Consider the following 57671-nt stretch of genomic DNA (forward strand, 5'->3'; position numbering starts at 1 on the left):
TTTCCTTTTATCGCCTTTTTAATTAGTGTAAGTTCATTCATCAATTTAACCTCCTTTCCGCTTATTAGAGTGAAAATATTATAAAAAAGTTTCAACTTTTTCTATGAAAAAACAATGGATCTGAAACAAAAAAAAGAGCGTCTTATGACGGCTCTTCTAATATAGTATCTATATCAACGGTCTTCTGAAGTTTAAGAAAACCCTTCTTCGAGTAACCTGCTCGGATAATAAAATAGCGGACTGCGCTTATTTAGCAATCGCACCCGTTCAATAAAATTTAAGTTAACCTTGTTTAATAGTTACTAACTAAAATTCCAATAGAAATAATAAACTCCAGCATTAAGGGTACATAGTATAATGCCTATTACTGAAAGTAATAACCATTTTGAGGAGTCGACTTTTTTTAATGCCCCTCTTACTAACTGAATTACTCCAAATAATATCCCTATGCCAGCTATAATTGGAAACCTAGTCTCTATAAACATTAGTAAATCATAAAAAATCTCTTTACTAGGAAACAGATATATTGATGAACTTAGAAAACTAAGAATAACGCCTATAAAAAACGAAATATACGACATAATTATCCCCCTTAAATGGTTTAGCACTAATAGTTCCTTATTACCAAATTATACCACACGCTTCTCAATCGTTGTTTAACCGTTAATTTAAGTACAACTCTTCACATATTAATTTTAACATAAAATTTCAATGACTCTTTATGTATAAAGAAAGAGGATCGCCGTAATCGACTATCCCCTGTTCAACTCTTGCACCCGTTCGTAATATAAGGTTAGCCAGATTTTTCTGGTTGACCTTTTTCTATTTGGTCTTACGATAACGGTAGTCGGGGTAGAACGTCGCACCCGTGAGACTCGATCTCGTTAGTTAAACTGTTCGCCCCCTACTTGTATGAACATGTTTCAGGCTGGTTGGGACATTGATCCCGTTTAACAAGCGAACCTATGACATTACAAGCAGCTCTAGGGGTTACCGACTAATTTATTTTCTAGGAGGAGATTCAATTATGAATCCAGTCATTGGTCTGGATGTATCAAAAGGAGAAAGTCAGGTTCAAGCTTTTTTGGACAAGGGAAAATCTTATCGTAAGAGTTTTAGTATTCAACATAATATTGAAGGGTTGGGGAATTTACTACTATTCCTACAAGAAGTAGAAAAATCAGCTGGTGGTCATCAACCTGCGGTCGTTTTAGAGTCAACTGGACATTACCATACTCCCGTTATTCAGTTTTTGGAGGAACAAAATTATGTTTATATTATTGTTAATCCTCTTATCTCACATAGAGCCAAAAGTTCAAGTTTACGAAAGGTGAAAACAGATGCAGTTGATGCTTATCATCTTTGTGAGTTGTTCTATAAAGAAGAGTTAGAGCCTTATAAAAAACGAGGAATAAAACTCTTAAACCTTCGCAATCTAACAAGACAACAGGAAAGTATTGCGGAAATATCAGCCAAGACAAAGTTACAGCTCCATTCACTAATAGATCAGGTATTCCCTGAGTATAGAGGTGTATTTGGAAGTCTGTATTCAAAAGTATCATTACTTACTCTACTGGCATTTCCAACTTCTGAGGCTGTTTTAAATGTGAGCGAAAAAGAACTAACTGAAAAAATAGCTTCGCTATGTATGAGTCGTTCAGAGCTATGGGCAAACAAAAGAGCCAAAAAGTTAAGAGAAGCAGCCCTTCGTAACCCGTTTCAAAACAACCTTTACCAAAGTCACATCTTTAATCTTGAAATGTTGATTAGCATTGTTCTTCAATACCAAGAGCACCTTTCAAAAATTGCGGATGAAATAGATGCCCTCGCTAGTGAAGTTGAAGAATATGAAATCCTCCAATCTATTCCTGGAATCGGAGAAAAAATCGCGGCAACGATTATTTCTGAAGTTGGAGAGATAGATCGGTTTAATGATGCCAAAAAACTTGTTGCATTCGCTGGAGTAGATCCTAGTGTTTACTCTTCTGGTAAGTTTACTGCATCCGTTAATCGAATTACCAAACGAGGTTCTTGTAGGCTACGTCACGCCTTGTATATGGCTGTTCAAAGTGGTATTCGTGATGCCCGTAAAAAGAAAACGACTGATGAGATCATTGCACGCAATAAAAGACTAAGAGAGTTTTATGATAAGAAACGCGAAGAAGGAAAACCCTTCAGAGTAGCCGTTATTGCCTGTGTAAATAAACTCTTACACTGGATTTATGCCTTACTAAAAAGCAGAACTACTTTCCAAGATATAGCCTAGGAACTATATCTAACTAAATACAACAAAACCTTCCAATTTCAGTATAAAGGAAGGTTATTTGGTATAAGCAATTTTAGTATATCATGTATGTTTTTATATTTTTATTGAAAAATGTTGACAAACTATTAGCTGGTTTAATTTAAGTACAATGGTTCACAATATCAGACATACCTTAATCCTCTTTGTTATTTAATAACTCTTCCATCTTCTTTTCTAATTCTTCAATTCTGGATTCTTGCTTTATAAATACTGTAATAAACACTGCTAATACGAATGAAATAAGAATAATTAAAGCCCAAATATTTTCTACAATAAGACCGAGGAAGAAAAATGCAAAAATCCAACAAATAACTATACAAGCTAAAAATGTTCCAATAAATTCTTTCAATTTTAAATACCTCCTTCAAATTATAAATAAACTTTTATTGTAATTTAATATTTCTACTATCCTTCTTATTGAGCAATCTGCTTCGATAGTTGAATAACACCTAATACTTTATTTTATCTTAACATTAATTTCCTTTTATTTAGGAGGTAAAAGAAAAAAACGTTCCTGCTTTTATTACAGGAACGCTCCCGTTAGTGAAACAAGATTTAATTATATTTTCTTAAAAGAAAACAACGTTTCTAAGGTATCTGACAGTATTTCCTGTTGCCGTTTTATTTCATTTAGTTCATCTTTTACCTTTACAATACATTTCAATAATATTTCATCAGATACTTCATCATTAATGGATTCTATTAGTTGAAATGCCTGGGCTTGTACTTCAAAGTTTCCAGTTATCAAATGATAAATTAGCGTTTCTAAATGTGCTGAACAATCAAAAGGTTCCAGTGCATATAGCAGTGTCCCTCTACTTCCTAAAGTTTTTGGGTCATTAATCACATCAATTAACGGTTGTACTGCTTCTTCGTTTCCTATATCACTTAACGTCAAAGCAATTGAATTTCTTAATAGAACATTTTCTGTGGTTTTTAAGTATTCAATAAGTAAAGGGATAGCCTCTATATTCTTACTTGTACCAATTTCCTCTAATATGTTTTCTGCTTCATCAAGCTTATCATTTTCCATTGCAAATCTTAACAAGTTGATATCCATATAACTTATCCAAGCTCCTTGTAATTAACTGTAATGAAATTGATTATAACACTGGTTCTACTCTACTATTCTCCCTTCACTTAAAGAAAAAAGCATTACCCTTGTTGCGGTTATGCACCCGTTAGCTGAAAAGAGTTACTTAATCCTAATTAATATTTTTAATTATCCATTCCTTTTCCATATCAAATAGAAAATCCCATTTTTTTGATTTTATCCAATCAAATAACTTATGAATTTCCTCATTGTCTTCTTCAAAACGAATAAGAAACCCTAGTGCTAATATTAGGTCATCACTTTCAATAGTCCTTTTTCTTTTTAACATAGTCTTTATACGTTCGATAACAGGTTTAATAGCAGTTTCATTCCCATGTCTATCGATACCTAACATGGCATATCCTTTAACATTAGCAGAACGGTCTTGTAAAGCCTCTAAAAAAGACGGAAGCAAAGAAGCATCCCCTATTTCTTTTAGTGCCCATAAAGCTGAACATTTAACGTCTCCTTTATGATGTTCAAGTAAATTAATGAGATGAGGAACGGCTTTATTTGTACCAATCTTAGATAATACGGCATTAGCATAAATAAGGTCATACTCATCTTGCGATTCAGTTATCACTTTTATGAGAGCATTTTCTGCGGCAGGACTTTTACACGCTCTTAATGCTTCAATTGCTGAATGTCTGACCGCAGGACGTTTATCGTTAAGGAATTTAATGATTGGAGAACAATCTTCAATTTCTCCTTGTGCAATTTTTTCAAGGAGCATGGATAGTTTATAAGTATTTTCTTCTTCATTTAGTTTTTTTAGTACGTCTTCCAAATTCTATACTCCCCTCAAATTCTAGATGCTTTATTAAAAGTTTACCCTAAAAAAACGCAGTTTTTCTATTTGAATCCTTGTTGAACTATCCTGCCACGTTAGTAAAAAAGCATTTCTGCTGCTGTTACAGAAACGTACCCGTTAGCTGAACAACATTTTCTCAATAAGTCAGTATTTTATATGACAAATGGGAACAATTATGTATTAGGAGTGATTATATGAATAAAAAGATGAATTTCTTTTCAAGGTTAATTTATAGCATTCTAAAGGTAAAAAGTTATCCATTTATGGCGAAGCAAGGTTTAAAAACAGCATTACTGTACCTATTATTCTTTTCAGTTATTTTTGGTGCAATACAGTATTTTCAAGAGGGAATTGAGATAACACAAGAGGCGATGATTGCTATTTCCGAGGAATTCTCTCCAACTTTATTTGAAAAGCTTGAAAATACATTGCCAATAGTTCTAACGATAACACTCATTTTAGTTTCCATTGTATGGTTTTGGGTAGGAAAGTTAATTAGTGCAATCATAATTGGTTTTATCGGGAAGATATTGTCTTCAATACAAAAGGTTAATATCCCTTTTAAAAGCCTGTATATTATGGCTATCTATTCATTAACACTTCCGTCCATTCTTAATGTCTTTTGTTTAGTAATTTTTGATGTCTATTTTCCTTTTTACTTATATTATCTTTTATCTGCATTTTACTTGTGGTTTGGGATAAATAACTACAAAGTGCAATTTGAAAAATAATGTACAAAAGTAAAGTCTGCTTTTTATTTATATTCTTAGAAGCAGACTTTATTTGTATCTCCTGTTCTTGAAGTAACCTGCTTCTTTAGTTTAACATTAATTTCCTTTTTATTGACATAGAAAAAAAGCATTCCTCGTTGAAGGAATGCTACCCTTTAGCTTAGTAAAGATACCTTTTAAATCTTTTCTAATATTGATTTAACAAAAGCAGTTTTCTCTTCTGCGTATTTATGTTTATTACTTTTATGCAATGTCGCTAAATTGAGCTTGAGCCGTTCATATTGAATTCTTACTTCATCATTCTCTCTCATATAATCTCTAAACTTTAGCTGTTCAAGTAAATATATATTCCCACATTGATACATGTGGATTTGATGGGTTCTTGGTTCACCCTTACTAAAATAATGTCTATCAGGCAAAATGTTTCTTCCTTTATATGAATATCCCAACTTCTCTAAAGGTGAGGAAGTTTTTTCTCCATCGTTAAAATCTTTGATTTCTATCGCTATGTCAATTATTGGTTTTGCACTTAAATGTTTTATTGATGTACTTCCAATGTGGTGAATATCCATTATGTATTCACCTATTTTATCTTGTATTTTTTCTTTTTCTAATAAAAATTCTTTGTTCCACTCATTTGTCCAAGGAACTAAGAAGACCTCTCCTTTTGGTAAGCCTAACATCTTATTCCTCCTTTAATTTTCACATTGGAATACAATACCATACTTAAAGACTCTTGTTCCACTATACTGCCAGTTAGTGGAACAAGGAAAGCGATGCTTCACTGTTCAAGCATCGCATCCGTTAGCTTAATATCGTTTATCCTGTTAACTCCCAATACAAAAATAGTGAAAATAAACCTGCTAATAAAAAGCCGATTAAAAAGATAACTATTCTTTTCATAAGCATTGGTGATTGTTTATAAAAGTTATCAAGCAGAGCATCCCACATAGTAAACCCATCCCAGTCTGCTTTATTTATAAAATCTTCACTTCCAAAGATAGAAATAAATATAAAGCCAAGTCCCGCTAATATACAGATAATTAAAAATAAGATAAAGAGTATGTTAAACAACATATTTCACCTCCATCTACTAATTTTAACTATAAGTAACGGCAATATGCTTATTCAATTAAACTGCTCCATTAGCACAAGAAGCGACTGCTCTTATTGAGCAATCGCTCCCAATAGTTGAAGAAGTAGTTATAAATTCCGTTCATTCTTTTATAGGAGTACCTAATTTCACGAAATACGGAATTATTAGAGAAATCATCATCATCATAATTATTAGAGGTGGTAGTTCAATAATAAAACTTAAAGGAGTTAATGATAAATCCTTCGGGATGAAATATTTCTTTAAAACTAACTGTGATATTAAAGTAGGTCCCATAAAAAGTAGTAAGTAGAGTAAGAATGAATTCTTTATAGCAAATTTTGTATCACATATCTTACATTGGATTGCTTTAAACCCATAACGCCATTGTGATTTTATAATTTCCTTCCAGACGAATTGATGACCACATTCTTTACACTTCGGAAGTTTCAATTTTACTCACCTCATAAAATATCGTAACAAAAAGCATTCTGCATTTATTCAAGAAAAATATACCAATCCTTACTGTAGATAAGGGTACTTTAACACAATAGGAGCTGCCGCATCGACAACTCCTTATTGATTATTTGCTCCCGTTAGTTGAATTACCTTGGGGCATAAAATAACACATAAATTGCCCAAAATATTAACAATAAACCAAGTAGTATTTGAAAGGCTTTATTCACCCACCAAGGGAAAGACAAAATAACTCTGGTAAATAAATCTGCTTCAATCATACCTGAACCATTATCATTTTTACGTTCTTTATAATGTTGCTTTTTGTTATATCTAAATAGACCGTACCAAACCATAACTAAGCCCAGCAAAAAAATAAATATGAACATTATCCATATCCAAAACATAAATAACACCTCAAATATAGTGTGTTTAACTTTTTCTTTCTTAAACAAACCTGCTCCGTTACTTCAACAACAATAGGAACTGCCATTGCAACAGCTCCTAAACTAATGCTCTCCGTTAGCATAAGAAGAGTTCAGTTTTCAAACGGTTTCCAGTTTGGATTACGCTCATCTTTATCACTAGGCTTGCGATTTAAAAAACGTCCTTCTAAAAAACCTTTTTGATATTGTCGTAAAGAAGGTTCGTTTGCACCGCCTTCATAATCAGGGTTATTAAATTGCACATCGTCGTCTTCCCAAAAACAGATGTCACAAATCTCGTAAGTCCCAGGTGGTTTTGTTCCTATTGTTTTATAACCACAACATGGACAAAAATATTTGTTTTTTCTCATATCTTTTCACCTTACCCTGCTTTAGTGTTCAAATTTTAAACAATCGCACCCGTTAGCTTAATAACGTTAATCAGTCTCATTTCTTAAAACATCGCCATTAACAACTGCTAATTTCAGTTTAAGGAAATCTCTTAAAAAGTTATATTCAGATAGATTTCCACATGTATCCACAAAAACTTCTTCTAATGTATCTTGATAGTTCTCGATCCCTTTTAAAGAAATTAAATTTCGTGACCTATGAATTTCAAGTTTTTTCATCCCTTTTAGTCCATTTAAGGTAGTGAAATCAGAGACATTAGACCAATTTAGATGAACTTCGTTTGAACAGTTTGGAAATCTGTATTTCTCAAAACTCTTCTCTTTGGGTTTATGGTGCCAAAGGTAAAAATTCTCGATATGAATGCAACTATCCATGTTTTCGTCTTTAGAAATCCAGTCGGTAGATATTTCAGTTAAGTTCTCTAACATAGCAAAGTTAATACCTTTTCTTTTACCATGAACACCAAAATGTTCTAATGATTTTAATGAATAAATTCCTTCTACATTTTTTAAATCAACGTCCCAAAACCATATTTTTTTTACATCACTTAATTCATGTAGAAAATCAAAGTTATCTTCTTTAAAACCATAACCATTGTTACCGAATACACCATCGTATTTACCACTTTTATATTCTTTAATACAACCACTTATATTATTTGAATCTATTCCTAATTGCTTTTTTCCATCTTCAATGTTTACATAAAAGTCTCCAATTTTTCTAATAGGCATTTAATTCCCCCTCTAAAATCAGTTTTCTCTTTTTATAGTATAACCTTTTCGGCTTCTTCCATTAACCTGCCATGTTAGTGGAACAGGGAAAGCGATGCCTTGTTAAAGCCTTGTACCCGTTTGTTGAAGAAGAATTAGAATTATTTTGTTGTTTTTGCAATCTCTAACAGATAATCAATGTCACTTCCCATGAGAGAATAACTAAATTTATCGCTCTGCCACATTACCATAGCATTATTAATATCATCTGACGGATATTCTATATACACGGTTCGATTATCGATTGATGTTCTTTCCCAATCATTGTACTGGTAAGGCAAATTATCTTTTTCAATAAACAAAAGAAAACCCCGCTCATCTTTATCATCATAACTAAAAAATTCCTTTTCAGTCTCTTTGTAATATAATGTAATTCGTTCTATTTTTCCGCCTCTTCTTTCTATATCCCCAAAATCCAAAGTAACATTGTCAGGCGGATTGGGTGTTTGAATTTTAAAAGGAACGTTTTCTTTAAGTACATTTAAATCGTTAAATGTTTGAATAGGTTTTTCTATTGATACAGAAAAGAACAAGTAAATGACGAGGATATTTATCAGAACAAACACAAAGTAAATAACCCTGCTAAAACCTTTAGTCATAGAAGTTGAGAAACTAAGCCAGCTATATAATAAATGCACATGAAAAAATAAAATAGCCCCATAAACACTTAGCAAATGAATATGAAGTATCTCTAAAGGAATATTTAATAAAATCATATAAAAAGAGCTACTTAAAATTCCAAGTAAAGCGAAAAGCAAAAGACTTTGAAAATAGTGAAGTTGTCTTTTGCTTTTTAACTTAGTATATACTAACGCTACTATTAGACCTGCGATAATAAAGGTGGGAAATACCAACTTTAAGAACGAAATAAACTCAGGGAAAAATTCAGATGAATTTAAATATGAAATTACAACACTAATACTAAAACAAAATAATAAAATTGTGGTTATTATGACATTAAACAAATTAATTAATTTCATTACTTACCACACCTCTGTTCAATTTAGAAAAACTCTTATCTGTTTATCATGTATCTTATAGAAAGTCTTTATTCAATTAACCTGCTCCGTTAGCACAATAAGACAATAGTTTACTTAAAGTTTTTTTATTTTTATAATTTCATCTTCTACTATTTGATAATCTTCGTTTTCTTCATCAGTGAGGATGTAAAAGAATACCCGACCGTTGTAGTCAAAATCCATATTCTCAAGGATTGTACCGATAAAGGTTCTATCCTCAACTTCAATATAATACCTTTCGTTTTCTTTGATTTCTATGATAGTATCTTGAACCCGTATTTTAATTTTACTCACTTAAAAATCACCACCCATACTTAAAAAATAATACCGTAATTTCGGAAAAATCATTCAACTAAACTCCACCCGTTTAAGAACTATTCAATTTTAAGGAATTGTTTTGTAGTCAGCGTAGTCTGATATAAGAGAACAGGTTCTTCTAAAATAAGATTTTTTAAAGCCTCAATGCTTGTTATTGGAGATACATAGTGCTTGATGTTTTTTACTAATTCACTAATAAATTGGTCTTTTAACACATCTTGCATATCAACAATGTCGGTGGTTTTACCGTCCAGTTCAAAATCAAATCTCAACCGTACATTTCCGTCAGTATGGTTAGGGTATTGCTTATCAATCAAGACTTTTATTATATATCCCAAATTAAAGTAAAAGCCTGAAGAATAGCTTGATTTTTGCAACCCAAGTACAATCATTAAATCTTTACCTTCTAAATAATAACTATTTCTCCTTTTTATCAATCCGTTAGAGACAACAATTTCATCCACTATCTTTTTAAATTCCGTAGTTTCCATTAGGATTTTCTCCTCTTTGTTCTTTAACGACAAATATTCTATGCGTAATTCTCTTTTCCTTCTTTTACTATTCTGCTCGTTAGCACAAGAAGCGACTGCCCACCGAGTAATCGCACCCGTTAGTGCAACAAGTGTATTGAATGGGAGAACGTTACTCCCACTCATAATCAGTCACCAGCTCGACCTTTTCTGGCATTATTTTTTGGAGAGAGTCTATTGTTGAAAAGTGTCCATCATTTGAGAATGCGGTTATATAATCGCCATCATACCCTACCAAAAAAATAGTTGAATTTTCAGTTGAAGTTGCTATCGGGGTATTGGCTATCCATTTTAGTTTAACGAGTCTGGTTCGGTTATTTTCAGTCCTTTTTACAGGATAAGGTGACTCACGTTCCCTTTCCTCTAGTCTGAACACATCTTGTTTTAAGGACCAAAATGATAGGTTCAACATACTCCCATTCGCGTGCAAATAAGGATAATATTCTTTAAATTGCTTCGGGCTGCGGATAATTGCCTTTACAAAAAAGGTATCTTTACGACTCCCCTTTATATAATTGAACTCTATACTTTGCATTTTAAACATATCTTCGTACTCTGCTTGTTGAAAATCATAGACTTCCGCAAGTGAATAAATAGGGTAATAATTTGGGCTCTCCATCCAATGGCAAAAGAATTCTTCATGGGCATTTGTATATTCACCATCAATATAACAAGAAAAATCTACGATATATTGGAACTCACCGTTAATCTCAAAAGGATAAGTGACTTCTGCACTCGGTACAGTAATAATTTTTTCGGGAGGGAAGTAGTTTATTTCTACCTTCATTTTAATCGCCTCTCTTAAAAGATTCGAATGGTTATATATTTATTATATTACCACATGAAACTGTTGTTTTCGCTGGATTATTAGGTTATCAGCTTGTTGAACTAATCTGCTCGTTAGCACAAGAAGCGACTGTTCTTGTTGAACAATCGCCTCCGTTAGTGAAAAATTCACTCACGAAATTTCGTATCTCCCCATATTTTTTGTGCAACAGGTAAACAGTCTTCCTTAGTAAGACTCCAATCAAACGACTTTGTAAAAATTGTTGCGATACCATCTGCGAGAGATTCTACCGAATCAGCTTTATTAAGCAAGGTAACTATTTTTGCTACCTCAAACTCATATTCATCATCAGGTGCAGAAGGTAGCAAACCTATCGGGTCCCAATCATTAACTATCTTTTTAATAATATTAAACAATTTATTGTATTTTTCTTTCAGCTCTTTATTTGACAATCAAAATCTCTCCTCGAAATGAAAGCTGTATATCAAGTGCATTTCATTAAAGCCCCTGTTAACGCAAGAAAATTATTCATAATACTTCCCAGCTATTAAAATTTCGGCAATGGTACTCCAGTTTGGATTACTTGGCAATGTATCCTCTATCCAACCTTTAATTGCTTCCAAGTAATCTTCAAGGGATAGGTTTTCCCACTCCGTATTATTAGTCACCAAATCATTCTTTAACTTATCAATAAAGGAAATCAGTTCTTCTTTACTTCTGATACTTTCAATCTCCATTTAATATGACTAACCCCATTTCTCTATTGAAGAAAAGCCACCCATTTGTTGAAGTTCTTTATATTGCTGGTTCAGCGTTCAACAACAACACTGATGGTGGATTTAGTTCTTCATCTGCTTTGATAATATTCGCCGTAGGATTATTATTTTTTATGAAAGAAAATGAATAATTACCTAATCCATTTTTTAATCGTTTTACAGTAAAGAGTAACTCATACATTCCTTCTTCAATATCAATAGCTTTTGTTTCCATGACAGAGCCAACTTCAATTCCTTTGTTACTGATATAAAAAGGTACAGCTATTGCCCTAATAGCATCAGTATCCACTTCTTTCTTATCAGTAACTCTCACAGTAATTTTGCATTCTTCATCATCAGAAAGAGTCCCAAAAGATACAGAACCTTCTCTCCATGCAAAACCTTGTTTAACATGAGTGTCATTCCAATCATTAAATGCATTTTCTAATCCATACTGAAATACTGCTAATTGTGAATAGAAAATATCAATTTCAAAAGTCATCTCGTTCATTAAATTCAATCCTTTTAATAAATAATAAATCAATTATACCGTATCTAATCAGACAACTCTTCTTGCACTAAACTCAATTGATAGCGCAACTGGTAAAGAATTTAAATCATGCATCGTAAGTATTCATGTTAAAAAAGATGATTTTATTTCTTTAAACCTAAAACGTGTGGTTCCTAAGGATTGTTTTCGTAATTTAAAAGGTATATCAGCAGGACCGCTCCACCAAATTGCACCAATCAGACCGATTTTAGAAATGAACAAAGCAGACAAACGGTTTATAGAAACCAAGGAAATACTAGCAGGCATTAATTCGATTCCTAATTTTGCAGAAATGGATTGGGAAGATTTTGAGCACTTAATTGGAGAATTATTTGAACTGTATTTTAATGGTGTCGGAGCTGAGGTTAATGTTACTCGGAAATCAAGAGAAGGCGGAGTTGACGCAGTAGCATTTGATCCAGATCCCATTCGGGGTGGTAAATTTATTATTCAGGCAAAAAGGTACAACCATACTGTTGATCCTGGAGCAGTTCGTGATCTTTATGGTGCAATGAATCATGAAGGTGCTTCACGTGGAATTCTTGTAACGACCTCCTATTTTGGACCTGATTCTGTGGCTTTTGCTAAGGACAAACCCATTACTTTAATTGATGGTCCTCGACTAGTCCACATGTTAAATGAACATGGTCATAATGTTCGATGTGAAATAACTAAACGAAAAAGAAAGCCATCTTAAGCTTTCTTTTTTATACTTGTTATAAGCTCCATAATCTCTTTTTGATTTTTAACCTAGTAATAAAACTCTTTATAGTTAAAAAACTCAAATAACATGGATCGTACGCTCTCCTTCTGTTCGATCTTTCCAATGGTTAGCTTTTATTATTAATAGAAGATAACGTCCCTTCCCAATTTTTATATGTTAAGAGTTCCCTGTTTTATAGCAAATAATCTGGTGTGATTTATTTATTGTAAAAATTTATTTATTGTTTTAAAAAATATTGTTTGATATGATTTGACCATGAATATTATGTTTTTTTATTGTGAACATAATATTCATGGTCACGATCAATAATTCATAGGGTCGTCCTATAATTTATGTCAAGTTCCTCATAAGTCCTTAAACCGCATACCTCAATATATGTTATGTAAACTAGAATCAAAAGTTAAAGTACCATAAGTTCCCCGCTCCAAGTTTGTTGTCCGTTGAAGTAAATCTCCCTACATTGGTCCAATAGGTTAATTAAAATGAAACAAATCTCCCTACATAAACTTATATGGGGCTAGAACCTTAGTGTTTAAATATACAGTTGTGAAATTAAAAAAGGAATTGGGGTTCTACATTTCCTTTTTATCCATTTTATTAATTGCAGAGCGAAGTTCGTCATTTGTGAGGTGTGTGTATATCATTGTAGTTTGAACCGACGAATGACCTAATTGTCTTCTTAGTTGCGGTACATTATTATTTTCTAAATGGTACCTAGTTGCAAATGAATGTCTTAATTTATGTACAGATAAAGCAGGTTTTCCAAAAGCACTAGCATATTTTTCTGCGATCTTCTCAATTGAACGTGCGGTGAGTCTTTTAGTAGTCCTTTTGGGCCCATAGAAGATGCTACAAATAAGGCTGTATTTGCTTTAGTGATATTGTATCTTTCCGCGCGAATTTTTAAATATTCTTGAATATCAAGCATTGCCTGGTCGCTGAAATAAACGAATTGTTCTTTGTTTCCTTTTCTTCAACTCTGTCATAAAAACGATCATTTTTATCTTTACTCATCACTATCACCTCCTCCTTATTTTAAATCTTATACTTTATTTCGTCAAAATCATATTTTACGTAGTAATTGAAAGGTATCTCCTTCTTTTTGTGAGAATTTTCACCACTATTACAGCGCTATGCAGAAAAAATTAATTTAAATGACCTCATTAAGTACCATATTACTATTGACTTCAAACGCGACTTAGCGAACGAGTACGCTAAGTCGCATTTTTTACTTCTCTAAAAACTTCAATGCACAATCAATAACTTCTGCTTCTACAAGAGCTTCACCTACACCAATATTTGGCCTACCTGGTGAAAAAAACGATCATCCCCTTTTTCTAAATGTAACTTCTCTCGCTTCTGAAATGTCTTCGAGTATGCCTGCCTCGATAAGAGTAGTATGACAACCAATGCATAAGTAAAACAATTTATGAAAAGACTAATTATCAACAACTTTAAAGGGGGTTTCATAATGGCAACTGGAAAGAGTTTTAACCATAAAAGAAAAAGTCATCCCGGTGCATTTCCAAAAGGTAGCGAAATGAAAAAAACAAAAAATAATAATATAGAAGAAGAGGAATATTTAGTTACAAAAGAGTCTTTTAGAAATCGTGTGACGGACGAGTAACATAATAGTCATGGTACTTCATTAGTGCCTGTCCCCCAGTATAATGCTTTAACACACTTGGGCCAGGCGCGTTTTGAAAATACTAAATCCAAATGATCTTCGTTCTTCCACGTTATATTCTCTGTATGTATAAAATCCTACCTTCTACAGAAAAAGAACCGGTTGATGGTACATAAGTAATAGTATGGCTGAGTGCAAACTACATCAGCGAAAAAGAGACAACAAGTATCAGTTTGTCCTCTCTTTTCCACTCAACTTCCTCCATATACCCCTGGTAGCTTCCTATTTTCATCTCCTAATAATAAATGAGAATAGGGCGCTTCCCTATTACAATTAAAAATAGCCGGAGAGAGATTCCAGCGGCTATTTTACCTTGTATTATTACTTTATCCATTCTAGGGTTAGTTTTTAATTTATTTCATTCCACATTTAGAATATTATTAATTAGCTATATACTGTTATGTATATTATGCCAACTTAATAGCCTTATTTTCTTTAACATACAACAGTATTTCATTCCAAATAATATCTTCGGTAATTCTAGACTCTCTCGGTTCGGTTAAGTACCGTATAGTAAGTTTGATAAAGCCGTCCTCTACGTTAATATAAACAATTGGGGTTAGGTTTTGATAGTGAAGCATATATTTTTTTGAAGCTTCATGTACTTTGTTTTTTGCTTCCGCAGTTATGTGCTGCGCATGTTTGTTTACGATGGTTTCAAGTTGAGCTTTAGCTTCTTCCCACTCACTATCGATTGTAAGTCGAACCTCAATCTCATTCCAAATATATTTAAAGCCTTTATTAGCATTGGATACTGCATATAAAAAGATATAATTGTTAGGAATGTGGACGATTTTCCCTGTACTTTGCTCTCCTTCAGTCTTGGCTGTGACTTCCATAACAACAAAATGAAAGATTTTTTGGTCGATAACATCCCCTGCACGGTCATTGACAATGACGCGATCCCCTACTTCAAAGGGCTTTTGAATTACAATAATTAACAAAGCAACTATGTTGGTAAATATTTCTCTAAGTGCAATGGCAATTCCTGCGGAAATGAACCCAACATAAATTGTCAGATCTAGCCTTGATTCTGACCATAAAATAATGAAGATAACCAATATGATTACAGAATGCAAGTAATATAGTCTTTTTCGAGTAGTATAATATAGGCTATTGTCTTTAATTGTTTTGAACAATAGTTTATTGAAAATTCTTATAAGTTTAATGTATATAAGTAAAATAAATAAAGACAAAAGCAATTTATAAATCATAGGATTTTCATTAAAATATTGAATGATTTCTTGCATAATGACCCCCACCCGGTATATTGTTTCTTTGAACTCTCAATAGCTGTAACTCGCTCATGGCTACATAATCAAAAAGTCTTGTCAGATTTAGAACTAATAAATCTATAGCTATCATACATTTAACCTATTTTACCGCTTTTCACAGACATCAGTAAAGTCTCTCCATTCGATGCCGATTACATCATATTACGTTGCTGATGACTTATATAATTACAGATCAATTTGTATAAATTACTTATTCTTAACAAATATTACATTTTATGTTGAAATATAGGAGGATTAAGTATGAAAACGATTCACAAAGTTCTATTATGTAGTGTATTATTTTCATTTTCAGTTCCTAGTCTATTTGTAATGGCAGCACCACCACAAGAGGAAGTCAATCAAGTCTTATTAGAAATCAATTGGACTATGGAAGAATTGGAGGAATATTTAGCTTTTTATGAACTAACCTTAAATGATTTTGAATCGATTTAAGATTTACAGGGCATGCTAGGAACTCCAATTACTGAAGAAAACTTAAATGATTTACTTCTAAAACATGGCTTAACTGAAGATAAATTTCATTCATTGATAGGTGAATTTGAAGAAAGCTTAGATGATAATCACTTTATTGAATACCTTGATATGACTCTTGAATATTATTTAAACCACGAAGAAGATTAGTTATTTGAATGTTATAAAAACCAAGCCATTATAGGCTTGGTTTCTTTAATTTTATTCATTTAAGGGGGAAAAGTAATAAAGTAGTCACCCACTCTTTATTTTCTATTTTAATTTAAAGAAGTTTTAAATAATACGGGTTTTAACGATACCTTTGATTTGATTAATTTTTTCTTCCAAATTAGGAATAATATCGCCGTTTACGTTATTTTCAATATCAATCACCGTATATGCGTATTCTCCTCGGCTTCTGTTAACCATATCAGCGATGTTCAAATTAAAATTTGATAAAGCAGATGTGATCTGTCCAACCATGTTCGGAACGTTTTGGTGGAATGCTGTCACACGTCGTTTTCCTGTATAAGGAAGCGAAGCGTTTGGAAAATTCACTGAGTTTTTAATGTTTCCTGTTTCTAAAAATTCCTTCACCTGACGAGCCGCCATAATGGCACAGTTTTCCTCTGATTCTTTTGTAGAAGCACCAAGATGTGGGATTGGAACTGCGTTTTTCATTTTCAACACATTTTCATTCGGGAAGTCAGTAATATACTTACCAACTTTTCCGCTTTCAAGTGCAGCTGCCATATCTTTCTCATTTACAAGCTCCCCACGTGAGAAATTCAAAATATGAACACCTTGCTTCATGATGCTAAATGTTTCTTCGTTAAACATTCCACCTGTGTCTTTAGTGAACGGAACGTGTACAGTAATATAATCAGAGTTAGCAAAAAGCTGTTCAATCGTCATAGCCCGCTGTACATTGCGGGACAAGCTCCAAGCTGCATCAACAGAGATGAACGGGTCAAACGCAATCACATCCATGTCTAAATCGAGTGCATCATTCGCTACAAGTGCACCAATCGCTCCTAAACCGATTACACCTAGAGTTTTTCCCTTAATTTCTTTTCCAACAAATTGTTTCTTTCCTGCTTCTACAAGCTTTGAAATTTGTTCACCTTCACCTGCTAATGTCTTTGTCCAATTCACACCAGCAAACAGGTTACGAGACGAGGCCATTAATGAGGTTAATACAAGTTCTTTTACAGCGTTCGCGTTAGCACCAGGTGTATTGAAAACGACAATTCCTTGTTCTGAACATTTGTCGACCGGAATATTATTGACACCTGCACCGGCACGTGCAATTGCTTTTAAATTATTGCCGAATTCCATTGTATGCATGTTAAAACTACGTAGAAGATAGGCATCAGGATTTTCATTGTCATTGTCAACAGTATAGTTATCCTTGAATACTTTTAGTCCACTTTCTGATATGTTATTTAATGTTTTAATTGTTTTCACTTTTTCTGAAGTTATTGTGCTCATTTTATTATCTCCTTTTTCTCTTGTATGCTTTTTCAAATTTCTAAATTAAAGCAAGGGGTTTTCCAATTAATCAAAGTTTCAAATTCTGTAATTACCATAATAACATTTTATAAGTGGTATCCGCTACCCCCTCCAATTAAACAGAAAGAGGTAAGGGATAACTTCCCTTACCTCTGCCCAGGCGAACGGCTACGACACTATGAGCTCCCTCGCGGTTATCCGCGTTCGCCAGTCACACATAGTCTTTTAATTTATTATATTTATTCTATCAAATTCTCCACCATTCTTCAACCTCAAACATGTACCAATTTAAGAAAGATTTTTGCATTTCAATTTTTCGGTTCGGTTGAGATCAATTAATTTGACAAGATCAAATTAATTAAGAGGTTTTATTGTTTTTCGTTTATTTTTTCACGGATGTTTTTTAGTTCTTCTAAAGAGAGTACACTTAGAGATTTTTTTATTTCTTCTTCCATCATTTTTCTGTTTCTTTCCCGATATTGCTCCCACCATTCTCTTAACCCTTCTGTATTATCAAAAAGGTATTCAATATCTATTTCCTCTTCTTCATCGTCTGATAGATAATTTAATACAGCGGATAATAAGCGACTTAAGTTTGCGATTTCGTTTTTTATATTTTCTTTTTCATGCGTTTCATTATAATTCGCTTTCTCGTCTATAGGAATAGCCTTTCGTGGCACTGTTTCCCCCTCCTTGATAGTCTTACTTTTTAATTATGTATTTTAGTATTACCATAATAAGTGATACACATTTAACGTTTATCTGAATTTTTAATTGAACCAAAATAAAATCTGGAGTTGTACACTCAGGATTATTTAGTTTAGCTTTCATATGATTTTTCTTTAACATCTCTAACCTAAACCCATCATTGGAATATAGGTTTTACTTCAACAACTACTGAAGAGGATTAAAACATTACGTGAAATTTTATATCATTCTTTATTCTCTTCGAATTATTTTTTTTCGCTTTTATCTTATGAGCACATGAGCACAGTTAGTTTTCTATTTTTGAATTTAGGATTTCTACAAGAGGAGACACTTTGTATGTTGCAAAATTCCATAGTTCGACCTGTTTAGGGCGGATCACTCTTCACTATTCTATATAGTAAGAAGATGAATCCTACTAGGAGCTAACGAAAAACTTCGGATCATTTATTGTTTAAATTCAGATAAACGTATAAATGTTTTTTTCCTCCTATGGTACGATCTTGTACTTCTTTTGTAATCTCTACTTTTATTTGTTCTCTTCGCTATTTATAGCCCTATATTATCTATAGCGGTATTGAGTCAAGCCGTATTTTAAATTAAAAAATAGTAACCTGAAAACAAAAGTATAATACAGCATATCACGGTAGTCATATAAACAATAATTAAAAATGAAGAGTGGAATGTTTGTGTATTGATCGATGTCCGAGTACGAAAATAGGTAATGGTTGCTAGGATAATCGTAAGAAGTCCAAGTAAAAGAGAGATTAAACTAATAAACATCGCAAGTGTATGATCTACGTATTCATTTATCGGCGTATTAAAATGCAGGGTTGTCGCTAAAAAACCAACACCAATAATCGCTATGGACGTTCTAATCCACGCTAAATACGTTCTTTCATTTGCTAGATGCTGTTGTATATATTTAGATTCATTGGTTTGTTTCATATCTCTAAAGCTCCAATCAAAATAAGCCTCTTATTATTAAGTTAATTGTCAAAACCTTTCATAAGAGATTTAAATAACTATCAAATACTTTTATCTATTGCTGATTTTAGCCTTTTCTCAATATCCAATGCAATCTTACTTAGTTGTTCATCATTTACATTTTGAATTAAAGCAGAAGGTTTTGGCATGCCAATATTTGTTTTCCCTTGTTCACTGTAGACCACAATTATACCAAGAAATATCCGATCATCTTATTTTTATCTAACACTCTTTTGGCTTCATGGGGATTACACACTTCCAAAACTTTGTAAGGTTCGTTAATTCTAACCCTTTTTCTTGTAGTTTAGCCTGAATGTCAAATTCCCATAAAGTACCAAACTTTTCTTCCATTAATGTTGTTTTTAGTTTTTCGATTGTTTCTTCCATTCCGCTTCTTGATTCAACTGTATAATCAAACATCTTACCTCTCCTTTTTTGACGTTTATATACTAGTATGGGTATGCGTTAAATTAACTGTATATACAAAGTCAAACGGTTAGGCTTATCTATTCTTATATTTTCCTTCTATAGTGAGTCCGGTATCTTTCTTAATTTATTCTATACTCTATACCGGATCTCAACTTCTTCTGAATGAATAATAACCCAAATTTGTTGAAATTCGAGGTCGACTAGCTTTGTACCATTGTAAGCAAAGAATAAAAATAATCATCATGTCAATGGCATCTCCCCCGTAGTACATAAGCATACCTCCGATTTCTGCTTGAGCTGGAAATACTCCAGTCGGTGGATTTACATAGATGTATTTTGATAAGATTCCATGAGCAGCCAAAGTAAGTACCAATACAATGGAACGGTAGACATAACTAGTTCGATGTGGGGTTGTATCTATATAAATCATTGATATGGTAAAGACATAGCCAGCCAGAAATACATGGACATGAATAATTACATGAAGAATTATATTTTCATGCATAATTTTGTATAAATCAGATGTGTATAGAATCCATAATCCACCTACATTGAGCAAGGATGCAACAATAGGATTAGTTACAATCCGAATCGGTAGACTTTTTAATAATCTCGTAAGACGTCTTGCTAGTGAAACATTAATAGTACGTAATAAAAGAGTCATTGGTGCCGCTAATACCATTAAAAATGGAGCTAACATTCCAAGGAGTAAATGTCCAAGCATATGTGCCGTGAAATCTACATGCGCGCGCTCTGCTAAGGGGCCAGCTACTGCAATGGTAGCAAAAACTACTCCAGCCACCCAACATATAATACGATAGACTGGCCATTGTTTGTATTTGCGATTTGAAATGACCACAGAAAGTATATAAACGTTGAGTCCTATCAAAAAAGGGAGCATCAAGATCAGCTGGGAAATGAATCCGATTTCATCGTGACTAAAAGTTTCATGATGGATATGTTCATGCGTGTTCAGTTGAAACAGCTCCTCCTTTTAGTTTTCCACGTCTCGCTTGATTAATAAGAATGATTCCTGCTATAACCATAGCAATAGCAATGAGATTCCATATCACATCATAAACTAATACATTTTCTACATATCTGATCTGGTGTAGTCGCATTAGTTTGTGTTGGATTAAACCGTCGTATAATTGAAAGAAACCTGCTCCAAGCAAAACTCCTCCCCACCACCTAGTAAGAGATAAGGCCTTTTTACGACGGAGATCGGAAAACAAAAATAAGCCAGCAATGGTTGCAAACCAACTGAAAGCATGGAACAAACCATCTGAGACTAAGCCAACATTAGTCGTTGATTTGTCGTAAAAATGATGCCAGTGTAATAGCTGATGAAACACCATTTCGTCAACAAAGGCAATTAGACCTAAACCAAACAAAATACCAGACCAGAGGTTTCGAGTCGAGTATAGATACCGATTGACAAAAGCTGAACTATTTTTAGAATGATTTAGTTCTTTATTCATTTTATCCTCCTCTTGCTAGTTATTTTAACCTAATGTGTAGATACCTCCTGCCTTATATATCCCTCCCAGTTTAGCCCGAACGAATATTTTATAATCATTATTCAAAATAAGTTTTCTTTAGTTCTCAAACGTTACTTATGTACGTCTAAGTTGGTAATTTTAATCATTTCAACTTGCTTTCCATATTCCTTAAATATTGAATGCTGCTGTTGATGTTCCACTTGTTTTCAAACATATAAAACAAAAAGACCTTATACAAAGTGTATAAGACTTTCTTAGTTGGTGATTTTCAACAATATTAACTGAAAAGGATTAAGTTAATAGCTGCAATTGTCACCATGACCATAGCGAATTTTTTTATGAGATTAGAAGGAAGTTTCTCAAACCATTTCAGACCTAACATAGTACCGATAAAAACACCTACAACTCCTATTAAGAAATACAAGTAAAATGTTGAACTAAAATCGCCATTTACACCGTGTAAGAGTAAAGTAAATGAACTTGTAATGACAACTGTCACCTGGAGATTTGCGTTATATTTATGTTTTTCTTCATAAAGCATCAAAAAATAAAAGACAAAAAAAGGACCACCAACAGCAAATACTCCTCCTATAAACCCACCCAAAAATCCAAGCGTTATAGGAATGAGCGGTTTCATAGCAATTTTTGATGGATTTTTCTTTTTATTTAAAAATAAATAAATGACCATGCCAAGTAAAAAGAAGCCCAAAAACTGTTTAAGGGCCTCTAGTTCCCCATATGTAATAAGAACAACAAAAGAAATAATTCGACCTATTAAAGCTGAACCTATTATTACAAATAAAGCTTTTAATTCTATATATTTATAGACTTTTAAAATAATGCTTAAAGAAGCGACTAATAACAAAGCAATTACAATTAATGTACTTTCTTTTAACGACAACATAAGAGGTAAAAAGCCCATAGCAACTAAACCAAAACCAAAACCACTGGCCCCTTGAATAAAACCACCTATTAGTACAATTAGAATAAACCAAACCAATTCCCAAAGCATAAGCATCTATCCCTATTAAACTATTTATTAGCTATTAGAAAGAAAAAATCCATATTCCAGCGCACTTTACTGTTCTAGAATTTAAAAATAATAATTATTATAAATTTCTGCTTGGTTCACCTTCCTTAAAGTAGAATTCAAATGTGAATATGATAATTTATAATAAAAGTCTTATCATAACGATATTATTAATTTATAATTAATGTGGAAATGTCGTTATGTTTTGTATACATTTTAAGAGAAGCGACAATATTCTCATATTTTGATATAATAATTACCTATGTAAATAAAGTATTTACCTAGGTAATTATAACACAGTGCGAAGGAATCTTAAATACAATTTCCCTCTTGCTAAGAGATTAACAATTTCATTTTAGATAGTATGAGAAAACAACAAGTCTTTATCATCACTTGGATCATATACTTCAAAAATTTTATATGTCGGTTTCTCATTTGTAGCATTCTTTTGTTCAGTCTCTAATTTGGGAAGTACACTTTATGTGCTTCTTCGGCATCAGCTTTTGTTTTCCAATAATTCAAAGCTCTATATTCGCTAGCTGCAGGATCAAAAAAATATACATTCCCCCTGAACCCAAACAAACTTCTACTGATCTTATCTATTTTTTAAGTTACTCTTTCTGCAAGTATTCTTTGATCTTTCCTAAGTTTATAAAACATGAATCGCGCATAATACATTTTCATCTCTCCTTTCCAAGTATAATAATGAAAGTATATTTGAAGCATTATTATTTATGACAGTAGCTTAAGAACGTGTATCATCATACAAAAACGTTGTGGAAATTCAAAGTAAATGAACACAAAATGTTTGAGTCTACAGTATGAACTTAGGTATAATTTCACCTGCTAAAGCGTAATAAATACCGATAAAAATAATAAAAAAGAGAAGCCTGGTATCATGCTTCTTTCTTATCTTCGGTTGAATGTTAGTTTTCTTTAACATGTTATACTTATAATCTTATTCTTTAGAAAATTCCTTCGTGCTTCTTACTGTATCAATTGGGCGAACTAATTTTTCGATTTCTTCACGTTTTTGTTCTAAGAATGGAGGTAATGATAATTTTTCCCCTAAAGTTTCATATGGCTCATCTCCCATGAAACCTGGTCCATCTGTCGCAAATTCAAATAAAATTTGTGGTGCGACGCGTGCATATAAAGATTCAAAGAAGTGGCGATCGACATAACCAGATGTTTGAAGTCCGAAACTTGGTAAACGTTCGATCCACTCATTTAAGACAGCACGATCTTCAACTCGAAAAGCTACATGGTGAACCGTTCCGAATCCTTGTCTTGCTTGAGGAAGTAGAACGTTATGTTCAACGATAACTTGGGCGCCGTTTCCTCCCTCACCCATTTCAAACAAATGCAATGAACCTATTTTATTTATTTCTTTAAATAATAATACTTTTTCCAGCACTTTTTTTAAATAATCAAATTGTGCAACACGAATAAATATCGGGCCTAACCCTGTAATCGCAAATTCTAATGGAATGGGTCCTTGCTGCCATGGTGTACCTGAATCAATTCCATTATCAAGTTCATCTGAGATGAGCTGATATTGCTGGTCGTCAAAATCAATGAAAGAAAGTGTCTTTTTACCAAATTGTTCTTTGATACCAGTATGAGTTACGTCAAGACGATCAAATCGCTTAATCCAATAATCTAATGCTCCATCATTTGGTACGCGGAAAGAGGTTTTTGATATTTCGTTTGTACCATGCGTCCCTTTGGGAATTCCTGAAAAATCAAAGAATGTCATATCTGTTCCTGCATTCCCTTTATCATCTGCGAAAAAGAGATGATATGTTTGAATGTCATCTTGGTTAACCGTTTTTTTTACTAAGCGCATTCCTAACACATAAGTGAAAAATTCATAATTCTTTTCTGCACTACTAGTAATAGCTGTTACATGATGTATTCCTTTTAATTCATTCAATTTTATTCCTCCAATTAATCTGTATTTTTTTAGGATTTGTTACACAACTCTAATTCTTTATTTTTTCTAATATTTAACAGCTTACTTTACAGTAAAACATACCTCTAATTAATTTATCTCTATTTCGAGACAAATATATCACAGGTATAAATTAGTTGTCAATCAAGGTTAGGATATTTTTTATTCTTTTTTACGTAGCTCATTTCTAAGAAAGGCTGATAAACACAAAAAAGAGACAGAAGCAACTTCTGTCTCTAATGGATTAGCTATTAAGCATGAAAATTAGTTCCATCTGTTACGGCTTTGATCACACCAGCGCGAATCACAAAATCACCGAAGTGTTCGCCATCTTCTCGTTCTTTTGCATAACGAGAAAGAAGAACTTGTAATTCATTTAATATTTCTTTTTCACCGATATTTTCAAGATACATTTTACTTAAACGACTTCCGTCAAAAGCTGCACCAAGATACATATTGTATTTACCAGGAGCTTTCCCAATAAATCCAATTTCACCAAGTGTCGGACGAGCACAGCTATTTGGACAGCCGGTCATACGTATCGTGATTTCTTTATCACTTAATCCATTTTCATCCATAAGCTCATCGATCTTGTCTATTAAAACAGGCAAATAACGTTCTGCTTCTGCCATCGCTAAACCACATGTAGGAAGAGAGACACATGCGAGCGAGCTACGGCGGATTGCAGAATACTGCTTACCATCTGTTAAACCGTATTGCTCGATTAGCTCGGTAATTTGCTTCTTCATTTGTGTAGAAACATTTGCAATAACCAAATTTTGATTGGCTGTTAAGCGAAAATCACCTTTATGAATTTTGGCAATCTCACGTAAGCCAGTCATTAGTTTGTATTCATCAAGGTCTACGATACGACCACCTTGAACAAATAAAGTGAAGTGCCATTTTCCTTTTAGTCCCTTTACCCAACCATAGCGGTCGCCATTATCGTCGAAATGAAATGACTTAGCCTCTTCTAACTTCCAACCTAGTCTGCTTTCAAGTTCATCCTTAACTGTATCAAGCCCAAGTCGGTCAACCGTGTACTTAAAACGAGCATTTTTACGCTCAGATCGGTTACCGTAATCACGCTGAATGGTAATGATTTTTTCAGCTACATCATAGACTTGCTCTGGTTTACAGAAGCCAATCACTTTACCTAGTTGTGGATAGGTTTCTTTGTCACCATGGGACATCCCCATGCCTCCACCAATTGTTACATTAAAACCTATAAGTTTCCCTTTTTCAACAATGGCAATGTATCCAAGGTCTTGGGAGTAGATATCTACATCATTGGAAGGTGGCACCGCCATTCCGATTTTAAACTTTCTCGGTAAATAAAGGGGGCCGTACATCGGTTCGATTTCTTCAACTTCTGGTGTACTAGCCACTTTTTCTTCATCAAGCCACAGTTCATGATAAGCTCTAGTACGAGGCAATAAATCATCACTTAACTGTTTCGACCATTTGAATACTTCAGAATGAATCTCAGATTGCTCTGGATTTGGGTTGACCATCACGTTTCGGTTAACGTCCCCACAGGCAGCAATCGTATCTAAAAGGGATGCATGGATTTCTTGTATCGTCTGTTTCATATTCCATTTTAAAATCCCGTGCATTTGAAACGCTTGGCGTGTAGTTAATTTCAACGTACCGTTTCCGTATTTCTGAGCTAGTTCGTCCATAACTAACCATTGCTCTGGTGTTGATACACCGCCTGGCGTTCGAACGCGTAGCATAAATTGGTAAGCAGGCTCAAGCTTTTGTTTTTGACGCTCATTACGTAAATCTCGATCATCTTGTAAATAACTTCCGTGAAATTTCATTAGACGATTGTCATCATCAGAAATTCCTGAACTGAGCCGATCTAACATCGTTTCTGCCAATGTTCCACGTAAATAATTACTTTCTTCTTTTATACGCTCTACATCACTTGGCGTACCTTCTGGTGATTTTAATAGTTGTTTCGACATGTTAAATAAACTCCTTTCGTTCCAATTTATCAATATACATCGCGTTGATAACGTTTTTGCTGTTGCATATTCGCTACGTATTGTTCTGCTTTTTCTTTTGGCATGCCGCCCTCTTTTTCGATAATCTCGATAAGTGTTTTATGAACATCGTGCGCCATTTGTTTCTCATCTCCGCAAATATATAGGAAGGCTCCTTCTTCAAGCCACCCGAATAATTCTTTACTATGCTCAAGCATGCGGTTTTGTACATAGACTTTTTCAGCCGTGTCACGTGAAAAAGCAACATCCATTTTCGTTAAAACACCGTCTTTGACTAACTTTTGCCATTCTGTTTGATAAAGGAAATCTGTTACGAAATGTTGATCTCCGAAAAACAACCATGATTTTCCTTGTGCTTCCATTTCTTCACGTTCCTGCATAAAAGAACGAAATGGCGCAATGCCCGTTCCTGGACCAACCATTATAATTGGCGTATCAGGATTAGCTGGCAATTTAAAGTTAGGGTTTTGTTGAATATAAATTGGTAGAGTATCACCTGGTTGTAAACGCTCGGCACACAGAATTGAGCAAACACCATTACGTTCGCGACCATTTGATTCGTATCGAACGGCTCCAATAGTCAGATGCACTTCATCTGGATTTGCAGCAATACTGCTCGCAATTGAATAAAGACGTGCAGGCATTTTACGAAGAACTGAAATAAAGTCTTGTGCTGTTTCACCCACTGGTCCAAAATCGCGGATTAAATCAAGTAAATCGCGTCCATTCAGGTACTCTTTCGCTTTTGCTTCATTCCCCGGTGATAAAAGATCTTGTAACTCCTTATTCGATGATAGCTTAGCTACTTGCTCTAAAAGTGGTTTGGTTAAAACAGTAATTTCAAAGTAAGATGAAAGTGCATCTTTTAATGAACGAACGTCTCCTTGTTTATTCACTGTTACATCTATTGTTGAATCAAAATTTAATTCCTTTAGGATCAGATCCACTAAGGCAGGATCATTTTCCGGATAAACACCCAGACTGTCTCCAGGTTCATACGTGATACCAGAACCTTCAAGAGATAATTCAAGATGGCGTGTTTCTTTATTCGAGCCACGACCATTTAAATTTAGATTTTCAAGGACTTCAGCTTTAAATGGGTTAGTTCGTGAATAGGTAGTGTCGTTAGCCTGAGGAGAAGTACCAGGAACTGTTACAGAATCTCCATCTTGCTTTACGTCACTTAACCCTTCAATGACTCCTCCGATCCATTCAGCTGCTGGCTCATCATAATCGAGATCACAATCAACTCGCGAATAAATTCTTGTTCCACCGAGTTCTTCGAGTCGTTGGTCAAATTCTTTTCCTGTTTGACAGAAAAATTCATATGAGCTGTCTCCGAGTGATAACACAGAAAAACGGAGATCAGCAAGTTTAGGCGCTCGTCTACCATGAAGGAATTCATGGAACGATATCGCATTATCAGGTGGCTCACCCTCGCCATGTGTACTTACTACAATAAGCAGATTTTCGACTTTTTTCAGGTTATTTGGTTTGAAATCACTCATAGAAGAGACTGTAACTTTAAATCCTTGCTCTTCTAATTTTTTTGCTGTACTCTCTGAAAGTCTCTGCGAATTACCTGTTTGTGATCCAAACAGAATGGTCACATCTTTTGAAATGCTTTGTACATTATTTTGAGTAGAAACCACTGCCGTTGAAACTTCTGGTGTTCCCGAAGCTAAAGTTACCTGGGATGCAGTTAAATAACCAGTTAGCCAAACTTTTTGTGATTCTGTTAGGGTTGGCAGAAGGTTATTTAGGAGTTCTACCTGTTCTTGGTTAAACGGACTGTTCATTACCTGGAGTTGCAACTATATCCACCTCACAAAGGATTATAAATTTTATTATTCGCCATTTTTCGATAATGACTTACACAAACAATTGCTTCTTATGTAAAATGTCTAATATTATCGTAAGTCTATTAATCCGATCAGTCAAATATGGTTTTATAATTTTAATCATTTAAATTACTTATAATGCTTTTACAGCAAGCCTCATAAACGTCTCATCAGTCAAATTAAGACTTTATGTGCCGGTTTATTTAGAAAGCACACATCGCTGGCGTTAAAATAATTTAACTTAAAACAAGAAACCTTGAGTAATCTCAAGGTTTAAAAATGTTAATTTTAGTTTAAGCGTTGATAATAATCATGTTTGATGACAGTTCGGTACTTACTTTTATCTTTGGTGAAAATATTATTGAATTCAATAGCTACAGTGTTATTGTAAACGTTAATCACATTTCCTTCTTCACCATCATATTCACCATTTATCACCTTGATTTTATCTCCTATTTCAATGTCGTGTTCTTTTTCTTCAGCTTCTTTTCCCATAATGCACCCCCGTTAGTTAATGTTTGAGTCAAATTGGTTTTTAATACATTCAATGTCATACAAATATAAACTTAAATTTACTTCTAATAAGAATAGTTTATGAAAGTTGGATACAACGCTTCGAATGATTAATTTTCCTTTTTTATTTTGAAGAGGAATGTTTAGCTAATTCTTCCGTAAATTAAAAAGGATTATTTACTGATTGATTCCTTAATTTCACTTGTGTAAACCTTATATATCTTAAGTGAATTAAAAAAACAATAAGCTATTCTATTATAAGCTAATTGAGGTTTTTAAAGCTACTAGTAATTTAAAAATAATACTGAATTTTGTCGAAAATTTGATGTATTTCTAATTAGCCGATAAACCGTTCACAAGCGAAGTAGGAGTAGGAACTAAATTTCTCCCTCCCCATCAAATAATCAATCTTTCAACTTTATTAATATCATAAATCACCTCTTTTTGCTCATATCATTAAAAGAGGGAGGAATTCAGCTAATGAATATTAGAGTCCGGCAAGGAGACAGCTTTTGGTACTATAGTCAACTTTTTAATATTCCTTTACCCTTAATTGTTGATTCTAATCTTGATGTAAATCCTAATGCACTGCAAATTGGACAAATCATTCGAGTACCAGGTTATTATGTGAATTTCTATACTATTCAACCTGGAGATACAATTTGGGTCATTTCTAATCGATTGGGCTTTCATCCGGATATGTTGCAATTGGTTAACCCGACACTTGACCCCTATTTTCTTCAAATCGGACAGAGAATTAATCTTCCTGTAAGGGTTGAAAATCCAATTGTTCAAGGAAGAAGAGCGTATGATTATGCTTCTTTAACGAATGATATTAATCAACTGATTGAAATTTATCCATTTATCGTAAATCGCTCTATTGGACGATCGGTAATGGGGAAGAACATAACTGAGCTTCAAATCGGTCAAGGTGCAAAAAAAGTCCATATGAATGGTTCCTTTCATGCCCATGAGTGGATCACTACACCCATCTTAATACAAACAGTAAATGAATATTTGTTAGCTATGACTAATAGGAGAACAATAAGAGGATTAGATATGTCTACGTTTTATGATTCAAGCCTACTCTCTATAGTACCTATGGTTAATCCTGATGGAGTAGACTTGGTCATTCATGGTCCTCCAAATAGCGAACCCCTTCGGTCAAATGTGCTATCTATTAATAATGGAAGCACCGATTTTTCAGGTTGGAAAGCCAATATTCGAGGTGTCGACTTAAATAATCAATATCCTGCACTTTGGGAAGCAGAATCGCAATTAAAACCGAGTCAACCAGCTCCACGGGATTATCCTGGAGAGAGTCCATTAACAGAACCAGAAGCGTTAGCAATTGCCCGTTTAACAAGGGAATCTAACTTTGATCGTGTATTAGCTTATCATACACAAGGAAAAGTGATTTATTGGGGATTTCAAGGATTGGAGCCTCTAGAATCGAAAGCACTTGTTAATGAGTTTGAAAGAGTAAGTGGTTATCGATCCGTTCGATATGTACAAAGTTTTGCAGGCTATAAGGATTGGTTCATCCAGGAATATAGGAAACCGGGATTTACGATTGAATTAGGTAGAGGAGTGAATCCCCTACCTGTGGCTCAATTTGATGAAATCTATCAAGAGAACTTAGGAATATTTCTCGCTAGTTTATATATGTAACCGGACTTTTGTCTTATCTTCATAAAAAAGGAACGCAGCTCTGAGGCTACTGAAAAGAGTTGCTTTTCGAGGGCATTGAAAAAGACCTTTTTAGCAGATTCGAGGAAACAGCAATGACTTCACAAGTTGCGCTCATTGCTTAAAGGCCACTGAAAAATCTACAAATTGTACCTTTTTCAGTGGCCTCCACGTGTGCTTTCTTTTTTTTCTTTATTCAGATTATAACTTCTTCCTCCCATTAAAACCTTCATGCGTATAATGATAATGTGTAATTTCCGTTTCTCCTTGTTTCCAGCAAAGAAGCACTTCTTCTCCATTAATGTACGCTGGGAAATCTAAAAGTCCTAGGTTAATATCTTTCAATTGAACCCCGAATGAATGAATATTAGACAAATATAATTGTGCTTGCATTTCCATGAATTCAAGTTCGCTTTCCTTTATAAAGATTATCTCTGTATCTGTTTGCAACTTATGGGTTGATTTTTCTTTTATCATCCTTAATTCTTTTTCTTTATATTGATAACTAGTTTTCAATTGTTGTAGTTCAACAAGTTCTTTTTCAAGTATTGGTAACAATATGTTAGCTTCAGTAATTGTGAAATATTTTTTAGACATCCTACAACACCTCCAAATCTAGTATAACAAAAAAAAACCACAATAAAAAATCGGGGCTACTGAAAAAGTCCCTTTTAGCAAATTCGAGGAAGTAGCAATGGCTCCACACGTTACGAGCCTACTATGAGAAACCCACTCATAGCAGGCTTTAAAACAAAGCAACGTTCCGTTCATGCTTAAAGGGCACTCAAAAAAGGTGAAAATCGTACCTTTTTCGGTGCTCTTTAAAAAACCTGGACTTTTTTTGATTAATAGATTCGGAGTTCTCCTTATAAAATATAGTTACCTATCGCAAATAAGGTCAATATATTGTCGAGCGAAATTATCGGCAGCTTTTTCATGTGGAATATTTCTATATCTTTTCTTTTCTTCATAAGTATCACCATTTTTCATCGTTTCAATAAAACGGTCATAATGATATTCACCACGATCAAAGTAATCAAATAATCTCTCTTTCTTACTTTGACCACTACCTCCTATTAGTGCATGTATATAGTGTCCTATTTCATGTAAAAGAACAAATGCAGCATACTCAAAACAAGTTGTACGATTTTTCTTTAAATCGATTAGGTATTCTTTATTTTGAAAATTTTCTGTTACAGACATGATGTTAATATAGATGACTGGTTCAAATGTGTCTCCATCATCAATCGCTAACTCTCCGGGGAAATTTATCGGTTCATCAGAGAGATAGCAAGTTAAATCTCGAACTACCTCTTTGAAAATTGAGGTTTGTAGCCATTTGGAAGTTGCATATATACCCTCAAGTCCATGGTGCGCATGTTTTCTTGATATTTTAAAGCGACGCCATAAATAGTCTTCCTTCTCGTAAATGAAATGCAAGGATTCCTTTATAATCACAGAGCACCTCCTGACTATTTCAAACGGTTTGGACATCCATTATAATAAGACTAATCCTTCTATTAAATTGTATTAATGAATAGAAAAAGAATGTATGAAACGTTTCGCGTAAGATGAAAGACACGATCTACTTAATTGAATAGACTTTAGAAAGGCATATAAACGTATAAGTGTAAGATCATTTCCGAAAGAGGTGAAACGTCTCGATGATCGATTCTCATATCCACCTACACCTTTACGATTCAGGTACACTTGATAGCTATATAGAAAAATGGAAAAAAGCAGGAGTTAGAAAGGTTGTTGCTGTATCAAATGATTTAGTCTCTTCTTACCAGACATTAGAATTACAAAGTAAATACCCCGATTTTGTATTAGCATCTATCGGCTTTCATCCGGAGTTGGCTCTACCACTTAAACAAGACTTTCTAGAGTGGAAGTCGTTACTCCGCCTTGAACGTAAGAGAATAACGGCAATTGGAGAAATAGGACTGCCCCATTATAACTTAGATAAATTACCTGAGACTCTTGACCAACACATTGAGGTGTTAAAGCACTATTTATATGAAGCAGACGTCCATCAATTACCAGTTGCTCTTCATGCAGTTCATGATAAAGCTCACATCGTGCTTTCTTTACTACAACATTATAAAATTAAAAATGCGCATTTTCATTGGTTAAAGGCACCTAAACAAGTGGTTAATCAAATCGTCAACGCGGGCTATTATATTTCTCTTACACCTGAGGTATGTTATCGGGGACGTGATCAACTGTTAGCTTGTAATGTACCTCTTGCTCAGCTTTTAATGGAAACAGATGGTCCATGGAAATATGAGGGTATTTTTCAAAATCAACAGACAGAACCACCTTTTTTATTAGAAATCACTCGTGTACTAGCAAACTTAAAGAATACAACTGAAGATGAAATTAAAAGACAAACGACCTTAAATGTAAAACAATGTTATAGCTCGTATGGTGTCATAGAGTAAAGGATCTATTGAGTGACGGCTTAAACTAAAATACGAGCTTCCACTTTTACGTCGAAACGCTACAGCATGAAACGAGATTAGTTAATAGGAACTGACGATTCAAAATAATTTTTAAATTTTGCTTTTCCTTATCTTTCAAAAGTGCTTATATTTCTGTTCGCAAATCCCATAACTCAGGGAAAAAACGTTGATCTAAAATTTTCTTTAAATAATTGACACCAGAAGAACCGCCAGTTCCCACCTTAAACCCAATAATTCGTTCGACTGTCTTCAAATGACGGAATCGCCATTGCTGAAGTGAATCTTCAATATCAACGAGTTTCTCAGCCAACTGATATAAATCCCAATATTGATCAACATTACGATAAACTGTTAGCCACGCTTCTCTGACTGAAACATCTGATTCATAGGGTTTGGAGAAATCACGATTTATGATTGCAGAATTAATTTCAAACCCTGCTTTTGCAAGTGCTAAAATAGCAACATCATATAGACTAGGCGCAATATAAGCTTTTTCAAGTTTGTCTTTTAACTCCGGCTCTTTTTTATAGATTTTGAGAATATGGTTAGTTTTATAACCTAGAGCGAATTCAATTAGTCGATATTGGTAAGATTGAAAACCTGAAGCTTGCCCTAAAGAATCTCTGAATTCGATATATTCAGCTGGCGTTAAAGTAGAAAGAACATCCCATACTTGAATGATTTGTAATTGTATTTTTGTGACTCGAGCCAAACGCTTATATGAAGTTGAGAAATCATCTGTCTTTATAGATTGAATAGCTGCATTTATTTCGTGCAGAATGAGCTTCATCCATAATTCACTGACTTGGTGAATGATGATAAATAGCATCTCATCATGATGCGTCGATAAACGCTTTTGACTAGTAAGGATTTCATTTAGTTTTAAATATTTACTGTATGTCATCTTGTTTGTAAAATCTGTATGAATTCCCCTGTCTGATTCATTTGATTTATTAATCGATTCATTAGGCTTCTGAGACATACTGACCTCCTAATTTTCACTTTCTTACAATGAAACACACAAATAACCAGCCGAATTTCATTATATATTTATATCAGTTAGTAAATGTTAGCGTTCACAATAGTTCAGTGTATCGTTAATATGTCTCTTTGCTTTTTAATCGTACCATTTCTTCTAACCTTTGCTTACACCAAGACATCCTTTCTTGATCTTGGATTTGCATGGCCTCATATAAGTCCATCAATAAATAATCTATTTCTGTCTGAATGGCGTATTCTGTCGGTTGATTCTTATTAGATAATGTTACGACCTTTTCTTGGTCAATTTTATTCAAATGCTTTTTAACGGCTGATTGATCGTGTATAATCTTCTTTGTTTTGGTTGTATGTGTTTCTTTAATACTAAGGATCTCCCTCTGTTTTTTTCTCGCTTTAAATAAAAGTTGATTTAATGTAAGCGCGAACATTTTATCATTTGTTGTTAATTCCTGTATAGATAAAAATACTTTGTTATCTTTTTCTTGAAATAGCAGTTGGTGATTTTCATTTCCATAAATAATAAGAATTCTATAGTCTGTTTTTCTTACCCATTTATAAGAATACGTTTCTTTCACTTGTTTTAGGAATGTATAAATCATCGATAAATTAACTTCTAAGTTTATATTTGAGAATCGGGCAAAAAACCTCATCTACTCACCTCATTTTTTATTTTAATTTGATTTAATGAAGCTTGGAATGAAGATAAAAAATGCTTATTATTACTATAGTAAGCTGCTCTATACATTATGACTTAATCTATTTATCGTTGTGTCAGCAATTTGGGAAGTTGGAACTAGTAAACTTTCCCCTTATAAAAATGTTCTCTAAGTAAGAATTGATTTTTAAATTAAGAAAAGGAAGATGAGTAGACCCATCTTCCTTTTCATTTCTTATTTAATGGAATTAGCTATTTCAATTAACCCATCAACATTGTATTTCGCATTTTGTTTTGGATTTCCTCCAATTAAGTAAGCCCAACCATTTTTCTTGAAAGCCAAACTGCGAAGATGAGTACTGTTAACTCTAAAATATGCTTTATTTCCATCATCTAATGTAATTACTTTATCTTCTTGTGTTATGTGTTGATCAATTTCAGATTCAGGATACATAACATAAAAGATAAAGTCTTCGTGGTGATCGTTACTCACATTCATATAGTGAATTTGCAAATCTCCATTATCAGTTACTTTCCCATAACGGTGTGTAGGTTCAAAAGGTAGTGAGGTAGGAAGGCTTACTTTTTTGTTTACCTTCTTTTCAAATAAGGCAATCGCTTCCCTAACAGGCATATAGTTATTTCCTTTAACAAACTCCTCTATTTGCTTTTCATCGTGAGTATTTGCTTTTGTTTGTGGGTTATTAAGAAAATTGAAACTAACTATTACAGCAAGCACTACCCAAATTATGAGCTTTATTTTCATACTTTTATTACCCCCATTTTTGAATTCCTCTTTCAACCAATTAAGGGTATTATGCTTAATCTTAGTTTAAATTATTCTTATTATAATGACACTCGAATAGACTTCAGATATTCACAGACTCAAGAGGCATGGACGGATAAAGTTGGTTCACTTAACGAAAAATGAGATTTCAAAAGAGAAAAAAACAGATCCCTTTTAGAGATCTGTTTTTTTTCAGTTAACTTTTCTTATACTTTTTGTACATTGGTTGCTTGTGGTCCGCGTTGTCCTTCTTCTATGTCAAAGGTAACTTCTTGACCCTCATCTAGTGATTTGTATCCTTCACCTTGAATTGCTGAGAAATGTACAAATACATCTTCTCCACCTTCACGCTCGATGAATCCAAACCCTTTTTCACCATTAAACCATTTTACTTTACCTTGTTCCATTGTTATTTCCTCCTAGCATGTAGCTTAATCTTGCATTTTTATTATATCCTCTCAAGTAAATTTTTAAACCCAAATGAGTCACTTTCTTTTGAAATAAAAAAATTTCCTGATTGATATATTCGTTGTTCCCTTTATAATTGTGCCTCAGTTGGACATTATACTTAATGAATATTCTTTTTTTAAAAGTCGGCTCTTTAAATTGTCATATATAATTTTCTACTTGTTACACATTTTTCTTAGCATTATCAAGTATACGGTCGTTCATTCTAGGTTAAAAAGATAAAGATATATCTTTTCTTCTCCAAAATTTTGAATGAAATGGGAGGCTCTTGGAATGAATCGTCTAAAAGAAAGCTATCAGCTATTAACTAAATTAAGACAACCTAATAACTTATACTTAGCCAGTCTATCAAAGGACTATCATTATTTTTGGATACGAGATGCGGTATATATGTCTCTCCCTTATATGGACAAACCTTGTGATACGTTTATCTCAACTATGCAAGCTATTCTTGATGTGTTCCGTCGTTACGAATGGAAAATTTCGTTTCATACAAATCAACGTCCTCAAGCCATGTTTGAGTATATTCATGCTAGGTATTGCCCTAAAGGATTTGAAATTCATCATCAAGAATGGGGTCATGCTCAACATGATATGATTGGGGCATTCTTATATGCAGTTGGGACAAGCATACAAGAACATAACAAAGTTATATTTCGAGACGAACAAGATCATGCCATTGTTCAGAAGCTTGTTTACTATCTCATATGTTGTAACTACTGGGAAGATGAAGATAATGGAATGTGGGAAGAAGCTCAAGAGGTCCATGCAAGTAGCGTAGGAGCATGCGTTGCTGGTCTAAAAGCGGTACAAACAATTGTGTTCGTTCCACAAGAAGCTATCGATAATGGTTGGGATACACTAAATTCTTTGTTTCCAAGAGAAAGTTCATCTAAGGATGCTGATCTAGCCCAACTAAGTCTTATCTATCCTTATAGACTGTATGAAGGTGATAAGGCAAAGTTCCTTATAGAAAAGATAGAAAAAACCTTATTGCGTACAAATGGAGTTATTCGTTACCAAGGGGACAGTTATTATTCAAGTGTTGAAAAGGAATATGGACGACTACATGATCGATCCTTATATTATGGGACAGAGGCAGAATGGACGTTTGGACTTCCATGGCTATCATTGTGTTATCAAACGTTAAGTGATCACGAGCGCTCAATCTATTTTTTAAAAAGAACAAAAGAAGTCATGTTAGAAAATGGAATTTTACCAGAAGCTTTTTTTGCTGACTCTGATCTTCCTAATCCTAATACCCCTCTTGGCTGGTCTAGTGCCATGTATATTTTGGCAGAAGAAAGGCGAGGTTTGACATCACAATATATTGAAAAAGATTATCACGATAAAAGAAATAAGATTATTTAACAAAGAAAAACCGCAATCGGCATGACTGCGGTTTTTTCTGAGTCTTTTTTCTCCGCTTATCTATCCTTGAAACAGTCCACTTTCTCTTAAATTTTCCACAGCCTTTTGCAGAATATCTTCATGTTGTACAAGGGATATGCGTAGATACCCTTCCCCATAAGTTCCAAAAGCTACTCCTGGAGTTGTAAGGATACCTGTGTTGTCTATTAACTTATAAGCAAACTCTGTCGATGAATAAGGAGCAGGAACTTTGGCCCAGATAAACATCGATGCTTTAGGGACATCCACTTTCCAACCTAAAGATTTCAACCCTTCTACAAAAATATCTCTTCTCTTTTTGTAAGTTGCTCTTAAGTCATCACTAAAACTTGAAGAATACTTGAGAGCAGCAATAGCGGCTTTCTGTATCGGCAGAAAGACTCCATAATCTAAATTTGATTTTAATCGGTTTAATCCTTCAAGAACTTCGGAGTTCCCGGCTACATATCCAATACGACACCCTGCCATATTAAAGCTTTTAGATAAGGAGTTAAATTCGATTCCTACTTCTTTTGCGCCATCAACCGATAAGAAACTGATCGGCTTCTCACCATAATACAATTCGGAGTAAGCAAAATCATGAAGAATGACAACATCATTTTCACAAGCAAATTTCACAACATCCTCAAAAAACTCCTTTGTTGCCATAGTAGGAATTGGATTTCCTGGATAATTCAAGATCATCATTTTTGCTTTTGAACGGACTCCTTCAGGAATTAATGTTAAATCAGGTAAATAACCGTTTTCTTGTGTAAGTGGCATTAAATAAGGGGTTGCTCCCGCCATTGCAATGCCAGCCGCATAAGCTGTATATCCTGGATCTGGTACTAGAATGATATCTCCTGGGTTAGCTAGTACAACAGGTAAATGAACGAGCCCGTCTTGCGACCCCATTACCATTAGCACTTCACTTTCTGGTGAGAGATCCACATCATATTGCAATGTATAATAATTTGAAATGGTTTGAAGTAATTCAGCCGTTCCATCTAAAGAATACTTGTAAAGGGTTGGATCTTTAACATGAGAAGCTAATTCTTCCATTACATAGTCAGGTGGAGATAAGTCCGGACTCCCAATACTTAAATCAATCACCTCATGACCGGCGTCCACTTTTTCTTTTTTGTAAACAGCCAGTTCATTAAAGATACTCGTTTGAAATTCATTCATTTTTTTTGAAAACGTAATTGCCATGACGATACCTCACTGCTAGTTTTTTTTCAATTATAACAAGAAACCTTTCTATAAGTGAATAAAAAAGCCAGTCCTAATATAGAACTGACACTTTTACTGCGTTATGTAAAGCCGCAATTGCCGCTTAATAATAGAGTTCCAAACCACCACTCCTCGAAGTGGGTGTTTGCAAAAACACTTCAGTCGTCCTCTACATAATGAAGGCTTGACTTCGATGTTTCGATGTAAAACTCCCTAAATAAGTATAAAGGTTGAAACATATATTAACCACGAACAATGCAGCTTATAAACATATAGTACATGATAAAAGATCTACGTACAATGGTAAGTGTAGGTAATAAGCGGTGGGGTGAAACCTTATGCATAGCCACATAGCTTTTTTTACTCAGTTGTGGACATGATTCAACCCGCTGACGATATGCACTTGTAGAAGGCTTATAGGTCTTTAATCACTTTTGATAAACAACTTAAAAAAAATATAGATTATAAACCCAACTCCCTACATAAGTCATTAAACCAAGACTTACATTGATCCATCCTAACAAACGAGCTATTTTCCTTTCATTTATCAATTTATCACGCATGTAAATTTTGTCATCAAGAACTAAAGCGAACACTCCGGAAATTAAGAATAAGAGAACCATAATGTTAATAACTCCATCTTGATTCATTAGTTCCTCATCCCCCTCTACTCATTTTTCATTCCAACTCTTTTGATACTAATTGATACTTCTATATTCACTGGTACGTCTTTATATATTTCAAGCCATTTTTCTTTCGTTTTAATGTTCTTATTCCAATACTCTCGTTGTTTTGCTCGGACATGCTCACCAAAACCAAAGATGTCGGCTTGATCGTTTTGTGTTTTTTTGATCATTTTGATAAAGCTTTCTTCTGCAGCCTTCTCAAGCGCTTTTTCAATGTCTTTTATGTTTTCCGTGTTTAGCTCTAATTCCTCACTAATCACTTCAGCTATCTCTCCATCTGCATGAATATGAATTCTTATATATGGAATCCCATTATTCATGTCGATCTTAAAGTTCGACTTCCGCTTAATTGCATTAAACATAATCGTCGCATCCTTTTCAGGAATTGGAAGTAGCAGGGAATAACCGCCAGGATTGATTTCCATAATCGCCATATAACGACCAATCTCTAGCGCTTTTGTTGTACCGATGAGCTTCGCCTCCCGAAAATAAGCAAGACCAGAAATTTCAAGATTCCCATTTTCCTTAAGCGTAACATAAGGAAGTATAGGAGACTGCCCCAAACTTTTACTTTTACTCCAAAACTTCCCAATATACTCTTCAGGGAATTTCCCGATTCTAATCGCTTCATCAATCGCTCCTACTAAATATAATGAAGGAATTCTTGCTAATTCAGGATCAATCTCCATGTATTTAGCGGCCGCTCCTTGTGAAACAATCAACCATGCTGTTCGTCTTAGTTGAGGATTTCTTTTTAGAAAATCCCCATGCTCCAAACCAGCCCTTGCGAACTCTTCACTTACAACCAAAACTCGTAAATGCCCCATATATAGAGGAAGAGAAATTTGTTGTTCGAGGTTTTCCCATGCATCATCAATTGTTCGACCAGTAACCTCCACCACTTTAACCGTTTCTTTCCCACTTTGGCCCGAATCGCCGCCTGTACCTAACGGAAGTTTTCCCGGAATTGCTATTTGAACATTCAATTTCACCAAGGATTGTTGAGGAAACGAGGCATTCTTATTTTCATGTGTAACTTCGGCTTCCTTTTCTATTTCTTCAACAGTTGCCACATCGAATGCTATCCCTAATACATTGGCTCTTTCTTCAATATCGATATAGTCCCAACACCCGCTCAAAAGTGTGAGCCCCAAAAGAATCAAGAAGCTAAGACATAACTTAACCATGTTGGTCTAGACTCCTTTCGATTCCTTTCTTCCTTTTTCGTTTGCGAACCCACACTATGACAAGTAATAAGCATGGATAACCAAATGTAATAACAAGACCAACCATCTCAACGACCCTAATTATGTCATACATCTCTAGCACATTACGCGGGATAGATGATATAAAAAAAACAAATGGCAGGATTAAAAAAGAAAACATTTTATGGTCTTTAAAATGAAACACTTGCTTTATTGCATAAATGCAGAGGAAATAACTGGAAAATATTGTAGTGTAGACAGCGGTCACCCAAACAGCTAAAAAGGCAGCATCTAACCTTTGAAGTATTTCGCCAGGTAATGTCGTTATCCTTGTTAATTCTAACATTGGCCACATTAAGCCTTTAATCTCTTCGGACCCAAAAACAGCTAGGTTAGCGATTACAATAATTAAATAAAGTCCTCCTGAAAAAATGACTCCCCAGGTAGCAGCTTTTAACGCTTGTTGTGTCTCTCGCATTGCTGGGATCACGATCGTTAAAATAAATGATAATTGAAACATTGCTGCAACTAATAGTATTCCTGCCATAGGATTTGTTGGAGCGTTCCCCATAACTGGCTGAAGATAAAGCACATTTGCATGTTTTAACGAAAAAATACTAATCAATAAAGCAGGTGCGAAAATCAACGGGAAATAAAAATGATGTATATAAGCAAAAGTTGTTATATTATTACGTACTGAAATGGCGACTAAAACGAGTGTTGCCAGTACCATAACTTCTAAAGGTGTTTCATGCAGCACCGTGGTTTTTACCACCTCACCGAATTCACGGGCGTTAAAAGCTGTTAAGACAACCAAATACCAAATAATCAATACACTAAAAAAGCGAGCTAGCCATTTACCAATAATCTCTTCACTATATTGAAAAATGGATTTTCCTGAAAACTTTTTTCCGAGTTGACAAATGATCCAAACCGCTATAAAGGCTACGAGCGTTCCAAATATAGTGAGGAGCGGGCCACTAGTATCTCCGAATTCAACCGCTCTTCTTGCAATTGTCAACATACCAGTGCCAATAATGCTACTGGCGGTTATGATCGCTGTTTGGATTGCCGTTATCTTTTTTGGAAACTCCATTTGTCTTATCCCACCTTTTATGACCGGCTTGTAAATCTAATGGATTGCTTTGTTCTTGATTAAATTCAGCAATGACGTCATCACCTAGGCGATCTTGATTTTGTGGATGAAACTGTCCAGGTCGTTTTGGCATCTTCCAAAGCGGCATCCGGATGATCGTATCTTTCATTCCTTGAAAATCTCCTGGTACGATTGGTGTCAAATACGGGACGCCAAACGATTTTAACGAAAGGATATGATTCATGATTAAAATAAATCCAAACATCAAACCAATTAATCCAAAAGTACCCGATATAATAACTAATGGAAAACGAAGCATCCTTAGCGCAATTGCTGCGTTATAAGCTGGTGTTGCAAAGGAACCGATCGTTGTCAAAGCAATAACGACAACAGTAATCGGGTTAGCAAACCCAGCTTCGACTGCTGCTTGTCCGATGACAAGAACCCCAACAATAGAAAGAGCCCCACCTACCTGCTGCGGCAACCGAACCGTCGCTTCTCTAAGTACTTCCATTGCTATTTCCATAAATAAAACTTCCATAATCGTTGGAAATGGGACTCCTGCTCTCCCACTCGCTATTGCGATTGCAAAATCTGTTGGAATTAATTCAGGATTAAATGCGATAATGGCGACATAAAAAGATGGGAAAAATAAAGCAAACGATAATGCTAAAACACGCAGCAATCTAAGTAAACTCCCCATAACAAAACGTTCTGTATAATCCTCAACCGTTTGAAAAAATTGGGCAAAAACAGCAGGGGCAATGAGAGCAAAAGGAGAGCCGTCAGTAAGGAGGACGACCTTCCCCTCTAACATCGCCGAAACCGCTTTATCAGGTCGCTCTGTATTTTGGATTTGCGGAAAAGGAGACATGTGATTGTCCTCAATAAATTGCTCTAAATAGCCTGAATCGGCAATGCTGTCGATGTCGATAGCGACTACTCGGTCCTTTACCTCTTCAACCAGCCTAGGATCAGCAATTCCTTCTACATAACATAACGCTACATTTGTTTTCGTTAACCGACCAATCTTCATCGATTTAATCCGAAAGTCTGTAGTCTGTAGCCGGTAGCGTAAGAGAGCAAGATTAGATTGTAACGATTCAATAAATCCTTCACGCGGACCACGAATGACTCGTTCTGTGTCTGGATTATCGATCGATCGTTTATCAACATTCCGGTTCCCGAAGAGAAAAGCTTCGTTTAACCCGTCGATTAAAACGACTGCATTTCCCTCCATTATGGCTTGTAAAATAGTAGAAATTTGATCTTCTAACTTAATATCAGCTCGGAAAAGTACTTCATTGAATAAAATATCCTTTAAGTCTACTTTATCTATCTTTTCGTGATCCAAATGTCTAGGGATGTACATAAAAGACTTTAATGTATCTTGGACATCGTCCTTGCTATTATAATTTTCAAAGTAAGCCATTGCCGCTTTGTACTTACCAAAAACATGAAAACGTCTAATAACAAAATCATCACTTACACCAAGTAAGCGTTCAATTAGCTGAATTGATTGATTTAAATTTGTATCAATGCTTTTATTTTGATAGTCATCTATTATTTGATCTGGTGCTTTTTTCACTTTACTTTTATTAATTTTCCGTAATATTGTAGGTTTCCTATGTTTGAATCTCAATTAAAGTTAACCTCCCTTGAACTAACGGAAAACAGGTAATGATTTCCCAATAGACTTTTCCTCACAGAGTTTTGTTTATTTTGTCACTTCAATAAAAATAATATTCCTTAAATACTAAATACTCCCTAGCTGATTTGAGTAGTATTTAACTCGTAATTTGGCTTTGTCATATGTTCCATTACGACATTTTTGTCAGTAAGTGAAATAATAATTACCACTATGAAATACGGTTAAAGTTCCCTTCATTTATTACAACAATAAAACTAGAAATCAGAACCTGACTTTTTAGGTTTCTCCATTTATATATGTTTGCCTCTCGCTCTTTCGGTTTCTTCATTTATTTGAGCTTCTTAATCTATAGATTCATCCGTTCTAGCCCACAATTGTGAAATAAACCTCTACAAATTCAAACTCGCAATTAAAAACTTTATACAATACATAGAAACTGATCAAAAAAAATAAATAAAAAAACACCCTATACAGGTGTTTTTCTAATCAATTATTTGTTTTTGACCTGAGGTTGCTTTGATTTTTCTTCCCTATCACTATACTCTGGGTAGCTTAAGTTCCCCTCGCTGCTTTTTAAATTTTTTTCTTCATCTCTCTGATTTCTTTTATTCGCCATATGACCACTCCTTTACAGATAATATGTTCAATTGTGTTACAGATTATGTTGGAGATTTCTTTCGATTGGTCTATAGTTAACTCCATACCTTATGTATAAGGAGCGATAAAAGTGAAAATAATCGTTATCTCTGATACCCATATTCCAAAACGAGCTAAAAAACTTCCGGAGCAATTAATAGTAAATCTTAAACAAGCAGACCTGATTATCCATGCTGGCGATTGGCAAATACTTGAGGTTTATCAGGAGTTGGCGGGGTACGGAGAGGTTCAAGGAGTCATAGGAAATGTAGATGGTCAAGATATTCAAGAGCGTTTTCCAGAAAAACTCATCATTGAGGTTCATCCCTTTAAAATTGGGGTCGTTCATGGTCATGGTAAAAAACTAACGACCGAAAGACGTTCACTTGATGCATTTAAGGGCGAACAGGTTGATTGCATCGTCTTTGGGCATTCTCATATACCAGTGATAAAAAAAACAGATGATATACTTTTATTTAACCCAGGATCAGTAACAGATAAAAGAAGACAGCCCTGTTATTCATATGGAATTTTAACTATAAAAGAAGATACTATTAAAGCGGAACATATCTTTTTTGATGATAAATCATAATGGCTGTTACATTTGTTCCTTATTGATCAAAAAATAGCCAACAATAAAAAGAGAATGAATCAAAGGATTCACTCTCTCAAAATAAGCCTAGATTTCAATATCGACGCCAATGCTGTCGACTCTTCCTACTTCTCTTATGTACGCAGCGACAGCTTGGTGTTCTGTATTTTCTACATATGCCTCTAATGCAGCTTTATCTTCGAAACGAACCATTAACACGACTTGATACTCCTTGCTCTTCTCAGCAAAGTTAAGTCCCGCTTGTAAATCTACTATTCCAGTAAGTTGATTTTCAAGTGCTTTAAAACGTGTTACAACATCGTTTAATTGTTCTTGTGTCGTCGTTTCTCCAAATTTAACTAGTACGGTACGTTGAATCATGTAATTTGCCTTCTTTCTATTTCAATTCTTTCTAGCAAGGTTTATTTTATCTCAATCATGTAGATAGATGCAATAAATTAAGTCTTTTTGACAAAGACCATTTAGATGATCATACTTACTCAAACATAGACGATCTATAGCAACCTTAGTACGTTTGCTTCGTATTTTTTATTCGAATATTTCTACTCTTATATTTTTGAGTGTCTGTATATAGCGAGTAAATAGTAACAACAAGACATCCTAAAGCAAAAAATGCTAATAAAATAAAGCCGGCACTATAACTACCTGTTACGCTTTTGAGAACACCCATAACAAGTGGTGGGAAAAATCCGCCGATTCCACCGATTGCACTAATAATACCAGTAACAGCACCTGTATTAGTTGGTGACACTGTTGGTACTAGTTTAAAAACAGCCCCATTTCCCGCACCTAAAAACAGCGCCATAACAACGCAACTACTACTAAAGAATCGAAAATCATTAACCGATAAAGCCATGACTGTTGCGCATAATGTGATCCCACTAAACAAGAAAATAAGAACTTGATTTGCGCCAAATTTATCGGCAACATACCCTCCTAGTGGTCTTATAAAGGTAGCGATTATAACGAACCCTGCTACTGTTAATCCAGAATTCACAGCATTTAGATGAAAGACCTCTTGTAATAAAGTTGGTAAATAAAAGCCGAAAGCTACAAATCCACCAAAGGTTAGAAAATAGTAAAGAGAGAGTACCCACGTAGCTTTAATACTTGTAACAGACAATGAATCTTTTAACGTGTTTACCTTTTTAGGTTTCGGCAATTCTTTTGTGCCTATCCAGAAAATGAAAGCCATTATACTAATCGCAATTGCCAAACTCCAAAATGCCCATTGTGAACCAAAACGTTCGACAATCGTAGGTAGACTTAAAGAAGCAACCGCTGTTCCTAGGTTACCAATTCCTATAATACCTAGCACTAAACCTTGCTTTTCAGGCGGAAACCACTTTGTGACATAAGTAACAGCAATCGTAAACGTTGTTCCTGCCATGCCGATTAAAAATGCCCAAAATAAGAGTGCAGTAAAAGAATTAGCAAATCCAACTGCCACCATAGGGAAAACAGTGAACAGCATCATTAATGTATAAACTTTTCTAGCTCCATACTTGTCTGCAATGATTCCAATTGGAATACGCATTAAAGACCCCAAAATAATTGGTGTGACAATAATAAAACTCTTCTGTGTTTCACTTAATTGATATTGCTCTTGTAAAGTTGATGCTATAGGTGAAAACACAGACCAAACAGCAAAAGAAATAATCATTGCTAATGTTGATAATATTAATGCTGACATTTGTTCCTTCTTTTTCATTTTACCCTTCCCCCTCAAAATATGGTTTATAAATGGGGAGTCGCGTAAAAATTTTTCTTTCCCCTACCTAAATAACCGAACTTTTTTTATAAGAAGTACAGGTTAAATACTAAATAAAATGCTCTATTATATCTATCACCTTGTAAGATCTGTTCACAAGGAAATTTCATTTGGCATGTTTCCAATTTAAAAATAAACAAATAGAAAAAGGGTGTAAGACGAGGGGAACATTAACTATTACAAAAGAGGTATTTTGACATACGTGTTATTGTGTGGCATATTTCCTGCCGAAAGTTGATACAGGTATTAGATGGGGTGTTAAGATGAGGTCAAATCAAAGAAAACATTAGGAGGAATTACAAATGACAAGTAGTAAGCTTAAAAATCCTGGAATTCTATCTTTATTAGCGTTGACATTTGTTCTCTTTTTTCAATAAACATGTTTCATGTTAAGAACATTGCAATCTGGGTTACGATTAAAATAAGCTATTAAGGCGTGCTCCTTAATAGTCACGGGTTCAGTTCTAGGAGGGAAACTGTTAATTATTTGGCTAACTAACATAGAAATTGGTTATGTAATTTACGACTTATTAACAGTGTAATTAGCATACGAAAACGCTCGGATTTCCGAGCGTTTTTCACTTTATATAATTTTTCTTGTTCCATTAAAGCCGTAAGAAAAAGCTTATTAAACTTACTCTTCTAATTAACGGAACCACGATCCTCATTGTTGACCTGCCGGATCCTCATTCCGCTATTCCCTACAAATTCCTTGTTTGGGGCTTCGTTCGGATCCTCGTTCCGTTAATCTTCTTTTTAAACCTTATTTTCCATTAATTTTGTACTTTTAGCGGAACGAGGATCCTCTTTATCCCTTTTGAAACAGCTTTTCTTACTTTTAACGGAACCACGATTCATTCCGCATTGAAATACTTCACCACTTATTGAACAGTCTTTACTTCAATAAGAAAAAAAGGCAATACTTTAAAAAAATTTCGAATATCCAGTTAAACTCCCCCATTGATGAGAAAGTTTTCGACTTATTTTTCATGTTAGTTCCACAAAGAGTTGAATAGTTCTCACTATTATTTTAACATAAAGTACCATTAATCCTTGTAATCCTTCGATAAGAAGCATCTGAATTAACAGGCATTTTAACACCGCTTTTAACCAGTGAATAATAGCTATTATTCACTGGTTATTTACCTTGCTAATAAGGGTACTAATTCCTGTATTAATAACACGTAAAGGCTGATATGACAACAAGTTGAATAAGACCAAATCTAATGCGATTGGGTCTTAAAAAAATCGTGTTATTTACTATTTCATCTCCCTAAACTGAACCCGTTACCTTAATAGCTTGTTTTTTAAATCGTACATATCTCAACAGGACAATCTCCGCATTTTAAATAGTTTTTTAAGTATTGTAAATCGTGAATGACAATCTTATTATTATCATACGCAATGATTTTATCTTTCTTCAATTCACTCATGATTCTATTAACGCCTTCGCGTGTTGCCCCAAACACCCGCAACATATTTTACGTGATCTGGGTTATCAATCTTACGATAACCAGGAAGTGCATCAGCTTTTTGACCGTGTTCACGACCGCCTTGTCCATTACCTTGACCTGTAATCGTAGCTACACCGGATGCAAATTTGCCAATTTGTCCTCGTAGTAAGGCCAATGAGGTGTATAATGTTACATTGTCAACACCCTTGTTTTGTTGTTCAATGCCCCGACAGAACGAGACAATTGATTTAGGAGATTCCCCATATATGCGAGCTGCTTTAATAATTTTTTCTGTTGAAACCCCCGTGATTTTAGATGTGTACTCTGGTGTGAATTTTTCCACCATTGCTTTTAATTCTTCATAATTGTTGCATCTTCCTTGAACAAATTCAGTGTCGACATAGCCTTCTTTGATGATCAAGTGCATCATGCCATTGGCTAAAGCTGAATCGCATATTTACCAACTAAGTAACACTTTTCATTGGTCATTGATACTCCACCAAAGACACCTACTGCATCTTTACCATGATCTTTCTGCAACCTTTTAAAGTTTTTCTCAATTAAGTCATAAGCCTCTTCCCAATTTGATTCGATAAATTGGCCATTCTTTTTTATTAGTGGTTTGAGAATACGTTCCTTGTGATTAACCGTTTGATAGGCGGTCACACCTTTTGGACACATCTTTCCAAGCGTAACCGGCCAATCATACCGTGGTTCCACGCCTACTACCTTGCCTGACTTTTCGTTGACTCTTATATGCATTCCGCATTGCATTCCACAATAGCAGCAATGTGTTGTAATCAACTTTTCTCCAGGTTTTTGTATGTTTTTGACTCCGTCTTTTACAAGAAATTCACTCATTTATTTATCCCCCGCTTTTTCATAATAGGAATCTTCTCGTTTTTGGCCAAACCCTGGAATATGAATTCCAGTATTTGTCTGGATCGGTCCATTTGGAGAAGGTAAGTTAGATTGAATGTTTAGTTGTTTCATCACACGAATTCTTCTTCGACAGCTTGGACAGTAATCCGCTAAGTACGAACCATCTTCAAGCTGAAAGTCAAAGCTTTGTACTCCTAGAATTTGCTTCACATCAGCAATTTGATCATCATTGCTGTAAGGTGAATGACATGATTTACACTCTCTCGTATCAACACCTCCGACCTCTTGATAATTCATTGGTACAGCAGTCGCAAGCGGTCTCACTGGAAGGTGAAATAATTTTCCAAATGGGAAATACACTAAGAAAATGACAACTGTTATCTGATGAATAAGTGCTAAATACGGATGAATCCAACCTCCTAATAACTTATAAGATACGGTAAGTAAAAGACCTGTTACTGTCACTGCAAGTAATACATATAATGGAAACAAATCAAATTCTACACGCTGCGTTACTTTTACATCTTAATCTTTAGAACGTCTTATTAGCGCCATTGTTACACCGAGGAACACCATCATGGCTGTAATACTCAATCCGTTATAAACTAATTCTGCAAATAATCCATAAGCTGCTATTTTAATAGTAGGAATTCCCATTACCACTATCTGATAGGTCTCAGGGTCAATTAGTTTAAAATGCATCCAACCAAACGTTAACCCAAACGTAATTGCAAACGAACCAATACAGCCCCAAGCAATCAGCCAATGCATGATTCCTCTATAAATTCCGCGTTTGAAGATAAATTTTTGAAGAATAATGTTATCAATAAACGTTTTTATGATGGCGTTCCAATTTCGTTTTGCTCTCTTTTTCTTTTTCATATTACTGAAACTTCTTTTGAGGACTTGATAGGTAGTTTGGTCGAATCGCCCATGCACATATCCGAATCGTCATACCGATTGCCAAAACTAAGGATCCGATTAAATAACCGAATAACATCATATCAACATGTGAGAACTGTCCAGTTCCTACCCACATCAAGAAAATCAAGACTAATATTATAGTAAAAGAATACATACTTGCTTTTGAATAAAACGACCTTTCCATCTGACTCATGTTGCCACTCCTTACTAATTCAATAAAGTTGTAAAGTTATTGTAAGATTTTATTTCATCACAAACTGTGACGTTGCTCACACTTCCTTTCTTTTATATGTCGAAAACGTGAATAACAAGAAATGAAATAAAAAAAAGAAACTCCTCATCATTGATGATTCGTTTCCAATCCTTCATTTATGGAGTTTACTCGAAAGTTTTTATTATGCTCCAATACTTGTTGATAATCTTCTAAACTTTGAATCCGAAAAGAAAAAGAACTATTATCTATACAACGCAATACCTTAAACGTGATACGTTCGAGTAAACTCATTATTCCTAATTGCTCTTGTTCCACTAATTCTTGAGTAGCTTCTATACATGAGCGATCATAAATACCATGAAATAATTGTAAATGGCCCTCCCATTCAGGTACAACTAATTGAACACCAGATTGCTTTTTCTCATAAATCATTTGGGGAACCGCATCAACTGATAGAAATGGCATATCTGGAGTAACGACCCTAAGAGTATCATTTTTCGCTAAAGATAATGCTGCATGCATCCCACTTAAAGTACCTGTACCTTTATAATAATCAGTTATGATTCGAATTGAACTTCCAAGTATAGGTAAGTATGAATGAGGTTGATTTGTTACCAAGATGATTTCTTGACAGACTTTCTTCATTTCTCGAACTTGCCTTTCAAGTACCGTATCATTTCCTATCTTTAATAGGACAGTTAAGGTATCAAGACCTTTTGCGTATCCGCCATCTATAATTACACCGGTTAAATTCATTTCGCCACACCTCCTTACCTATACTTTAAATTCAAATCTTAAAAACATCTGTTAACTTGGTCACAGTTTCAAATAAATTCAACAAAAGCCTATTTCGTTAAGGTGTGATTTTATCACATTTTATTTTTTAGTGATCCGTTATAATAAAAACAATCATACGTCAGGAGGAATTACCATGACAAAATTAACACTTGAGCGTAGCATCCAACAAAATACATTCCATCTATCAGATAAAACATTAACGGCTTTAACCGATATTATGTACGAACAAACAGTCGAGGCTGGGAGCTACTTATTTTGGGAAGGTGCCCAAGCTATAAAAGAGGGTCATGTTAAAATGACAAAATCAACATCTGATGGTAAGGATTATATCCTCAATATGTTTAGTAATGGTGACTTATTTGGAGAATTAAGTAGTTTCATTGATATTAAATATAGCTATAATGCACAAGTGATGAAGGATAGTGTGATTGGAGTTATCCAACAAAAAGATTTGGAAATTATCCTTTGGCAACAAGGGGAAATTGCTGTTGAATTTTTAAAATGGACGTCGTTATTGAATCAAATTACACAGTCCAAATTACGTGACTTAACGCTTCACGGTAAACTCGGTGCTCTTTGCTCAACGATCATTCGAATGCCCAATTCTTACGGTGAGAAATTGAATGGTGGAATTCGCATTACAAAGAAAGTTAAAAATGGTGAACTAGGAGAATATATTGGTGCAACAAGAGAAAGCGTGAATCGTATGTTATCTGATTTGCGTTCAAAAGAAATAATAGGTCAAGAGAATGGCCATCTTGTTGTCTATGAATTAGATCAATTAAAGGATATTTGCCATTGTGAAAATGGTCCTTTAGAGATTTGCAGAATGTAATGTAAAAATGAGGCTGACAGCTAATGTCAGCCTCATTTTTACATGGTCAGAATTAGTTTGTACCCCATTAATCCCTTTAATAACAAAACGCTTCACTTGTTATACACACTTTCCTCGATAAAGTGATGTTCATCACAGTTTTTATCCTATTTTTCTTATATTGTAGTAACAAAGGAGTGAGCAAATTGTTAAATGGAAATATCATTGCAATTACAAGTGGAAAAGGTGGCGTAGGAAAATCGACCGTTGCCGTAAATCTTGCCCTATCATTAGCAGATGTAGGTAAAAAAGTTGCGCTTATTGACTTAGATATTTATGGTTATAGTATTCCTAAAATCTTAAACATCCAATCGAAACCAAAAACAATGAATAATAAAATGATCCCAGTCGGACATGAGAATATTACAGTTATGTCAATGGGCTTCCTTTTAAAAGGAAATGAGCCAGTTGTCTGGCGCGGTCCTATGGTCGGAAAAATGATCGATCACTTTTTTGATGAGGTCATTTGAGGGAAACAAGATTATGTTATTCTTGATTTACCACCAGGGACCGGTGACATGGCATTAGATCTGCATCAAAAGCTACCACAATGTCAAGAAATTATTGTTACTACCCCGCACCCCAATGCTGTTCATGTAGCGGAACGGACTGGGATTATGGCGAAGCAAACCAATCACACCATTTTAGGTGTCATTGAAAACATGTCGTATTTCACTCCTAATGGAACCGAGAAATACTATTTATTTGGCCAAGGAGGCGGAGAAAAACTTGCTTCTAGTCTAGGGACAGACTTACTTGCTTCTATCCCACTAGCAGCACCACAAGAATATGGTGACCCTTCTGTATTGATAAGCGAAGAACCTGAACTTAAGAAAGTGTTTTATGCATTAGCTGTGAAATTGATAAATAAGTTTGCCCAGAGACAATAAAATAGAAATTAATATTGAATTCATTGATAGAGCATCTTTATCATCTTGATGGTGCTCTATTTTCTTTAATTTTAAAATCGCCTTTTAACGATTGTTGATGCTGACAAGATTATCTTTATTGAAAACGGAGTAGTTACTGGAATGGAACTCATGACGAACTCTCATCTTCCCACAATTTATATCGAGAATTTGCTAAACAGCAACTCGTCTAAGAGCTTAAATATGAACAACTATTTTTGCTATTTAACTTTTAGCTTATCTAATTTAAATATTCCCACTTTTATGTAAAATCAGCCTATCTCTAAATCGAATCATGATAATAGAGTGTCTGACCTACCATAGAACAAAGCAAAGCTCAAATAATTATTGTTGAGTTAAAATAACTGGACCGTTTTTCGTGATCACCAATGTATGTTCATATTGTGCAGATAATTTGCCGTCTACAGTTCGTGCGGTCCATCCATTTGCATCTAACTTACTGCCCCATGCTCCTTGATTTATCATTGGTTCGATGGTGATGACCATCCCTTCTTTGAGTCTCAGACCTCTGCCAGGTGCACCAAAATGAAGAATTTGTGGCTCTTCGTGAAGGGTCGGTCCAATGCCATGTCCTGTAAAATCTCTAACAACGGAAAATCCTTCAGGTTCCACATATGTTTGGATAGCATGACCGATATCGCCTAACCGATTCCCAATAAGAGCTTGTTCAATCCCTTTATAAAGCGATTTCTCAGTGACTTCTAATAATTTTTTGGCACTACTTGAAATGTCTCCAACCGGATATGTCCAAGCTGAATCTGCCAACCCGCCTTTATAGTTTACGACCATATCGATTGTAACGATATCTCCGTCCTTTAGAGACTGATTTCTCGGGAATCCATGACAAATTTCATCGTTCACTGAGGCGCATGTTGCATATTCATAACCCTTATAGCCTTTTTGTTCTGGTGTTGCTCCATTTTCTTGTAAAAAACCTTCTACAAACGTATCAATCTCTAAAGTTGTAATGCCTGGTTTAATCAGTTTAGCAATTTCTTTATGGCAAGAAGCCAATATGACACCAGCTTGTTGCATTAATTTAATTTCTCTTTCGCTTTTTAAGTTCACCATATAACTCACTCCTAAACGTTGATATCTTAATATAAATGTTGTCCTCACTTAAGAAACTTTAAGTGTCCTTAACTAGATTAACTCTAAAGTTCTCCTTTTTCAATAATACCCAGTACGTGTCTACAACGTCATCTACTCTTTCATTCATGGTTCTTTATTCTTATCACCTGAAAAGTTTTCAAACTTAAAGCAATCCGTTGTATGATCATGTACCAAACCGGTAGCTTGCATAAAAGAATAACAAATCGTAGGGCCAACAAATTTAAAACCGTGAGCTTTCAGAGATTTACTCATTTTTTCAGAAATAGCATTCTTTGAAGGGACTTCTTTGCTAGAAGCCCATTGATTTACAATTGTCTTATGATCAACAAATGACCAAATGAAATTTGAAAAACTACCATGTTCCATTTGTATTTTTATTATACAGTTCGCGTTATGTATAACAGAATTTAATTTCAATTTATGTTGAATAAGGTCTCGATTCGTTAACAATTCTTCTTGTTCCTCTTCCGTAAAAGCTGCGACTCTATCAATAGAAAAATCATGGTAAGCCCTTTTATAATACTCTCGTTTTTTAAGAACAGTTAACCAGCTTAATCCTGCCTGTGCCCCTTCAAGGGTAAGGTATTCAAATAATTTTTGATCATTAAATATCGGACTCCCCCACTCATGATCATGATATTCTTTTAATAATTCGTGAGCCACAGCCCACTTACACCTGCATAACATAAATTCTCCTTCTCTGCTACTTTCAGTCTTGATTCTAGCTCATTGAAATAACACACTATTATCAATGTTTTTTCACTTCATCAGTTTAAACCATTATGAACTTAAAAAACACGCAGTTTAGCGATTAGTGACTAGAAGTATTTAAAGAAACCTAAGCATCTTTTGTAGAGTGTTAAGGTAAGTAGGTCAGGACGTAAGGCATTATCGGTTGTTTGACCTAAAGAAATACTGTAAATAATCCCTCCACCCGATGGGATTCCATTTTCATTTTCTGTAACTATGGATAAATAAAAGGTTTCATTATTTTCAAGGGCCTTTAGATGCCTTTGAACCCGATTAGTTGCTTCAGATAACATCTAATTGTAAATTTGTGTATTAAATTTCATCGAAGTTACCATATTATTTGAATCCGTTGCAGCTATAGACATTAAAGTTGGTTTAATTCCCCGCTCAATAATCTTAAATGAGAGCAAGAGGATATATCGAAATGGAATCGGTCCTTTACGAGAGCGAGGTTTGTATTTACTTGGTGTTCTCATGTCAGCCCCTCTTTATTCATTTTTATGCAACAAGGTTAGGAGTTTGACCAAATAAAATGGAAATGGTTTGACCATAAATTTTATGGAATATTACTGATATCATATTAAATGTTAGAGAAAGCATCAAACCCTTTTATTTTTTCTCATAGATTCGCAAACAATTACTTCACGAGAAAATGATCCTTTTTTCGCAACACAACGGTCGACTATGTCAAACCCCGCCTTAACAAGAATAGAATCAATTGGATCAATGGTTATGACAACAACTTTATCAGCAAATTTATAGGCACTCTTAAGCATGGCTAATTGTGAATCAGGAGACAAAACCGAACATAAATTGTATGGCATATCAATTATGGCCACATCATAATGATCTCTTACATTTCGCATATCACCTAGATTCACTTCTCCTTCAAATCCAAAATAACCTATATTTTCTCTAGCACCTGGGATTACAAGAGGGTTTAAATCTCTGCCTACAATGTCTAATCCCATTGATAATGCTTCGATCAAAACCGTTCCAATTCCGCAACAAGGGTCTATTACTTTATTTCCAGTCGTGATAGGAGATGCAATATTAACCACGGCCCTTGCAACACGAGTACTTAAAGCGGTGGAATAATTATGTGGTTTTGCTTGGTGCTTTAACCAAATGGCCTTACTTTTTATATATTTACCAAATAGCCATCCTTCATTTAACTTCATAATTGCAAATATCATTTCTGGATTTATTAAATCAACCTTTCCTCGAATTCTCGTCCCCACTTCCCGTTCAATCGATCGTCTTTCCTTAAATTCGACTTTGTCAGTCTTTTCTTGATCTCCATGTTGAACAAACATAACTTTAAATGGTTGTTCTACAATTTTCAATTCTTTCACCTGTTGAACCATCTCTTCTAAGGAAGGTGTTTGATAAGTCACATCCACTCTTGCTTTTATAAAGGGACTTCGACTGGGGTCTATTTTCAGTGGACTTTGTAAAACAGAAGAGGAGGTATCAAATCCAAATAATGACCGCATTTCCAACTTACACAAAGAAATTTCATCTTCATGATAGGAATACGTATATATAAATTTTGCAGGTATTGTTTTAGTAAGCTTTGTCATCTAACTACTTCCCATCTTTCTATAACTTATTATCTACATTATAGTTGAAATATTGATCAAATACCGTAATTAGAATATTAAGCTAGCTTAAGAATATATCGCAAAAAAACCTGACTACCTTATTTTATGAAGGTGGTCAGGTTAGTTCGCTCCAAAGCTAAATCATAATTTTACACATGTCATTTGTAAAGTCCACTGGGTCTTGAAGTGGCAATCCTTCTATAAGTAGCGCTTGACTATAAAGTAATTTAGTATATAGACTTAGTTTCTCTTGATCTGTCTCAAAAGCATTTTTCAATGATGTAAAGACATCATGATTGGTATTGAGTTCTAGTACCTTATCCGCTTTGATATTTTGATTATCTGGCATAGCTTGAAGTATTTTTTCCATTTCAATTGTTACTTCGCCATCCGTCGCTATACAGACTGGATGTGATTTCAACCTTTTTGATACCCGAACATCCTTTACCTTATCTACTAAGATCTTTTTCATAGCTTCAAACAACTCTTTATGGTCTTTCTCTTCTGTTTGTTCACTCTGAGAATCCTCTTCTAAACCTAAATCACCACTCGATATAGATTTGAACTCTTTCTCGTTATAAGTTGCTAACATTTTAATAGCGAATTCATCAATATCTTCAGTGAAATATAAGACTTCATAGCCTTTATCTGACACTAATTCCATCTGTGGCAGCTTTTCGATTCTTTCATTCGTTTCTCCTGAAGCATAATAAATGTATTTCTGATCATCAGTCATTCTTGACACATACTCGGCTAGAGTGACCATCTTCTTTTCTTTCGAAGAGTAAAACATTAATAGATCTTGTAGTGCATCTTTATTAGAGCCGAAATCCGTGTATACGCCATATTTCAGTTGTCTACCAAATGACTGGTAAAACTGCTCATACTTTTCCCGCTCATCTTTTAATAAGCTTTGTAATTGACTTTTTATTTTACTTTTGATGTTTTTTGCAATTAACTTTAATTGACGGTCATGTTGCAAGATCTCTCTTGAGATATTTAACGATAAATCCTCTGAATCCACCATCCCTTTAACAAAACTGAAATGATCAGGTAGTAAATCAGCGCACTTATTCATGATTAATACTCCATTTGAATACAATTCTAAGCCCTTCTCATACTCTTTTGTATAAAAATCAAACGGAATGTTTTCTGGAATATACAAAATAGCATTATATCTCACAGCACCATCGACACTAATATGAAGATGTTTAAGCGGTTTGTCGAAACCATAATGTTTCTCTTTATAGAAATTCTCATAGTCTTCCGTTGTTAGTTCATTTCTATTTTTTCTCCAGATCGGCACCATACTGTTAATGGTCTGTACATCTGTATACTCTTCCCACTCACTTTCGCTCCCTTCTTTAAGTCTTTTTTCAGTAAGCTCCATTTTAATTGGGTACCGAATGAAATCTGAGTATTTCTTAATGATCGCTTTCAAACGATAATCTTCTAAATACTCATCATAATTCTCATCTTCTGAGTTTTCTTTTATTTTTAAGACGATTTCTGTACCAAAAGACTCTTTTTCAGCTGACTCTAAAGTATATCCATCCGCTCCATCCGACTCCCATTTAAATGCCTCGTTTGTACTAATTGCTTTACTCGTTACTGTAACCTCATCTGCAACCATAAAAGCGGAATAAAACCCAACTCCAAACTGACCAATGATATCGTGCCCATCTTTTAACTCGTTTTCATTTTTAAAAGCTAAAGATCCACTCTTAGCAATCGTTCCTAGGTTTATTTCCAGTTCTTCTTTCGTCATCCCGATTCCTGTATCCGAGATTTTTAATATTCTCTTTTCCTTGTCAGCAGCGACTTTTATGTAATAACTGTCTTTATCAAAGTTAATCGCCTCATCTGTTAAGGCTTTGTAATACATTTTGTCAATCGCGTCACTAGCATTTGAAATTAATTCTCTTAGAAAAATTTCCTTTTGCGTATAAATGGAATTAATCATCATTTCTAAAAGTCGTTTCGATTCTGCTTTAAATTGCTTTCTTGTCATATTGTAGCTCCCCTTCAAAAAATAAATTCAACTAGCGCTTTCGGATTGTGAAAACGGCCAGATCAGACTCAGTAAGAAATTAG

General features: G+C 34.4%; 59 protein-coding genes, 1 other RNA gene, 6 pseudogenes and 1 riboswitch. Of the genes and pseudogenes, 12 read left to right on the forward strand and 54 right to left on the reverse strand.

The window, feature by feature from the left end; genetic code table 11:
* Positions 1-1027 precede the first annotated feature (1027 nt).
* Positions 1028-2266: an IS110 family RNA-guided transposase gene (locus LDX58_RS17780; protein ID WP_227938162.1), complete on the forward strand. Its 1239-nt coding sequence runs from the start codon at positions 1028-1030 to the stop codon at positions 2264-2266.
* 172 nt (positions 2267-2438) lie between these two features.
* Here LDX58_RS17780 and LDX58_RS17785 read toward each other — a convergent pair whose 3' ends face one another.
* The 3 genes from LDX58_RS17785 to LDX58_RS17795 all read right to left on the reverse strand — a co-directional run bounded on the left by LDX58_RS17785 (position 2439) and on the right by LDX58_RS17795 (position 4185).
* The gene (locus LDX58_RS17785; RefSeq protein WP_227938163.1) at positions 2439-2654 is read right to left on the reverse strand and encodes a hypothetical protein; all 216 of its coding nucleotides are present in this window, start codon (positions 2652-2654) and stop codon (positions 2439-2441) included.
* Positions 2655-2864: 210 nt separating this feature from the next.
* A complete protein-coding gene (locus LDX58_RS17790; protein WP_227938164.1) occupies positions 2865-3365 on the reverse strand; it encodes a HEAT repeat domain-containing protein in 501 nt (166 codons plus the stop codon).
* A gap of 145 nt (positions 3366-3510) precedes the next feature.
* On the reverse strand, positions 3511-4185 hold the full coding sequence (locus tag LDX58_RS17795) for a HEAT repeat domain-containing protein (protein WP_227938165.1): 675 nt from the start codon (positions 4183-4185) through the stop codon (positions 3511-3513).
* Positions 4186-4403: 218 nt separating this feature from the next.
* Between LDX58_RS17795 and LDX58_RS17800 the strand changes: the two genes are divergently transcribed.
* The gene (locus LDX58_RS17800; protein ID WP_227938166.1) at positions 4404-4940 is read left to right on the forward strand and encodes a DUF1189 family protein; all 537 of its coding nucleotides are present in this window, start codon (positions 4404-4406) and stop codon (positions 4938-4940) included.
* A 176-nt stretch (positions 4941-5116) separates the two neighbouring features.
* Here the strand turns inward: LDX58_RS17800 and LDX58_RS17805 are convergent, their stop codons facing one another.
* The 12 genes from LDX58_RS17805 to comJ form a co-directional block, all read right to left on the reverse strand.
* Positions 5117-5623: a GrpB family protein gene (locus LDX58_RS17805; protein ID WP_227938167.1), complete on the reverse strand. Its 507-nt coding sequence runs from the start codon at positions 5621-5623 to the stop codon at positions 5117-5119.
* Positions 5624-5759: 136 nt separating this feature from the next.
* Complete coding sequence (locus tag LDX58_RS17810) at positions 5760-6017, reverse strand: hypothetical protein (RefSeq protein ID WP_227938168.1); 258 nt, start codon at positions 6015-6017, stop codon at positions 5760-5762.
* 621 nt (positions 6018-6638) lie between these two features.
* Positions 6639-6896 (reverse strand): hypothetical protein, encoded by a 258-nt coding sequence (locus LDX58_RS17815; protein WP_227938169.1) that lies wholly within the window; start codon positions 6894-6896, stop codon positions 6639-6641.
* Between the two features lie 131 nt (positions 6897-7027).
* Complete coding sequence (locus LDX58_RS17820) at positions 7028-7285, reverse strand: CPCC family cysteine-rich protein (protein ID WP_227938170.1); 258 nt, start codon at positions 7283-7285, stop codon at positions 7028-7030.
* Between the two features lie 66 nt (positions 7286-7351).
* On the reverse strand, positions 7352-8056 hold the full coding sequence (locus LDX58_RS17825) for a hypothetical protein (protein WP_227938171.1): 705 nt from the start codon (positions 8054-8056) through the stop codon (positions 7352-7354).
* A 140-nt stretch (positions 8057-8196) separates the two neighbouring features.
* Positions 8197-9075, reverse strand: a complete 879-nt coding sequence (locus LDX58_RS17830) for a hypothetical protein (protein ID WP_227938172.1) — start codon at positions 9073-9075, stop codon at positions 8197-8199.
* Between the two features lie 114 nt (positions 9076-9189).
* On the reverse strand, positions 9190-9408 hold the full coding sequence (locus LDX58_RS17835; RefSeq protein ID WP_100407836.1) for a hypothetical protein: 219 nt from the start codon (positions 9406-9408) through the stop codon (positions 9190-9192).
* Between the two features lie 80 nt (positions 9409-9488).
* A complete protein-coding gene (locus LDX58_RS17840; protein ID WP_227938173.1) occupies positions 9489-9923 on the reverse strand; it encodes a DUF4304 domain-containing protein in 435 nt (144 codons plus the stop codon).
* A gap of 151 nt (positions 9924-10074) precedes the next feature.
* Positions 10075-10749, reverse strand: coding sequence for a hypothetical protein (locus LDX58_RS17845; protein WP_227938174.1), 675 nt, complete (start codon positions 10747-10749; stop codon positions 10075-10077).
* 167 nt (positions 10750-10916) lie between these two features.
* Positions 10917-11201, reverse strand: a complete 285-nt coding sequence (locus tag LDX58_RS17850; protein ID WP_227938175.1) for a DUF1871 family protein — start codon at positions 11199-11201, stop codon at positions 10917-10919.
* A gap of 72 nt (positions 11202-11273) precedes the next feature.
* Positions 11274-11486: a DUF7660 family protein gene (locus LDX58_RS17855; protein ID WP_227938176.1), complete on the reverse strand. Its 213-nt coding sequence runs from the start codon at positions 11484-11486 to the stop codon at positions 11274-11276.
* A 58-nt stretch (positions 11487-11544) separates the two neighbouring features.
* Complete coding sequence (gene comJ / locus LDX58_RS17860; RefSeq protein WP_227938177.1) at positions 11545-12015, reverse strand: competence protein ComJ; 471 nt, start codon at positions 12013-12015, stop codon at positions 11545-11547.
* A 253-nt stretch (positions 12016-12268) separates the two neighbouring features.
* Here comJ and LDX58_RS17865 point away from each other — a divergent pair, with 253 nt between their 5' ends.
* Positions 12269-12751, forward strand: a complete 483-nt coding sequence (locus LDX58_RS17865) for a restriction endonuclease (protein ID WP_227938178.1) — start codon at positions 12269-12271, stop codon at positions 12749-12751.
* 599 nt (positions 12752-13350) lie between these two features.
* Here the strand turns inward: LDX58_RS17865 and LDX58_RS17870 are convergent.
* Positions 13351-13751: pseudogene (locus LDX58_RS17870) on the reverse strand (tyrosine-type recombinase/integrase); the annotation flags it as partial.
* A gap of 498 nt (positions 13752-14249) precedes the next feature.
* Between LDX58_RS17870 and LDX58_RS17875 the strand changes: the two are divergent.
* A complete protein-coding gene (locus LDX58_RS17875) occupies positions 14250-14405 on the forward strand; it encodes a hypothetical protein (RefSeq protein ID WP_227938179.1) in 156 nt (51 codons plus the stop codon).
* Positions 14406-14872: 467 nt separating this feature from the next.
* On the opposite strand, the gene LDX58_RS17880 is transcribed toward LDX58_RS17875, so the two are convergent.
* Entirely contained in the window at positions 14873-15715 is an 843-nt protein-coding gene (locus LDX58_RS17880) for a mechanosensitive ion channel domain-containing protein (protein WP_227938180.1), read from the reverse strand.
* Between the two features lie 285 nt (positions 15716-16000).
* Here LDX58_RS17880 and LDX58_RS17885 point away from each other — a divergent pair.
* Positions 16001-16381 (forward strand): annotated as a pseudogene (locus LDX58_RS17885) (processed acidic surface protein).
* A 123-nt stretch (positions 16382-16504) separates the two neighbouring features.
* Here LDX58_RS17885 and LDX58_RS17890 read toward each other — a convergent pair.
* From LDX58_RS17890 to LDX58_RS17940, 11 genes and pseudogenes are all read right to left on the reverse strand, one after another.
* Positions 16505-17701: a phosphoglycerate dehydrogenase gene (locus LDX58_RS17890; RefSeq protein ID WP_227938181.1), complete on the reverse strand. Its 1197-nt coding sequence runs from the start codon at positions 17699-17701 to the stop codon at positions 16505-16507.
* Positions 17702-17869: 168 nt separating this feature from the next.
* Positions 17870-17947, reverse strand: a riboswitch (ZMP/ZTP riboswitch).
* A 143-nt stretch (positions 17948-18090) separates the two neighbouring features.
* The gene (locus LDX58_RS17895) at positions 18091-18402 is read right to left on the reverse strand and encodes a hypothetical protein (RefSeq protein WP_227938182.1); all 312 of its coding nucleotides are present in this window, start codon (positions 18400-18402) and stop codon (positions 18091-18093) included.
* 619 nt (positions 18403-19021) lie between these two features.
* The gene (locus LDX58_RS17900; RefSeq protein ID WP_227938183.1) at positions 19022-19375 is read right to left on the reverse strand and encodes a YidH family protein; all 354 of its coding nucleotides are present in this window, start codon (positions 19373-19375) and stop codon (positions 19022-19024) included.
* Positions 19376-19455: 80 nt separating this feature from the next.
* Positions 19456-19834 (reverse strand): annotated as a pseudogene (locus LDX58_RS17905) (DUF302 domain-containing protein).
* 157 nt (positions 19835-19991) lie between these two features.
* Entirely contained in the window at positions 19992-20732 is a 741-nt protein-coding gene (locus LDX58_RS17910; protein ID WP_372459240.1) for a cytochrome c oxidase assembly protein, read from the reverse strand.
* 73 nt (positions 20733-20805) lie between these two features.
* Positions 20806-21324: a DUF2243 domain-containing protein gene (locus tag LDX58_RS17915; protein ID WP_227938185.1), complete on the reverse strand. Its 519-nt coding sequence runs from the start codon at positions 21322-21324 to the stop codon at positions 20806-20808.
* Positions 21325-21622: 298 nt separating this feature from the next.
* A complete protein-coding gene (locus tag LDX58_RS17920) occupies positions 21623-22357 on the reverse strand; it encodes a sulfite exporter TauE/SafE family protein (protein WP_227938186.1) in 735 nt (244 codons plus the stop codon).
* A gap of 976 nt (positions 22358-23333) precedes the next feature.
* Positions 23334-24311 (reverse strand): ring-cleaving dioxygenase, encoded by a 978-nt coding sequence (locus LDX58_RS17925; protein ID WP_227938187.1) that lies wholly within the window; start codon positions 24309-24311, stop codon positions 23334-23336.
* A gap of 269 nt (positions 24312-24580) precedes the next feature.
* Positions 24581-26299, reverse strand: coding sequence for an assimilatory sulfite reductase (NADPH) hemoprotein subunit (gene cysI, locus LDX58_RS17930; protein ID WP_227938188.1), 1719 nt, complete (start codon positions 26297-26299; stop codon positions 24581-24583).
* A gap of 29 nt (positions 26300-26328) precedes the next feature.
* Positions 26329-28152, reverse strand: a complete 1824-nt coding sequence (locus LDX58_RS17935) for an assimilatory sulfite reductase (NADPH) flavoprotein subunit (protein WP_227938189.1) — start codon at positions 28150-28152, stop codon at positions 26329-26331.
* A 315-nt stretch (positions 28153-28467) separates the two neighbouring features.
* A complete protein-coding gene (locus tag LDX58_RS17940; RefSeq protein ID WP_227938190.1) occupies positions 28468-28674 on the reverse strand; it encodes a KOW domain-containing RNA-binding protein in 207 nt (68 codons plus the stop codon).
* Positions 28675-29172: 498 nt separating this feature from the next.
* On the opposite strand from LDX58_RS17940, the gene LDX58_RS17945 reads away from it, so the two are divergent.
* On the forward strand, positions 29173-30363 hold the full coding sequence (locus LDX58_RS17945) for a M14 family metallopeptidase (RefSeq protein WP_227938191.1): 1191 nt from the start codon (positions 29173-29175) through the stop codon (positions 30361-30363).
* A 219-nt stretch (positions 30364-30582) separates the two neighbouring features.
* On the opposite strand, the gene LDX58_RS17950 is transcribed toward LDX58_RS17945, so the two are convergent.
* Positions 30583-30978 (reverse strand): DUF2203 domain-containing protein, encoded by a 396-nt coding sequence (locus LDX58_RS17950; RefSeq protein ID WP_227938192.1) that lies wholly within the window; start codon positions 30976-30978, stop codon positions 30583-30585.
* A 282-nt stretch (positions 30979-31260) separates the two neighbouring features.
* Positions 31261-31839 carry a hypothetical protein gene (locus LDX58_RS17955; RefSeq protein WP_227938193.1) on the reverse strand — a complete coding sequence of 193 codons (579 nt, stop codon included), beginning with the start codon at positions 31837-31839 and terminating at the stop codon, positions 31261-31263.
* Positions 31840-32045: 206 nt separating this feature from the next.
* On the opposite strand from LDX58_RS17955, the gene LDX58_RS17960 reads away from it, so the two are divergent.
* Entirely contained in the window at positions 32046-32825 is a 780-nt protein-coding gene (locus tag LDX58_RS17960) for a TatD family hydrolase (RefSeq protein WP_227938194.1), read from the forward strand.
* 145 nt (positions 32826-32970) lie between these two features.
* Here the strand turns inward: LDX58_RS17960 and kynA are convergent, their stop codons facing one another.
* From kynA to LDX58_RS17980, 4 genes are all read right to left on the reverse strand, one after another.
* Positions 32971-33828 (reverse strand): tryptophan 2,3-dioxygenase, encoded by an 858-nt coding sequence (gene kynA / locus LDX58_RS17965; protein ID WP_227938195.1) that lies wholly within the window; start codon positions 33826-33828, stop codon positions 32971-32973.
* A gap of 115 nt (positions 33829-33943) precedes the next feature.
* Positions 33944-34495, reverse strand: coding sequence for a YkzI domain-containing protein (locus LDX58_RS17970; RefSeq protein WP_227938196.1), 552 nt, complete (start codon positions 34493-34495; stop codon positions 33944-33946).
* Positions 34496-34735: 240 nt separating this feature from the next.
* Positions 34736-35266, reverse strand: coding sequence for an autoinducer (locus tag LDX58_RS17975; RefSeq protein ID WP_227938197.1), 531 nt, complete (start codon positions 35264-35266; stop codon positions 34736-34738).
* Between the two features lie 227 nt (positions 35267-35493).
* Entirely contained in the window at positions 35494-35694 is a 201-nt protein-coding gene (locus LDX58_RS17980) for a cold-shock protein (RefSeq protein WP_227938198.1), read from the reverse strand.
* A gap of 334 nt (positions 35695-36028) precedes the next feature.
* Between LDX58_RS17980 and LDX58_RS17985 the strand changes: the two genes are divergently transcribed.
* Positions 36029-37126 (forward strand): glycoside hydrolase family 15 protein, encoded by a 1098-nt coding sequence (locus LDX58_RS17985; RefSeq protein WP_227938199.1) that lies wholly within the window; start codon positions 36029-36031, stop codon positions 37124-37126.
* A gap of 60 nt (positions 37127-37186) precedes the next feature.
* Here LDX58_RS17985 and LDX58_RS17990 read toward each other — a convergent pair whose 3' ends face one another.
* The 7 genes from LDX58_RS17990 to LDX58_RS26085 all read right to left on the reverse strand — a co-directional run bounded on the left by LDX58_RS17990 (position 37187) and on the right by LDX58_RS26085 (position 43631).
* On the reverse strand, positions 37187-38356 hold the full coding sequence (locus tag LDX58_RS17990) for an LL-diaminopimelate aminotransferase (RefSeq protein ID WP_227938200.1): 1170 nt from the start codon (positions 38354-38356) through the stop codon (positions 37187-37189).
* A 104-nt stretch (positions 38357-38460) separates the two neighbouring features.
* Positions 38461-38644, reverse strand: a non-coding RNA gene (ssrS, locus tag LDX58_RS17995) — 6S RNA.
* Positions 38645-38823: 179 nt separating this feature from the next.
* On the reverse strand, positions 38824-39027 hold the full coding sequence (locus tag LDX58_RS18000; RefSeq protein ID WP_227938201.1) for a CLC_0170 family protein: 204 nt from the start codon (positions 39025-39027) through the stop codon (positions 38824-38826).
* Between the two features lie 17 nt (positions 39028-39044).
* On the reverse strand, positions 39045-40250 hold the full coding sequence (locus tag LDX58_RS18005; RefSeq protein ID WP_227938202.1) for a Ger(x)C family spore germination protein: 1206 nt from the start codon (positions 40248-40250) through the stop codon (positions 39045-39047).
* Complete coding sequence (locus LDX58_RS18010; protein WP_227938203.1) at positions 40243-41364, reverse strand: GerAB/ArcD/ProY family transporter; 1122 nt, start codon at positions 41362-41364, stop codon at positions 40243-40245. The genes LDX58_RS18005 and LDX58_RS18010 overlap by 8 nt, the downstream gene beginning before the upstream one ends.
* Complete coding sequence (locus LDX58_RS18015) at positions 41309-43006, reverse strand: spore germination protein (RefSeq protein WP_227938204.1); 1698 nt, start codon at positions 43004-43006, stop codon at positions 41309-41311. The genes LDX58_RS18010 and LDX58_RS18015 overlap by 56 nt, the downstream gene beginning before the upstream one ends.
* 499 nt (positions 43007-43505) lie before the next feature.
* Positions 43506-43631 carry a hypothetical protein gene (locus LDX58_RS26085; protein WP_265416748.1) on the reverse strand — a complete coding sequence of 42 codons (126 nt, stop codon included), beginning with the start codon at positions 43629-43631 and terminating at the stop codon, positions 43506-43508.
* Between the two features lie 111 nt (positions 43632-43742).
* Between LDX58_RS26085 and LDX58_RS18020 the strand changes: the two genes are divergently transcribed.
* On the forward strand, positions 43743-44243 hold the full coding sequence (locus tag LDX58_RS18020) for a metallophosphoesterase family protein (RefSeq protein WP_227938205.1): 501 nt from the start codon (positions 43743-43745) through the stop codon (positions 44241-44243).
* An 87-nt stretch (positions 44244-44330) separates the two neighbouring features.
* On the opposite strand, the gene LDX58_RS18025 is transcribed toward LDX58_RS18020, so the two are convergent.
* From LDX58_RS18025 to mobA, 8 genes and pseudogenes are all read right to left on the reverse strand, one after another.
* Positions 44331-44624 (reverse strand): Dabb family protein, encoded by a 294-nt coding sequence (locus LDX58_RS18025; RefSeq protein WP_227938206.1) that lies wholly within the window; start codon positions 44622-44624, stop codon positions 44331-44333.
* A 145-nt stretch (positions 44625-44769) separates the two neighbouring features.
* Complete coding sequence (locus LDX58_RS18030; protein ID WP_227938207.1) at positions 44770-45975, reverse strand: MFS transporter; 1206 nt, start codon at positions 45973-45975, stop codon at positions 44770-44772.
* Between the two features lie 1367 nt (positions 45976-47342).
* Positions 47343-47513, reverse strand: coding sequence for a helix-turn-helix domain-containing protein (locus LDX58_RS18035; protein WP_227938208.1), 171 nt, complete (start codon positions 47511-47513; stop codon positions 47343-47345).
* Positions 47488-48350, reverse strand: a pseudogene (locus LDX58_RS18040) (molybdopterin oxidoreductase family protein); the annotation flags it as partial. The pseudogene LDX58_RS18040 and the gene LDX58_RS18035, both read right to left, overlap by 26 nt.
* A complete protein-coding gene (locus tag LDX58_RS18045) occupies positions 48351-48863 on the reverse strand; it encodes a hypothetical protein (protein WP_227938209.1) in 513 nt (170 codons plus the stop codon).
* Positions 48864-48896: 33 nt separating this feature from the next.
* On the reverse strand, positions 48897-49253 hold the full coding sequence (locus LDX58_RS18050; protein WP_227938210.1) for a hypothetical protein: 357 nt from the start codon (positions 49251-49253) through the stop codon (positions 48897-48899).
* Between the two features lies 1 nt (position 49254).
* Positions 49255-49488 carry a hypothetical protein gene (locus LDX58_RS18055; protein WP_227938211.1) on the reverse strand — a complete coding sequence of 78 codons (234 nt, stop codon included), beginning with the start codon at positions 49486-49488 and terminating at the stop codon, positions 49255-49257.
* 147 nt (positions 49489-49635) lie between these two features.
* Positions 49636-50265: a molybdenum cofactor guanylyltransferase gene (mobA, locus tag LDX58_RS18060; RefSeq protein WP_227938212.1), complete on the reverse strand. Its 630-nt coding sequence runs from the start codon at positions 50263-50265 to the stop codon at positions 49636-49638.
* Positions 50266-50440: 175 nt separating this feature from the next.
* Between mobA and LDX58_RS18065 the strand changes: the two genes are divergently transcribed.
* From LDX58_RS18065 to LDX58_RS26995, 3 genes and pseudogenes are all read left to right on the forward strand, one after another.
* Positions 50441-51142: a Crp/Fnr family transcriptional regulator gene (locus tag LDX58_RS18065; protein ID WP_227938213.1), complete on the forward strand. Its 702-nt coding sequence runs from the start codon at positions 50441-50443 to the stop codon at positions 51140-51142.
* A gap of 185 nt (positions 51143-51327) precedes the next feature.
* Positions 51328-52071: pseudogene (locus LDX58_RS18070) on the forward strand (Mrp/NBP35 family ATP-binding protein).
* 75 nt (positions 52072-52146) lie between these two features.
* Positions 52147-52283 (forward strand): annotated as a pseudogene (locus LDX58_RS26995) (multidrug transporter); the annotation flags it as partial.
* Positions 52284-52434: 151 nt separating this feature from the next.
* On the opposite strand, the gene map reads toward LDX58_RS26995, so the two are convergent.
* The 5 genes from map to htpG form a co-directional block, all read right to left on the reverse strand.
* Entirely contained in the window at positions 52435-53181 is a 747-nt protein-coding gene (gene map, locus LDX58_RS18075) for a type I methionyl aminopeptidase (protein ID WP_227938214.1), read from the reverse strand.
* 144 nt (positions 53182-53325) lie between these two features.
* Positions 53326-53886 (reverse strand): DNA-3-methyladenine glycosylase I, encoded by a 561-nt coding sequence (locus LDX58_RS18080; protein WP_308017562.1) that lies wholly within the window; start codon positions 53884-53886, stop codon positions 53326-53328.
* A 380-nt stretch (positions 53887-54266) separates the two neighbouring features.
* Positions 54267-54449, reverse strand: a complete 183-nt coding sequence (locus LDX58_RS18085; protein WP_227938216.1) for a hypothetical protein — start codon at positions 54447-54449, stop codon at positions 54267-54269.
* A 123-nt stretch (positions 54450-54572) separates the two neighbouring features.
* On the reverse strand, positions 54573-55556 hold the full coding sequence (locus tag LDX58_RS18090) for a TRM11 family SAM-dependent methyltransferase (RefSeq protein WP_227938217.1): 984 nt from the start codon (positions 55554-55556) through the stop codon (positions 54573-54575).
* Positions 55557-55713: 157 nt separating this feature from the next.
* The gene (htpG, locus tag LDX58_RS18095) at positions 55714-57588 is read right to left on the reverse strand and encodes a molecular chaperone HtpG (RefSeq protein WP_227938218.1); all 1875 of its coding nucleotides are present in this window, start codon (positions 57586-57588) and stop codon (positions 55714-55716) included.
* Positions 57589-57671 lie beyond the last annotated feature (83 nt).

The organism is Alkalihalobacillus deserti (assembly GCF_020734105.1).
GTDB lineage: Bacteria > Bacillota > Bacilli > Bacillales > Bacillaceae_D > Halalkalibacter > Halalkalibacter deserti.

Excerpts from the sequence above, each read along its gene's own strand:
- LDX58_RS17780 (WP_227938162.1), top strand. The coding sequence starts at position 1,028 with ATGAATCCAGTCATTGGTCTGGATGTATCAAAAGGAGAAAGTCAGGTT.
- LDX58_RS17790 (WP_227938164.1), bottom strand. The coding sequence starts at position 3,365 with ATGGATATCAACTTGTTAAGATTTGCAATGGAAAATGATAAGCTTGAT.
- LDX58_RS17800 (WP_227938166.1), top strand. The coding sequence starts at position 4,404 with ATGAATAAAAAGATGAATTTCTTTTCAAGGTTAATTTATAGCATTCTA.
- LDX58_RS17805 (WP_227938167.1), bottom strand. The coding sequence starts at position 5,623 with ATGTTAGGCTTACCAAAAGGAGAGGTCTTCTTAGTTCCTTGGACAAAT.
- LDX58_RS17810 (WP_227938168.1), bottom strand. The coding sequence starts at position 6,017 with ATGTTGTTTAACATACTCTTTATCTTATTTTTAATTATCTGTATATTA.
- LDX58_RS17815 (WP_227938169.1), bottom strand. The coding sequence starts at position 6,896 with ATGTTTTGGATATGGATAATGTTCATATTTATTTTTTTGCTGGGCTTA.
- LDX58_RS17820 (WP_227938170.1), bottom strand. The coding sequence starts at position 7,285 with ATGAGAAAAAACAAATATTTTTGTCCATGTTGTGGTTATAAAACAATA.
- LDX58_RS17825 (WP_227938171.1), bottom strand. The coding sequence starts at position 8,056 with ATGCCTATTAGAAAAATTGGAGACTTTTATGTAAACATTGAAGATGGA.
- LDX58_RS17830 (WP_227938172.1), bottom strand. The coding sequence starts at position 9,075 with ATGAAATTAATTAATTTGTTTAATGTCATAATAACCACAATTTTATTA.
- LDX58_RS17840 (WP_227938173.1), bottom strand. The coding sequence starts at position 9,923 with ATGGAAACTACGGAATTTAAAAAGATAGTGGATGAAATTGTTGTCTCT.
- LDX58_RS17845 (WP_227938174.1), bottom strand. The coding sequence starts at position 10,749 with ATGAAGGTAGAAATAAACTACTTCCCTCCCGAAAAAATTATTACTGTA.
- LDX58_RS17855 (WP_227938176.1), bottom strand. The coding sequence starts at position 11,486 with ATGGAGATTGAAAGTATCAGAAGTAAAGAAGAACTGATTTCCTTTATT.
- comJ (WP_227938177.1), bottom strand. The coding sequence starts at position 12,015 with ATGAACGAGATGACTTTTGAAATTGATATTTTCTATTCACAATTAGCA.
- LDX58_RS17865 (WP_227938178.1), top strand. The coding sequence starts at position 12,269 with ATGAACAAAGCAGACAAACGGTTTATAGAAACCAAGGAAATACTAGCA.
- LDX58_RS17875 (WP_227938179.1), top strand. The coding sequence starts at position 14,250 with ATGGCAACTGGAAAGAGTTTTAACCATAAAAGAAAAAGTCATCCCGGT.
- LDX58_RS17880 (WP_227938180.1), bottom strand. The coding sequence starts at position 15,715 with ATGCAAGAAATCATTCAATATTTTAATGAAAATCCTATGATTTATAAA.
- LDX58_RS17890 (WP_227938181.1), bottom strand. The coding sequence starts at position 17,701 with ATGAGCACAATAACTTCAGAAAAAGTGAAAACAATTAAAACATTAAAT.
- LDX58_RS17900 (WP_227938183.1), bottom strand. The coding sequence starts at position 19,375 with ATGAAACAAACCAATGAATCTAAATATATACAACAGCATCTAGCAAAT.
- LDX58_RS17915 (WP_227938185.1), bottom strand. The coding sequence starts at position 21,324 with ATGAATAAAGAACTAAATCATTCTAAAAATAGTTCAGCTTTTGTCAAT.
- LDX58_RS17920 (WP_227938186.1), bottom strand. The coding sequence starts at position 22,357 with ATGCTTTGGGAATTGGTTTGGTTTATTCTAATTGTACTAATAGGTGGT.
- cysI (WP_227938188.1), bottom strand. The coding sequence starts at position 26,299 with ATGTCGAAACAACTATTAAAATCACCAGAAGGTACGCCAAGTGATGTA.
- LDX58_RS17940 (WP_227938190.1), bottom strand. The coding sequence starts at position 28,674 with ATGGGAAAAGAAGCTGAAGAAAAAGAACACGACATTGAAATAGGAGAT.
- LDX58_RS17945 (WP_227938191.1), top strand. The coding sequence starts at position 29,173 with ATGAATATTAGAGTCCGGCAAGGAGACAGCTTTTGGTACTATAGTCAA.
- LDX58_RS17950 (WP_227938192.1), bottom strand. The coding sequence starts at position 30,978 with ATGTCTAAAAAATATTTCACAATTACTGAAGCTAACATATTGTTACCA.
- LDX58_RS17960 (WP_227938194.1), top strand. The coding sequence starts at position 32,046 with ATGATCGATTCTCATATCCACCTACACCTTTACGATTCAGGTACACTT.
- kynA (WP_227938195.1), bottom strand. The coding sequence starts at position 33,828 with ATGTCTCAGAAGCCTAATGAATCGATTAATAAATCAAATGAATCAGAC.
- LDX58_RS17970 (WP_227938196.1), bottom strand. The coding sequence starts at position 34,495 with ATGAGGTTTTTTGCCCGATTCTCAAATATAAACTTAGAAGTTAATTTA.
- LDX58_RS17975 (WP_227938197.1), bottom strand. The coding sequence starts at position 35,266 with ATGAAAATAAAGCTCATAATTTGGGTAGTGCTTGCTGTAATAGTTAGT.
- LDX58_RS17980 (WP_227938198.1), bottom strand. The coding sequence starts at position 35,694 with ATGGAACAAGGTAAAGTAAAATGGTTTAATGGTGAAAAAGGGTTTGGA.
- LDX58_RS17985 (WP_227938199.1), top strand. The coding sequence starts at position 36,029 with ATGAATCGTCTAAAAGAAAGCTATCAGCTATTAACTAAATTAAGACAA.
- LDX58_RS17990 (WP_227938200.1), bottom strand. The coding sequence starts at position 38,356 with ATGGCAATTACGTTTTCAAAAAAAATGAATGAATTTCAAACGAGTATC.
- LDX58_RS18000 (WP_227938201.1), bottom strand. The coding sequence starts at position 39,027 with ATGAATCAAGATGGAGTTATTAACATTATGGTTCTCTTATTCTTAATT.
- LDX58_RS18005 (WP_227938202.1), bottom strand. The coding sequence starts at position 40,250 with ATGGTTAAGTTATGTCTTAGCTTCTTGATTCTTTTGGGGCTCACACTT.
- LDX58_RS18010 (WP_227938203.1), bottom strand. The coding sequence starts at position 41,364 with ATGGAGTTTCCAAAAAAGATAACGGCAATCCAAACAGCGATCATAACC.
- LDX58_RS26085 (WP_265416748.1), bottom strand. The coding sequence starts at position 43,631 with ATGGCGAATAAAAGAAATCAGAGAGATGAAGAAAAAAATTTAAAAAGC.
- LDX58_RS18025 (WP_227938206.1), bottom strand. The coding sequence starts at position 44,624 with ATGATTCAACGTACCGTACTAGTTAAATTTGGAGAAACGACGACACAA.
- LDX58_RS18030 (WP_227938207.1), bottom strand. The coding sequence starts at position 45,975 with ATGAAAAAGAAGGAACAAATGTCAGCATTAATATTATCAACATTAGCA.
- LDX58_RS18035 (WP_227938208.1), bottom strand. The coding sequence starts at position 47,513 with ATGTTGCGGGTGTTTGGGGCAACACGCGAAGGCGTTAATAGAATCATG.
- LDX58_RS18050 (WP_227938210.1), bottom strand. The coding sequence starts at position 49,253 with ATGAAAAAGAAAAAGAGAGCAAAACGAAATTGGAACGCCATCATAAAA.
- LDX58_RS18055 (WP_227938211.1), bottom strand. The coding sequence starts at position 49,488 with ATGAGTCAGATGGAAAGGTCGTTTTATTCAAAAGCAAGTATGTATTCT.
- mobA (WP_227938212.1), bottom strand. The coding sequence starts at position 50,265 with ATGAATTTAACCGGTGTAATTATAGATGGCGGATACGCAAAAGGTCTT.
- LDX58_RS18065 (WP_227938213.1), top strand. The coding sequence starts at position 50,441 with ATGACAAAATTAACACTTGAGCGTAGCATCCAACAAAATACATTCCAT.
- map (WP_227938214.1), bottom strand. The coding sequence starts at position 53,181 with ATGGTGAACTTAAAAAGCGAAAGAGAAATTAAATTAATGCAACAAGCT.
- LDX58_RS18085 (WP_227938216.1), bottom strand. The coding sequence starts at position 54,449 with ATGAGAACACCAAGTAAATACAAACCTCGCTCTCGTAAAGGACCGATT.
- LDX58_RS18090 (WP_227938217.1), bottom strand. The coding sequence starts at position 55,556 with ATGACAAAGCTTACTAAAACAATACCTGCAAAATTTATATATACGTAT.
- htpG (WP_227938218.1), bottom strand. The coding sequence starts at position 57,588 with ATGACAAGAAAGCAATTTAAAGCAGAATCGAAACGACTTTTAGAAATG.